The 57671-nt window shown below is 43.4% G+C and carries 53 protein-coding genes and 2 tRNA genes (2 of these 55 running past the window's edge); 14 read left to right on the forward strand and 41 right to left on the reverse strand.

What is annotated here, in order from left to right; all coding sequences use genetic code 11:
- From fabF to yceD, 8 genes are all read right to left on the reverse strand, one after another.
- On the reverse strand, positions 1 to 395 hold the beginning of the coding sequence (fabF, locus tag L3V23_RS02275; RefSeq protein ID WP_042484139.1) for a beta-ketoacyl-ACP synthase II. The gene continues 850 nt to the left of window position 1, outside the view; only the first 395 of its 1245 coding nucleotides appear in the window; its start codon is at positions 393 to 395; its stop codon lies off the left edge, out of view.
- A 91-nt stretch (positions 396 to 486) separates the two neighbouring features.
- Positions 487 to 720, reverse strand: coding sequence for an acyl carrier protein (gene acpP / locus L3V23_RS02280; protein ID WP_014204679.1), 234 nt, complete (start codon positions 718 to 720; stop codon positions 487 to 489).
- Between the two features lie 232 nt (positions 721 to 952).
- Positions 953 to 1687 (reverse strand): 3-oxoacyl-ACP reductase FabG, encoded by a 735-nt coding sequence (gene fabG, locus L3V23_RS02285; protein WP_042484141.1) that lies wholly within the window; start codon positions 1685 to 1687, stop codon positions 953 to 955.
- A gap of 27 nt (positions 1688 to 1714) precedes the next feature.
- Positions 1715 to 2638, reverse strand: coding sequence for an ACP S-malonyltransferase (gene fabD / locus L3V23_RS02290; protein ID WP_102966700.1), 924 nt, complete (start codon positions 2636 to 2638; stop codon positions 1715 to 1717).
- Between the two features lie 101 nt (positions 2639 to 2739).
- Positions 2740 to 3690 carry a beta-ketoacyl-ACP synthase III gene (locus tag L3V23_RS02295; RefSeq protein WP_042483594.1) on the reverse strand — a complete coding sequence of 317 codons (951 nt, stop codon included), beginning with the start codon at positions 3688 to 3690 and terminating at the stop codon, positions 2740 to 2742.
- 5 nt (positions 3691 to 3695) lie between these two features.
- Positions 3696 to 4721 carry a phosphate acyltransferase PlsX gene (gene plsX, locus L3V23_RS02300; RefSeq protein ID WP_042483596.1) on the reverse strand — a complete coding sequence of 342 codons (1026 nt, stop codon included), beginning with the start codon at positions 4719 to 4721 and terminating at the stop codon, positions 3696 to 3698.
- A gap of 9 nt (positions 4722 to 4730) precedes the next feature.
- Positions 4731 to 4901, reverse strand: a complete 171-nt coding sequence (gene rpmF / locus L3V23_RS02305) for a 50S ribosomal protein L32 (RefSeq protein ID WP_000290732.1) — start codon at positions 4899 to 4901, stop codon at positions 4731 to 4733.
- A gap of 33 nt (positions 4902 to 4934) precedes the next feature.
- Entirely contained in the window at positions 4935 to 5459 is a 525-nt protein-coding gene (gene yceD, locus L3V23_RS02310; protein ID WP_102952821.1) for a 23S rRNA accumulation protein YceD, read from the reverse strand.
- Positions 5460 to 5605: 146 nt separating this feature from the next.
- Between yceD and L3V23_RS02315 the strand changes: the two genes are divergently transcribed.
- The gene (locus L3V23_RS02315) at positions 5606 to 6187 is read left to right on the forward strand and encodes a nucleoside triphosphate pyrophosphatase (protein ID WP_102966699.1); all 582 of its coding nucleotides are present in this window, start codon (positions 5606 to 5608) and stop codon (positions 6185 to 6187) included.
- A 55-nt stretch (positions 6188 to 6242) separates the two neighbouring features.
- On the opposite strand, the gene rluC is transcribed toward L3V23_RS02315, so the two are convergent.
- Positions 6243 to 7193, reverse strand: coding sequence for a 23S rRNA pseudouridine(955/2504/2580) synthase RluC (rluC, locus tag L3V23_RS02320; protein ID WP_102966698.1), 951 nt, complete (start codon positions 7191 to 7193; stop codon positions 6243 to 6245).
- Between the two features lie 604 nt (positions 7194 to 7797).
- Here rluC and rne point away from each other — a divergent pair.
- From rne to L3V23_RS02335, 3 genes are all read left to right on the forward strand, one after another.
- A complete protein-coding gene (gene rne, locus L3V23_RS02325) occupies positions 7798 to 10812 on the forward strand; it encodes a ribonuclease E (protein ID WP_237291901.1) in 3015 nt (1004 codons plus the stop codon).
- A 256-nt stretch (positions 10813 to 11068) separates the two neighbouring features.
- The gene (locus L3V23_RS02330) at positions 11069 to 12628 is read left to right on the forward strand and encodes a SulP family inorganic anion transporter (RefSeq protein WP_102966696.1); all 1560 of its coding nucleotides are present in this window, start codon (positions 11069 to 11071) and stop codon (positions 12626 to 12628) included.
- Positions 12629 to 12792: 164 nt separating this feature from the next.
- A complete protein-coding gene (locus L3V23_RS02335; RefSeq protein WP_102966695.1) occupies positions 12793 to 13668 on the forward strand; it encodes a DMT family transporter in 876 nt (291 codons plus the stop codon).
- Positions 13669 to 13712: 44 nt separating this feature from the next.
- Here L3V23_RS02335 and L3V23_RS02340 read toward each other — a convergent pair whose 3' ends face one another.
- A complete protein-coding gene (locus L3V23_RS02340) occupies positions 13713 to 14123 on the reverse strand; it encodes a hypothetical protein (protein WP_102940777.1) in 411 nt (136 codons plus the stop codon).
- Positions 14124 to 14421: 298 nt separating this feature from the next.
- Positions 14422 to 17118 carry a bifunctional acetaldehyde-CoA/alcohol dehydrogenase gene (gene adhE, locus L3V23_RS02345; RefSeq protein ID WP_042483633.1) on the reverse strand — a complete coding sequence of 899 codons (2697 nt, stop codon included), beginning with the start codon at positions 17116 to 17118 and terminating at the stop codon, positions 14422 to 14424.
- Positions 17119 to 17751: 633 nt separating this feature from the next.
- Between adhE and L3V23_RS02350 the strand changes: the two genes are divergently transcribed.
- Together L3V23_RS02350 and L3V23_RS02355 are read left to right on the forward strand one after the other, a co-directional pair.
- The gene (locus tag L3V23_RS02350; protein ID WP_042483635.1) at positions 17752 to 18387 is read left to right on the forward strand and encodes a YchE family NAAT transporter; all 636 of its coding nucleotides are present in this window, start codon (positions 17752 to 17754) and stop codon (positions 18385 to 18387) included.
- A 52-nt stretch (positions 18388 to 18439) separates the two neighbouring features.
- Entirely contained in the window at positions 18440 to 19297 is an 858-nt protein-coding gene (locus L3V23_RS02355; protein ID WP_102963136.1) for an ion transporter, read from the forward strand.
- A gap of 103 nt (positions 19298 to 19400) precedes the next feature.
- Here L3V23_RS02355 and L3V23_RS02360 read toward each other — a convergent pair whose 3' ends face one another.
- The 4 genes from L3V23_RS02360 to yejK all read right to left on the reverse strand — a co-directional run bounded on the left by L3V23_RS02360 (position 19401) and on the right by yejK (position 25284).
- Complete coding sequence (locus L3V23_RS02360; RefSeq protein ID WP_219725642.1) at positions 19401 to 20921, reverse strand: diguanylate cyclase; 1521 nt, start codon at positions 20919 to 20921, stop codon at positions 19401 to 19403.
- Between the two features lie 292 nt (positions 20922 to 21213).
- Positions 21214 to 22326, reverse strand: coding sequence for an aspartate-semialdehyde dehydrogenase (asd, locus tag L3V23_RS02365; protein ID WP_042483641.1), 1113 nt, complete (start codon positions 22324 to 22326; stop codon positions 21214 to 21216).
- Positions 22327 to 22875: 549 nt separating this feature from the next.
- Entirely contained in the window at positions 22876 to 24132 is a 1257-nt protein-coding gene (locus tag L3V23_RS02370; protein ID WP_167828601.1) for an Hpt domain-containing protein, read from the reverse strand.
- Between the two features lie 150 nt (positions 24133 to 24282).
- A complete protein-coding gene (yejK, locus tag L3V23_RS02375; protein ID WP_102966693.1) occupies positions 24283 to 25284 on the reverse strand; it encodes a nucleoid-associated protein YejK in 1002 nt (333 codons plus the stop codon).
- A gap of 84 nt (positions 25285 to 25368) precedes the next feature.
- Between yejK and L3V23_RS02380 the strand changes: the two genes are divergently transcribed.
- From L3V23_RS02380 to L3V23_RS02395, 4 genes are all read left to right on the forward strand, one after another.
- Positions 25369 to 25584, forward strand: coding sequence for a YejL family protein (locus L3V23_RS02380; RefSeq protein ID WP_042483648.1), 216 nt, complete (start codon positions 25369 to 25371; stop codon positions 25582 to 25584).
- A gap of 34 nt (positions 25585 to 25618) precedes the next feature.
- Entirely contained in the window at positions 25619 to 27421 is a 1803-nt protein-coding gene (locus L3V23_RS02385; protein ID WP_102963133.1) for a DUF3413 domain-containing protein, read from the forward strand.
- A gap of 62 nt (positions 27422 to 27483) precedes the next feature.
- Positions 27484 to 27560 (forward strand) — tRNA-Pro (locus tag L3V23_RS02390).
- Positions 27561 to 27820: 260 nt separating this feature from the next.
- A tRNA-Ser gene (locus tag L3V23_RS02395) sits at positions 27821 to 27911 on the forward strand.
- Between the two features lie 175 nt (positions 27912 to 28086).
- On the opposite strand, the gene L3V23_RS02400 is transcribed toward L3V23_RS02395, so the two are convergent.
- Positions 28087 to 29727 (reverse strand): response regulator, encoded by a 1641-nt coding sequence (locus L3V23_RS02400; protein WP_102966692.1) that lies wholly within the window; start codon positions 29725 to 29727, stop codon positions 28087 to 28089.
- Between the two features lie 455 nt (positions 29728 to 30182).
- On the opposite strand from L3V23_RS02400, the gene L3V23_RS02405 reads away from it, so the two are divergent.
- Entirely contained in the window at positions 30183 to 31376 is a 1194-nt protein-coding gene (locus L3V23_RS02405) for an amino acid aminotransferase (protein ID WP_102966691.1), read from the forward strand.
- Positions 31377 to 31438: 62 nt separating this feature from the next.
- On the opposite strand, the gene L3V23_RS02410 is transcribed toward L3V23_RS02405, so the two are convergent.
- The 3 genes from L3V23_RS02410 to L3V23_RS02420 form a co-directional block, all read right to left on the reverse strand.
- Positions 31439 to 32359: a histone deacetylase gene (locus L3V23_RS02410; RefSeq protein WP_102966690.1), complete on the reverse strand. Its 921-nt coding sequence runs from the start codon at positions 32357 to 32359 to the stop codon at positions 31439 to 31441.
- A 70-nt stretch (positions 32360 to 32429) separates the two neighbouring features.
- On the reverse strand, positions 32430 to 34379 hold the full coding sequence (locus L3V23_RS02415) for a DNA topoisomerase III (RefSeq protein ID WP_102966689.1): 1950 nt from the start codon (positions 34377 to 34379) through the stop codon (positions 32430 to 32432).
- A gap of 88 nt (positions 34380 to 34467) precedes the next feature.
- Positions 34468 to 34803, reverse strand: a complete 336-nt coding sequence (locus L3V23_RS02420) for a Grx4 family monothiol glutaredoxin (protein ID WP_042483781.1) — start codon at positions 34801 to 34803, stop codon at positions 34468 to 34470.
- A 458-nt stretch (positions 34804 to 35261) separates the two neighbouring features.
- On the opposite strand from L3V23_RS02420, the gene sodB reads away from it, so the two are divergent.
- The 3 genes from sodB to L3V23_RS02435 all read left to right on the forward strand — a co-directional run bounded on the left by sodB (position 35262) and on the right by L3V23_RS02435 (position 37357).
- A complete protein-coding gene (gene sodB, locus L3V23_RS02425) occupies positions 35262 to 35846 on the forward strand; it encodes a superoxide dismutase [Fe] (protein ID WP_042483784.1) in 585 nt (194 codons plus the stop codon).
- 139 nt (positions 35847 to 35985) lie between these two features.
- Entirely contained in the window at positions 35986 to 36489 is a 504-nt protein-coding gene (locus tag L3V23_RS02430; protein WP_042483787.1) for a VC2046/SO_2500 family protein, read from the forward strand.
- Between the two features lie 199 nt (positions 36490 to 36688).
- The gene (locus L3V23_RS02435; protein WP_102966688.1) at positions 36689 to 37357 is read left to right on the forward strand and encodes an SDR family oxidoreductase; all 669 of its coding nucleotides are present in this window, start codon (positions 36689 to 36691) and stop codon (positions 37355 to 37357) included.
- A 21-nt stretch (positions 37358 to 37378) separates the two neighbouring features.
- Here the strand turns inward: L3V23_RS02435 and L3V23_RS02440 are convergent, their stop codons facing one another.
- The 22 genes from L3V23_RS02440 to flhA all read right to left on the reverse strand — a co-directional run.
- Positions 37379 to 38137, reverse strand: a complete 759-nt coding sequence (locus tag L3V23_RS02440) for a VacJ family lipoprotein (protein ID WP_102966687.1) — start codon at positions 38135 to 38137, stop codon at positions 37379 to 37381.
- A 76-nt stretch (positions 38138 to 38213) separates the two neighbouring features.
- On the reverse strand, positions 38214 to 39431 hold the full coding sequence (gene ccmI / locus L3V23_RS02445; protein WP_102966686.1) for a c-type cytochrome biogenesis protein CcmI: 1218 nt from the start codon (positions 39429 to 39431) through the stop codon (positions 38214 to 38216).
- Complete coding sequence (locus tag L3V23_RS02450) at positions 39431 to 39907, reverse strand: cytochrome c-type biogenesis protein (protein WP_102966685.1); 477 nt, start codon at positions 39905 to 39907, stop codon at positions 39431 to 39433. Before L3V23_RS02450 ends, ccmI begins: the two co-directional genes overlap by 1 nt.
- On the reverse strand, positions 39904 to 40458 hold the full coding sequence (locus tag L3V23_RS02455; protein WP_042483806.1) for a DsbE family thiol:disulfide interchange protein: 555 nt from the start codon (positions 40456 to 40458) through the stop codon (positions 39904 to 39906). Before L3V23_RS02455 ends, L3V23_RS02450 begins: the two co-directional genes overlap by 4 nt.
- Positions 40459 to 42414 (reverse strand): heme lyase CcmF/NrfE family subunit, encoded by a 1956-nt coding sequence (locus L3V23_RS02460; RefSeq protein ID WP_102966684.1) that lies wholly within the window; start codon positions 42412 to 42414, stop codon positions 40459 to 40461.
- A complete protein-coding gene (gene ccmE / locus L3V23_RS02465; RefSeq protein ID WP_042483810.1) occupies positions 42411 to 42893 on the reverse strand; it encodes a cytochrome c maturation protein CcmE in 483 nt (160 codons plus the stop codon). Before ccmE ends, L3V23_RS02460 begins: the two co-directional genes overlap by 4 nt.
- Positions 42890 to 43096: a heme exporter protein CcmD gene (ccmD, locus tag L3V23_RS02470; RefSeq protein ID WP_042483811.1), complete on the reverse strand. Its 207-nt coding sequence runs from the start codon at positions 43094 to 43096 to the stop codon at positions 42890 to 42892. The genes ccmE and ccmD overlap by 4 nt, the downstream gene beginning before the upstream one ends.
- A 2-nt stretch (positions 43097 to 43098) precedes the next feature.
- Positions 43099 to 43845 (reverse strand): heme ABC transporter permease, encoded by a 747-nt coding sequence (locus tag L3V23_RS02475; protein WP_102966683.1) that lies wholly within the window; start codon positions 43843 to 43845, stop codon positions 43099 to 43101.
- Positions 43846 to 43934: 89 nt separating this feature from the next.
- Entirely contained in the window at positions 43935 to 44603 is a 669-nt protein-coding gene (gene ccmB / locus L3V23_RS02480; protein WP_042483816.1) for a heme exporter protein CcmB, read from the reverse strand.
- Entirely contained in the window at positions 44603 to 45223 is a 621-nt protein-coding gene (gene ccmA / locus L3V23_RS02485; RefSeq protein ID WP_042483819.1) for a cytochrome c biogenesis heme-transporting ATPase CcmA, read from the reverse strand. The genes ccmB and ccmA overlap by 1 nt, the downstream gene beginning before the upstream one ends.
- 210 nt (positions 45224 to 45433) lie before the next feature.
- The gene (locus L3V23_RS02490) at positions 45434 to 45940 is read right to left on the reverse strand and encodes a DUF2802 domain-containing protein (protein WP_102952745.1); all 507 of its coding nucleotides are present in this window, start codon (positions 45938 to 45940) and stop codon (positions 45434 to 45436) included.
- Positions 45940 to 46434 carry a chemotaxis protein CheW gene (locus tag L3V23_RS02495; protein ID WP_042483825.1) on the reverse strand — a complete coding sequence of 165 codons (495 nt, stop codon included), beginning with the start codon at positions 46432 to 46434 and terminating at the stop codon, positions 45940 to 45942. The genes L3V23_RS02490 and L3V23_RS02495 overlap by 1 nt, the downstream gene beginning before the upstream one ends.
- Before the next feature lie 50 nt (positions 46435 to 46484).
- Positions 46485 to 47480, reverse strand: a complete 996-nt coding sequence (locus L3V23_RS02500; RefSeq protein ID WP_042483829.1) for a chemotaxis protein CheW — start codon at positions 47478 to 47480, stop codon at positions 46485 to 46487.
- Complete coding sequence (locus L3V23_RS02505; RefSeq protein WP_042483832.1) at positions 47470 to 48249, reverse strand: ParA family protein; 780 nt, start codon at positions 48247 to 48249, stop codon at positions 47470 to 47472. Before L3V23_RS02505 ends, L3V23_RS02500 begins: the two co-directional genes overlap by 11 nt.
- Positions 48250 to 48258: 9 nt before the next feature.
- Complete coding sequence (locus tag L3V23_RS02510) at positions 48259 to 49395, reverse strand: chemotaxis response regulator protein-glutamate methylesterase (RefSeq protein ID WP_102966682.1); 1137 nt, start codon at positions 49393 to 49395, stop codon at positions 48259 to 48261.
- 26 nt (positions 49396 to 49421) lie between these two features.
- On the reverse strand, positions 49422 to 51659 hold the full coding sequence (locus L3V23_RS02515; protein ID WP_102966681.1) for a chemotaxis protein CheA: 2238 nt from the start codon (positions 51657 to 51659) through the stop codon (positions 49422 to 49424).
- A 9-nt stretch (positions 51660 to 51668) separates the two neighbouring features.
- Complete coding sequence (locus L3V23_RS02520) at positions 51669 to 52394, reverse strand: protein phosphatase CheZ (protein ID WP_042483840.1); 726 nt, start codon at positions 52392 to 52394, stop codon at positions 51669 to 51671.
- Between the two features lie 56 nt (positions 52395 to 52450).
- The gene (gene cheY, locus L3V23_RS02525; RefSeq protein ID WP_042483844.1) at positions 52451 to 52819 is read right to left on the reverse strand and encodes a chemotaxis response regulator CheY; all 369 of its coding nucleotides are present in this window, start codon (positions 52817 to 52819) and stop codon (positions 52451 to 52453) included.
- A gap of 45 nt (positions 52820 to 52864) precedes the next feature.
- Complete coding sequence (locus L3V23_RS02530) at positions 52865 to 53599, reverse strand: RNA polymerase sigma factor FliA (RefSeq protein WP_042483847.1); 735 nt, start codon at positions 53597 to 53599, stop codon at positions 52865 to 52867.
- Positions 53592 to 54479, reverse strand: coding sequence for a MinD/ParA family protein (locus L3V23_RS02535; RefSeq protein WP_042483851.1), 888 nt, complete (start codon positions 54477 to 54479; stop codon positions 53592 to 53594). Before L3V23_RS02535 ends, L3V23_RS02530 begins: the two co-directional genes overlap by 8 nt.
- A 13-nt stretch (positions 54480 to 54492) precedes the next feature.
- On the reverse strand, positions 54493 to 55986 hold the full coding sequence (flhF, locus tag L3V23_RS02540) for a flagellar biosynthesis protein FlhF (RefSeq protein ID WP_042483853.1): 1494 nt from the start codon (positions 55984 to 55986) through the stop codon (positions 54493 to 54495).
- Positions 55987 to 56034: 48 nt separating this feature from the next.
- A protein-coding gene (gene flhA / locus L3V23_RS02545; protein ID WP_042483857.1) for a flagellar biosynthesis protein FlhA crosses the window boundary here: on the reverse strand, positions 56035 to 57671 show its 3' portion. 460 nt of this gene lie beyond the right edge of the window; only the last 1637 of its 2097 coding nucleotides appear in the window; the start codon falls outside the window, past its right edge; its stop codon occupies positions 56035 to 56037.

The raw sequence follows: 57671 nt of genomic DNA on the forward strand, positions 1-57671 counted from the left end.
GGGCTAACTTTACGTGGGCCTTTATCTAAAAGTGAACGATGGCCACTTTCAATAAGCTCTAGACCACCGATACCTGAACCAATAGCAACACCAACACGTGGAGCATTTTCTTCAGTGATCGATAAACCAGAATCGTCTAATGCTTGAATACCCGCAGCAATACCATATTGGATAAACAAATCCATCTTGCGGGCTTCTTTTTTAGACATGTAATCTTCGCAATTAAAGTCTTTAACTAGACCTGCGAAACGAGTTGAAAAATTGGTTGTATCAAAGTGATCAATATTAACAATACCACTTTGACCAGCTAGCAGGGCTTTCCAAGAAGATTCTACTGTGTTGCCCACTGGTGACAACATACCCATGCCAGTGACAACGACACGACGCTTGGACACGATCATATTCTCCGGGAATTGAAAAATTCTATGAGAGGTAAAGATGATTGAGAAAAACTCAGGCGGTCAGATGACCGCCTGGGAAGAGACATTACTGAGCGCTGTTTACGTAGTCGATCGCAGCTTGAACAGTAGTGATTTTCTCTGCTTCTTCATCAGGAATCTCAGTGTCAAATTCTTCTTCTAGAGCCATAACTAGTTCTACAGTGTCTAGAGAATCCGCACCTAGATCTTCAACGAATGAAGCTTCGTTTTTAACTTCTGCTTCGTCTACACCTAGCTGTTCAACAATGATTTTCTTTACGCGTTCTTCGATGTTGCTCATTTTTTCTTTTCCTTTACAGATTTCGCCTAATGCGATGATTCCGTAGTTTATTCTAACTAGGGAAAGTTGCAAGGGGGTCCTTGCTGGTCAAACCACAAAATTGGCGATTTTAACCGAAATTCACACCATTTTTGACATATATCATGCACAAATGTTGCGCATTTTTATATCAATTAATGTACAAAGTTGCTCACAATTAAAACTCTGTTTCCAACTTAGCACAAAAATGGCATTAAACCATATACATGCCGCCATTTACGTGCAAAGTTTCGCCCGTAATATAAGCGCCTTCTGGTGAAGCCAAAAATGCAACTGCAGAAGCAATTTCACGTGGATCACCTAAACGACCAGCTGGTACTTGTGCAAGTGTAGCAGCACGTTGCTCATCATTCAGTGCTTTGGTCATATCTGTTTCGATAAAACCTGGAGCAACGGTGTTTACTGTCACACCACGAGAAGCAACTTCACGCGCCATTGATTTAGTAAAACCAATCACGCCTGCTTTTGCTGCTGCATAGTTTGCTTGTCCAGCGTTACCCATAGTACCAACTACAGAACCTACGTTGATGATACGGCCATTACGCTTTTTCATCATGCCACGTAGTACAGCTTTCGACATACGGAAGATAGAAGTCAGGTTAGTATCTAAGATATCTGACCATTCATCGTCTTTCATACGCATCAACAAGTTATCACGAGTGATACCTGCGTTGTTCACTAGAATATCGATTGCACCAAACTCATCGTTGATTGCTTTCAATACTGTCTCAATAGATTCTGCATCTGTAACGTTAAGAGCTAAACCCTTACCGTTATCGCCAAGATAAGCGCTGATTGCTTGCGCGCCACTCTCGCTAGTTGCAGTACCAATTACTGTGGCACCACGTTCTACAAATAGTTCAGCGATAGCTTTACCAATACCACGGCTTGCACCAGTAACTAGTGCAACTTTGCCTTCTAAACTCATGAATTGACTCATGTTTGGTTCCTATATTTACTTAGCTGCTTCTAGTGAAGCAATATCGTTCACTGCTGCTGCGTCTAAGGTTTTTACAATACGTTTAGTTAGGCCAGTCAGAACTTTACCTGGACCCATTTCTAGTAATTTCTCAACGCCCTGTTCACTCATTTTCTCTACGCCTTCAGTCCAGCGTACTGGGCTGTATAGCTGACGAACAAGTGCATCTTTAATTTTCGCAGGATCTGTTTCAGCAACAACATCCACATTATTAATTACTGGGATTTGAGGTGCATTGAATTCGATTTCCGCTAATGCTGCAGCTAGACGTTCAGCCGCTGGCTTCATTAATGCGCAATGTGAAGGAACCGAAACAGGTAGAGGCAACGCACGTTTAGCACCAGCTTCTTTACACAGTACACCAGCGCGTTCAACTGCGTCTTTTTGACCAGCAATCACCACTTGGCCTGGCGAGTTGAAGTTTACTGGAGAAACCACTTCACCCTGAGCCGCATCTTCACAAGCTTTAGCAATCGCTTCATCATCAAGACCGATGATCGCATACATTGCACCTGTACCAGCAGGAACGGCATCTTGCATCGCTTTACCACGAAGCTCAACTAAGCTGATCGCTTGCTTGAAGTCGATAACACCTGCACAGACTAATGCTGAATACTCACCCAAGCTGTGACCTGCAAGAACCGATGGCTGTTCCAAGCCAAGTTCTTGCCACACTCGCCAAATTGCAACAGACGCTGCAAGTAATGCAGGCTGTGTACGGAAAGTTTGGTTTAGATCTTCAACAGGGCCGTTTTGAACCAACGCCCACAGATCATATCCCAACGCATCAGATGCTTCTGCAAAAGTTTGGTTAACTACATCATACTGCTGTGCAAGCTCTGCAAGCATACCGATAGCTTGAGAACCTTGACCTGGAAATACGATAGCAAACTTGCTCATTGCTGTTTCCTCAAAAATGATTAAGGCGTTATTTCAACGCCTTAAAGACTAATAGTAACGATTAATTATTACAAAAACCGATTGGCTAAAATCTAACGTTGTTAAAATTTAACCAAAGCTGAGCCCCAGGTGAAACCGCCACCAAAAGCTTCTAATAATAAGTTTTGACCACGTTTGATACGACCGTCACGAACCGCTTCATCAAGCGCTGTTGGAACAGTAGCCGCCGAAGTATTACCGTGTTTATCCAAGGTTAATACTACTTGGTCTAGAGACATAGAGAGTTTTTTCGCTGTCGCAGAAATAATGCGATAGTTCGCTTGATGCGGAACCAGCCAATCCAACTCAGACTTATGCATGTTATTTGCTTCTAACGTATCTTTAACCAGCTTAGACAACTGAGTCACCGCAACTTTAAAGACTTCGTTACCAGCCATGTACAGCCATTTGTCAGCATCACCACCACGCTCAGCGACTGGTAAACTCAATAATTCACCAAATTCACCATCTGAGTAGATGTGGGTTGAAAGAATACCCGGCTCTTTACTTGCACCCAGCACAACCGCGCCTGCTGCATCGCCAAATAAAATAATGGTTGAGCGATCCGTTGGGTCACAGCTTTTTGACAATGCGTCTGCACCAATAACCAGTGCATTTTTACACATGCCTGTTTTAATGTGCTGATCTGCAACCGAAAGCGCGTAAATAAAGCCAGAACACGCCGCTGCTAAGTCAAATGCTGGACAGCCTTTAATGCCTAATTTCCCTTGAACCTGACAAGCAGATGAAGGGAACGTATGGCTGCTGCTTGTGGTCGCGACGATAATGAGATCAATGTCGTGTTTATCAATGCCCGCCATTTCGATCGCATTTTGCGCTGCATAAAACGCCATATCTGCAACTGTTTCATCTTCAGCTGCAATACGACGCTCGCGAATACCGGTACGAGTGACAATCCACTCATCACTTGTATCTACCATTTTCTCTAAATCAGCGTTAGTACGCACCTGAGATGGCAGGTAGCTGCCAGTACCTAAAATTTTGCTATACATGAAGACTAATAATGCCTCTCGAGTAAAACCGCTTCCAAACGATCGCTTATACGGCTGGGTACTTGTCGTTTAACTTCATGCACCGCCTCTGATATCGCATTCACGACAGCGGATACATCAGCACTTCCATGACTTTTTATTACAATGCCGCGCAATCCTAGCAAACTTGCGCCGTTATACTGGTCGGGGTTCAGTGTTTTTAACTCAGTAAATAGTTCAGAAAACAGCTTTTTCGCAATCCAACCTTTTATAGATGAGCCTAAAAACTTATTTTTTAGCCTATCGATAAAAAGTTGTGCCGTTCCTTCACACGCCTTTAAACAAACATTGCCAACGAAACCATCGCATACGACAACATCTGCTGCATCAATTAATAATTGGTTCCCTTCAATGTAGCCGATAAAATTCACAGCGTGTGTTTGACTCAGCATTTCTGCACAACGTTTAACTAAATCATTACCTTTAATCTCTTCCGCACCGATATTCAAAATCGCTACACGAGCAGGTCGACCTAAATGTTGCTCAGCTAATGCTGCACCCATCACTGCAAATTGAAATAAAGAGTCTGCATCACTAGAAACATTTGCGCCTAAATCCAGCATCCATGTTTTACCACCTGACGCGGTGGGCAACGCTGAAACCAAAGCGGGACGATCAATACCTGGCAATAGTTTAAGCCTAAAACGGGATAACGCCATCAATGCACCGGTATTGCCGGCACTGACACACGCATCAGCTTGACCGTCAGCGACAAGATCAATAGCCATACCCATAGAGGTACCAACACTGTGACGCAATGCCAAAGAGGGTTTTTCTGAATTCGAGATGACGCGGTCACTATTTACGACACTCAAGCGAGCGTTCGGTTCGCAACCTAATAAAGAAAGTTGTTGGGCGATCTCAGTTTGATCACCGATGAGAGTCACTTTTAGCTCTGGGAAATGCGACAGTGCCTGCACGGCGGCAGGCACTGTTACGCGAGGACCGAAATCCCCGCCCATTGCATCAAGTGCAACGGTTAAATTTTGCAAAGGTCAACCTTACTTGTTGATAACCTTTTTACCACGGTAGTAACCTTCAGCAGTTACGTTGTGGCGTAGGTGAGTTTCACCTGAAGTCGCGTCTACAGATAGTGCAGCTGCAGTTAGCGCATCGTGTGAACGACGCATACCACGACGTGAACGTGTTTTACGGTTTTGTTGTACGGCCATTGACCCTACTCCTATGTTAATGGTCTCAAAGAATTACTTCTTCAAACTTTTTAAAACATCGAATGGATTCGGTTTATCTTCCAAAATCTCTTCTGGAATCTCACCAAACACCATATTGTCTGATTTAACGCTGCAATCCGCATCTTCATGCATTGCTACTTGAGGCAAACTTAAGATGAACTCGTCTTCAACTAGCTGAATCAGGTTTACTTCACCGTACTCATTAAGATCTACCAAATCGTAATCGTCGGGAATTTCTTCATCACTCTTTTTCCCCGTAATCGGAGAATAAGTGAATTCAATTTCGCACTCGTGTGCGAAAACCTCATTACAGCGCTGACACTCTAAATCAACTTCGATGTTAGCTTTACCAGAGATAACTACGAGTTGTTGTTCATCAAGCCCAAATGACAATGAGACTTGTGCGTCGCGTTTTACGCTAGCGACTGATTCCTCTAAGCGCTTCAAAAGACTCATTTGGATGATGCCATCGTAATCAAGTCGTTTTTGAGCCGCTTTGCCCGGATCAACCGTTCGCGGTATCTTTACCTTTTGCATAGGGCGCGAATATTATCTTCCAAAACAGATTTAGTCAAAGAAAAAGGTTAAAAATACAATTTTTTCCCTTTTCACGGAGAGAATTATGGTCAACAGCATTGAATGCTATATGCTGCACATAAACTTAACGATAATTGTAAAGTAAAATGCAAAATTACCAACTAGTTTTAGCTTCCACTTCACCTTTTCGTCAGCAGTTGCTGAAAAAGCTCGATATCCCTTTCATTACCGCACAGCCCAATTGCGATGAAACACCCCACACAAACGAATCGCCTGAAGCTTTAGTACAAAGACTAGCAGAACAAAAAGCACGCTCTTGTGTCGTTAAAACGCCAAGTTTAGTCGTTGGCTCTGATCAAGTTTGCGTCATTGACGGACAAATTGTTGGTAAGCCACATACCAAGCAAAAAGCGGTTGAGCAGTTGATGAGTCAAAGTGGTAAAGCGATTACCTTTTACACAGGGTTAGCGCTATATAACTCAGAGACGCAAAAAAGTCAGGTTACGCTAGATACGTTCACAGTGCATTTTCGCCAACTCAAGCAACAGATGGTCGAACGTTATGTCGAAAAAGAAATGCCTTTAAACTGCGCAGGCAGTTTTAAAAGTGAAGGGTTAGGAATTACCCTATTCGACAAACTCGAAGGTGACGACCCAAATACATTAGTCGGTCTTCCACTTATTAAGCTTATCCAGTTGCTTGAAAACGAAAGTTTTGCGGTTCTATAAATTTCATCGAACTATCAAACAAATTGAAAAAGGCTTGTTTATCACAAGCCCTTTTTTACTTGGATGAGCGCATTTGAGCGAGCGCATGCTCTAGTTTACTATCCAGAGGGGCGTTAATTTCCATTTGCTCTTCGGTCGCTGGATGAACAAATCGAATGTTTGCAGCGTGTAAGAACAAACGGTCAATACCGAATTGGGCAGTATAGGCATCAAAACGGCGATCACCATATCGGTCATCCCACGCAATTGGGTGTCCCATATACTGAGTATGAACACGTATCTGGTGAGTTCGCCCTGTAATTGGACTCGCTTGAATCAACGTCGCTTGGTCAAACTTTTCAAGGATCTTAAAACGCGTTTCTGACAGCTTACCGTTCGAATTGACACGAACAATGCTATTCACTTCGTTCTTTAGCAGCGGCGCGTTAACGACCTTCCATTTGTTCTCCCACTCCCCCATCACCAGAGCAAAATAGTACTTCTGTACTGTTTTCTCGCGAAACTGAGCTTGTAGATGACGCAATGCCGAGCGCTTTTTTGCAACCAGTAAAATACCCGATGTGTCGCGGTCAATACGATGTACCAGTTCCAGAAAGCGAGCTTGTGGACGTAACGCACGTAAAGCTTCAATCGCACCAAACTTTAGGCCACTACCTCCATGCACCGCTGTTCCTGACGGTTTGTTCAAGATCAGTACATGGTCATCTTCATGGATAATGCAATGTTCAAGTTCCGCAACTTTGTTCAGCTTGGTACTTGGCGCAGTTGCTTCTTCTGCCTTCGCTTCAATCGTTACGGGTGGAACACGAACCACGTCTCCAGCTTCCAATTTATATTCAGCCTTCACTCGCTTTTTGTTTACGCGCACTTCACCCTTTCGCAAGATTCGATAAACCATGCTTTTAGGAATTGATTTTAATTGGTTACGCAAAAAATTATCGATGCGTTGACCAGCCATATCTTCATCTATATCGATGAACTGGACTTGGGTTCTGATTTCGTTCATGGCAACTATTCTAACTGAATCTACGTGAATTCACATTTTCTTCGTGATTAAAAATCGCTTTTCGGATGCTTTTTTTTAATAACTCGTTGAAATAAACATCACATTGCTCATTGCGCCCGAAAATTGGGCGGTTTGTTATTGATAAAATGCAAACTTCTCTTTCATTTTGCTCAGATTTGACACTGACTAGGAAACACTTTTGGACATGGCTTGAAATTTTTAAGCGCTTTCTAATAAAGCACATTGCTGTGACTAGCAGTCACTGCTATAGTTCACACCTGCAATAATTGAACTGGTATGTTTCTATTTTTACCGTTTTATTAAAGCAATAAACGAGTAGTAAACCTATAACTTGGTGCTGCATTGGCGTAAGACATTTCAGGTTAAGGTTTCTTGTTGCTCTACTCTTCGCCTTTCATGATGAGTAAATCCGCCTCTATGCGGATCACAGGCTGCTTATGCTTGTGATGACTGACGTGCCCTCAGAGCATCCCTCCAGCCGGGAGGCTGTAATGAATTAAGCCATGGGATCTGGCACCGTGAAAGCGAACCAAACGCGACAAGAACAATAATCAAAACAAAGAAAAAATTACGAGATTTTTAAATGAAAAGAATGCTAATTAACGCGACTCAGAAAGAAGAGTTGCGTGTCGCTTTGGTTGATGGCCAGCGATTGTTCGATCTTGATATCGAAAGTCCTGGACATGAATCTAAAAAAGCGAACATCTACAAAGGCCGTATTACCCGTATTGAACCAAGTCTAGAAGCTGCTTTCGTTGATTACGGCGCTGAAAGACACGGTTTCCTCCCTCTCAAAGAAATTGCCCGCGAATACTTCCCAGATGGTTATACCTATCAAGGCCGTCCAAGCATTAAAGAAGTGCTTAAAGAAGGTCAGGAAGTTATCGTTCAAATTGAAAAAGAGGAACGCGGTAGCAAAGGTGCAGCTCTAACAACTTTCATCTCTCTTGCTGGTAGCTATTTAGTTCTTATGCCTAACAACCCTCGTGCCGGCGGTATTTCTCGTCGTATCGAAGGTGATGAGCGTACTGAGCTAAAAACAGCATTGAGCTCTTTAGAATTACCACAAGGTATGGGCCTCATCGTTCGTACTGCGGGTGTTGGCAAAAACGGTGAAGAGTTAGAATGGGACTTAAACGTTCTACTTAATCATTGGGCTGCAATCAAACAAGCGTCTGATTCGAATCCTGCGCCATTTCTGATCCACCAAGAAAGTAACGTAATCGTGCGAGCGATTCGTGACTATTTGCGTCGTGATATCGGTGAAATCCTAATTGATAGTAATACTATCTATGAACGTGCTCTAGACCATATAAGTCTAGTTCGTCCTGATTTCGTAAACCGTGTTAAGAAATACGAAGGTGAAGTGCCGCTATTTAGTCACTTCCAGATCGAAAGCCAAATCGAATCTGCATTCCAACGTGAGGTTCGCCTTCCTTCTGGTGGCTCAATCGTTATTGACCCAACAGAAGCACTAACTTCTATCGATATCAACTCAGCTCGCGCAACTAAAGGCGGCGATATCGAAGAGACTGCTCTGAACACTAACCTAGAAGCTGCTGACGAAATTGCACGTCAATTACGCCTACGCGACTTAGGTGGTCTAGTTGTTATCGACTTTATCGATATGACACCAGTTCGTCACCAACGTGAAGTAGAAAACCGCTTGCGTGACGCTGTTCGCCTAGACCGTGCTCGAGTACAAATTGGCCGCATTTCACGCTTTGGCCTGTTAGAAATGTCTCGTCAACGCCTAAGCCCTTCTCTGGCAGAAGCAAGCCATCACATTTGTCCACGTTGTTCGGGCACGGGTGTAGTTCGTGACAACGAGTCTCTTGCGCTATCTGTTCTTCGTCTTATCGAAGAAGAAGCATTGAAAGACAACACAGCACAAGTATTGGCTGTAGTTCCTGTATCGATTGCTTCATATCTACTGAATGAAAAGCGTCGTTCAATTAACCATATTGAACGAATCCAAGAAGTTAGAATTACTATCGTTCCAAACTCAGACATGGAAACACCTCATTTCGAGGTAGTTCGTGTACGTGAAGGTGAAGAGCATGAAATTCTTTCTTACTTGATCCCAAGAAAACTTGAAGCACTAAAAGAAGCTGAAGGCAAAGAGCTTGGAGAACCTGATTTACGTCCAAAACGTATCGAAGAACCTGCTCTGAAAGGTTTTGCGTCACCAGCTCAGTCAGCACCTGCGCCAGTTGCAAAACCAAAAGTAGAAACGCCTAAAGAAACCGTTGTTGTTGAACAAAAACCTGGGCTGGTTAGCCGCTTCTTTAAAGCTTTAGCTGGTATTTTCGCTTCTTCAGAAGAAGAGAAGAAAGAACAGGTAAAAGAAACAAGCGAAGCAGAGAACGAGCGTAAGAAACAGCCTCAACGTCGCGAACGTAACGACCGCCGTCGTAACAACAACTCTCGAGACAGAAATCGTCGTAAGCCAAATGATAAGGCGAACGAAAAAGTTGAGAGTGAACAACCTGTTGTAGCAACTGAAAGCAAACAGCAAGAGCGCAAGCCTAAGCAAGAGCGCCGCAACAAGCGCGACCGCAATGATACGAAGTCGAACAAACTTCAACAAGAAGGCCGCCAGTTAGCAGCTGAAGCACAGCAAGAAGTGGTTGAAAAACCTGCAAGCGAAGCGCAACAAACAAAAGCTGCTGCAGTTAAAGAGCGTCGTCAACGCCGTAAGCTTAACAAGCAAGTTCGCGTGAACAATCAACAATCTGAAGAAGCAGAAATCGTTGAGAATTCATTGAATGCAGATGTTCAAGCACCTGTTACTCAAGAGCCTAAAGTCGAGTTGACTCAAGCGAATGTTGATACTGATAACAATGCAGAGCAACAAGATGAGCAGAAACAGCGTCGTAACCGTCGATCACCTCGTCACCTACGAGCAAGTGGTCAGCGTCGTCGCCGTGGTCGTGATCGTCGCCCTAACCCATTCCGCCTACGCAAAGGTGGTGTAGCTTCTCCAGAGATGGCTATGGGTAAAGTCATGCCACGTTACGACTTAGCTAAACCTGTGGTTAAAGCTCAGCCTCAAGTTGAAGCGGTAGTTGAACAAGCAGTTGTATCAACACCAGTATTAGGTGGCTACGCACTCCCAGAAATGGCAATGGGTAAAGTGATTGTTCGTCGTGACGTAGCTGTTGCTGAAGCGCCAGTTGAGAAAGCTCCAGAACCAGTGGTTGAAACGCCTGTCGTTGAACAGACTGTTGTTACACCAGCTGCTGTTGATCAAACACCAGTTACTCAACCAGAAGTGGAACAAGCCCCAGCAGTTGAAACCATTGAACAACCGACAACAGAAGCGCCTGTAGCTGAAGTTGTTGTGGAAGAAGTGGCAAAACAAGCGGCTGAGATCCCTGTACCCGTAGTTGAACCAGCGAAGAAAGCGAGTGTTACAGCTCCGGCAAAAGGTCATGCTTCATCACCAATGACTAAAGCTTCTGGTTCACAAGAGGTGAAGGAAATTGAAGTTAAGGCTGCACCTTTCCGCACTGAACGATACGCACCTATTGGTGCAGGTAGCCAAGTCGCTCGCAACCAAGCGGGTTCTGCCATGGCGAAACCTCAAGGTTACTAATTAGAAACCATGTAAAAGCCACCTTCGGGTGGCTTTTTTATTATTGCAGCAGACTCATTACTCTTGATTATTGGTTCAATATTGAACTTCATCACACAATTCTGTAGCATCCGCCATTCATCTTTAACTTAACGCGTTCAGCCTATTGAATACTCTTTTTGCCAAACAATATTTATTTGGCACATCCCATTTCGATTCAATGAGCGTTTTAAATAAAGTCGGTTCACAATTAATTATCAGGAAAAACACTCAACTCATGTTTGAATTTCCCCAGTTTTCCAAACACTCTGTAAAAAATGACGTTCTTTCGGGTCTTACTGTTGCTTTAGCACTGGTACCAGAAGCGGTTGCATTCGCATTTGTAGCTGGTGTTGACCCTATGGTTGGTCTGTACGCCGCATTTATTGTTGGTCTTGTGACTTCTATTTTCGGTGGACGCCCGGGCATGATCTCGGGAGCAACAGGCGCAATGGCTGTAGTAATGGTCAGCCTAGTATCAAGCCATGGTGTCCAATACCTGTTTGCCGCCATTTTGTTAACGGGAATACTGCAAATTGCAGCCGGCCTATTTAAACTCGGTAAGTTCATTCGCATGGTGCCTCATCCTGTCATGATTGGTTTCGTGAATGGCTTGGCTATTGTTATCTTCCTAGCACAATTAGGTCAGTTCAAGGCACCCGATATGAATGGCGCGCTTAGTTGGCTTCCAAGCGATCAGTTGTTCCTAATGTTAGGCTTGGTCGCTTTGACGATGGCTATCATCCACTTTCTTCCTAAAATTACCACTGCAGTTCCATCTTCATTAGCAGCGATAGTTACCGTCACTTTGCTGGTTCAAGGTCTCGGGTTAGAAACTCGTACTGTTGTCGATTTCTTGCGTGCAATGTCGGGCAATGAAGGCGCAACACTTGCTGGTACGCTGCCAACATTTGCCTTCCCTATTGTTCCAATGACACTTGAGACTTTACAAATTATTCTTCCGTATTCTGTTATTTTGGCAGCTATTGGTTTGATAGAGTCATTGCTGACGCTGACTGTTCTAGACGAAATGACTAACACTCGTGGTAAGTCTAACCGTGAATGTATGGGACAAGGTCTTGCGAACATTACCTGTTCTGTATTTGGCGCTATGGGTGGCTGTGCGATGATTGGTCAGTCAATGATTAACATTAATTCTGGTGGTCGTGGGCGCTTGTCAGGTATTGTGGCAGCGGTGATGCTACTGGTCTTTATCCTGTTTGCTTCCTCACTGATTGAAATGATCCCACTGGCTGCGCTAGTTGGCGTGATGTTCATGGTGGTGATCGGTACGTTTGAATGGGCAACCTTCAAACTTGCTCGTCGTGTACCTAAGCAAGATTTCTTTGTCATCGTACTAGTAACGATTGTTACCGTGTTTACCGACTTAGCTATTGCGGTAGGAGTTGGTGTAATTGCTTCTGCACTTATGTTTGCTTGGGAACACGCAAAACACATCTACGCAACCAGCCAGCTTAATGAAGAAGGTTCCAAAGTTTACAAAGTTAATGGCCCTATATTCTTTGGTTCAGCTGCGAACTTCTTAGAATTATTTGACGCGCAAAACGATCCACAAGATGTGATTGTCGATTTTGCTCAGTCACGTGTTGCAGACCACTCAGCCATTGAAGCGATTGAAACTCTGGCGGAGCGCTACGCTTCTGTAGGAAAAACACTTCATCTACGCCATTTAAGCCAAGATTGCCGTGCATTGCTTCATAAAGCAGGCAGCCTAGTCGAAATAAACGTTAAAGAAGACCCTAGCTATAAAGTTGCTACAGATGTGCTTGCAGGCTAGCTGACAGCTTCTTCAATCAACATTTCTAAGCCTCTCAATTGAGAGGCTTTTGTTATATATCCATTTGATATGGCAACCGATTAGTTGCATAGTGATATGCCTGTGCTCGTCTTGTGTCATCTCTGGCACAACAACTTTCTGTTATCTCTTTGGATGTTCTTAGCATGACATGGATTCTGTTCACTCTATTCGCCGCTTTTATGCAATCTTGGCGCAACGCTTTTCAAAGTCACTTATCTGGCGATGTAAAAACGGCTGGAGTCACTTTGGCGCGTTTTCTTTGGGCAAGTCCTATAGCTGCTCTGTATTTAATCGCTTTATATGTCATAGAGCCCATTGCTCTACCCAACTTTAATTCACTCTTCATCACTTACATTGTCGGTGCTGCGGCAATGCAAATCGTTGCGACAGCGCTTATGGTTAGGCTGTTTAAATTTAATAATTACGCCGTAGGAGCTGGTCTTGCCAAAAGCGAAGCATTAGTTGCCGCATTGTTAGGCATGCTTTTCTTCGGCACTCACCTGACATTATTGGGATGGTTCGGGGTATTTGTTGGCGGTATCGGTGTGTTCTTACTCAGTACTCAAGGTAGTTTTCGTCAAATATCCTTGCCCACCGTTATTTTGGGGATAAGCTGCGGCAGTGCCTTCGCGTTAACATCGCTATGGGTTCGAGAAGCCAGCATCGCTCTAGGATTACCTTTTCCTTACGGTGCCGCTTGGGTTTTGCTGTTAGTTATATCCCTTCAAACACTCATCCTAGTCGCATATTTAACCCTCAGAGATGTGGATACGCTAAAAGCTTTATTCGCCAGACCTAAAATAGTCTTCTTAACCAGCTTTACCAGTTGTCTAGGCTCAATAGGCTGGTTCAGTGCGATGTCTTTGCAAGCGGTTCCTTATGTGAAAACTCTAGGGCAGGTAGAAATCTTTTTTACGATGTTGATATCTGTTCTCTGGCTTAAACAAAAAGTCCGAATTAAAGACGGTTTTGGGCTAGTTCTTGTGGCTCTCGCCGCTATTCTAGTCATGTGGACTTAATATCAAAAAGAAGGCAATCTTCAGACTGCCTTCTTTTTAAAAAATTACATATTGTAGCCAGGCTCACTTGGGTTATATGTAACCTTATAAACTTTAAATACTCTCGCACCAAAGCCAGTACCACCGGTAAAGACTATTCGGCCTTCTCCTTTGTATAAAGCTTCAACTCTCGCTGCATCACTACCAAAATAGAATGGGATAAATGATTTACCTGTAATATAACTCAATGTATCCGTAGGTTGACCAATGGTGTCATAGACCTGCCCCATTGACATACCAACCTTTACCTTCGCGAACTTACTCTCAGCAGGGATATTCCCTGTTACTTGCGTAATATTTTCCTGTGAGTTGGTAACTTGAGTAGTAGATGTCGATTCAGAAGTACTAGCGCAGCCAATAATGAAATTAGTTACTAGAGCAAGCCCCAAAACTTGCAATACAGCTTTTTTATTCATTCAATTTTCCTTAGATTTATAATTACTATCTTTATTATTTTCGTGCATAGAATAATAACTATTCATAATACGCACAATATATATCTACATGATTTTTATGCATTATTCACGTTATTAATAAAAATTATAGATAATAAGAATTTTAATGGATAATTAGCCCTTATGTGACAACCCAAATATAGTCAGATCCAGATTTGATTATTATCCTATATCTGTTGAATAGACAAAAAAAGCCCCACCGAAGTGGGGCTTTTTGTTTCTTGATTTGGTAATCGTGCTAGCGAAAACCTATCTCAAATTAAGCTTTTACTTTTTTATCTGCTTTAGCAGCTGCTGGAGCTACTTGGTCAGCTTTCTTCTTGATTACAGTAGTACCTTCGAAAGTTTCACCTTCAACGAATGCTTTACCGTAGTAAGAAGAGATAAGTACTTCTTTCAGCTCAGTGATTAGAGGGTAACGTGGGTTTGCACCAGTACATTGGTCATCAAACGCGTCAACCGCTAGTTCTTCAACTTTCGCTAGGAAGTCAGCTTCGTTAACACCCGCAGCTTGGATAGACATTGGGATATCAAGGTCTTTCTTAAGCTCATCCATCCACGCTAGTAGACGTTCAATCTTCTGAGCAGTACGGTCACCAGGTTGAACTAGACCCAAGTGCTCTGCAACTTCTGCGTAACGACGACGTGCTTGTGGACGGTCGTATTGAGAGAATGCAGTTTGTTTAGTTGGGTTATCGTTCGCGTTGTAACGTACAACGTTAGAGATAAGCAGTGCGTTAGCAAGACCGTGTGGTAAGTGGAACTCAGCACCAATCTTGTGAGCCATTGAGTGACATACACCCAAGAAAGCGTTCGCAAATGCTACACCAGCGATAGTTGCTGCGTTGTGTACTTTTTCACGTGCGATTGGGTCATTTGCACCATTCTTGTAGCTTGATGGTAGGTACTCTTTTAGCATCTTAAGTGCTTGAAGAGCTTGACCGTCAGAGTATTCGTTCGCAAGAACAGATACGTATGCTTCAAGAGCGTGAGTTACTGCATCGTAACCACCAAACGCTGTTAGAGACTTAGGCATGTTCATAACAAGGTTCGCATCAACGATAGCCATGTTAGGAGTTAGCTCGTAGTCAGCTAGTGGGTATTTAGCACCAGTCTTGTCGTCAGTAACAACCGCGAATGGAGTAACTTCTGAACCAGTACCTGAAGTAGTAGTAATACATACCAACTCAGCTTTTTGACCCATTTTAGGGAACTTGTAGATACGTTTACGGATGTCCATAAAGCGCATTGCTAGTTCTTCGAAGTGAGTTTCTGGGTGCTCGTACATAACCCACATGATCTTCGCAGCATCCATTGGTGAACCACCACCTAGAGCTAGAATCACGTCTGGTTGGTAGCTAGCCATTTGAGCTGCACCTTTCTCTACTACAGATAGAGTTGGATCTGCTTCTACATCAAAGAATGTCTGAACTTCCATACCTTGAGCTTTAAGTAGTGAAACTACTTCATCTGCGTAACCGTTGTTGAATAGGAAACGGTCAGTTACAAGGAATGCGCGTTTTTTACCTTCTAGGTCGCTAAGAGCGATTGGAAGGCTACCACGACGGAAGTAGATTGACTTAGGTAGTTTGTGCCACAACATGTTTTCAGCTCGCTTAGCAACAATTTTCTTGTTGATTAGGTGTTTAGGACCAACGTTCTCAGAGATAGAGTTACCACCCCATGAACCACAACCTAACGTTAAAGATGGAGCAACGTTGAAGTTGTAAAGGTCACCGATACCACCGTGAGTAGTCGGAATGTTGATAAGAATACGAGCAGTCTTCATCTTGTCACCGAAGTAACGAATACGATCTGCGTTTACGTCTTGGTTAGTGTAAAGACCAGAAGTATGACCGATACCGCCGATTTCAACCATTGTTACAGCTTGGTCAACAGCGTCTTCGAAGCTATCCGCTTTGAACATACCTAGACATGGAGATAGTTTCTCATGTGCGAACTCGTCGTCGTAAGAAACTTTACCAAGACCTTCACCGATAAGAACTTTAGTATCAGCTGGAACTTTAACACCCGCCATTTCTGCGATAGCAGAAGCAGGTTGACCAACGATTTTTGCGTTTAGCGCACCGTCGATTAGGATTGTTTTACGTACTTTGTCAGCGTCAGCTTTGCTTAGTACATGAGCTTTGTGAGAAGCGAAACGCTCTTTAACTTCGTCGTATACATCTTTATGAACGATTACAGCCTGCTCAGAAGCACACACTACACCGTTATCGAAAGTTTTAGACATAAGAACAGAAGCTACTGCACGTTTGATGTCTGCTGTTTCATCGATAACAACTGGAACGTTACCTGCACCAACACCGATAGCTGGTTTACCAGAAGAGTAAGCCGCTTTAACCATGCCTGGACCACCAGTAGCAAGGATAAGTGCGATACCTTCGTGTTTCATAAGAGCGTTAGATAGCTCTACAGATGGTTGGTCGATCCAACCAATGATGTCTTTTGGCGCGCCCGCTGCTACTGCTGCGTCTAGAACCAGTTTAGCTGCATCGTTTGTAGAATTTTTAGCACGTGGGTGTGGTGAGAAAATAATACCGTTACGAGTCTTCAAAGAAATCAAAGATTTGAAGATTGCAGTAGATGTTGGGTTAGTTGTTGGGACGATACCACAGATGATGCCCACAGGCTCTGCGATAGTCATTGTGCCCATGCTTTCGTCTTCTTCTAGAACACCACAAGTTTTTTCATCTTTGTATTTGTTGTAGATGTATTCTGAAGCGAAGTGGTTTTTGATTACTTTATCTTCAACGATACCCATGCCAGATTCTGCTACCGCTTGTTGCGCTAGAGGAATACGAGCTTGGTTAGCTGCAAGAGATGCTGCACGGAAGATTTTGTCTACCTGCTCTTGAGAGTAAGTAGCAAACTCAGCTTGAGCCGCTTTAACGCGAGCTACTAGAGCATCTAGTTCAGCCAGATTAGTTACAGGCATAATGGATCTCCTAAAATAAAAAAATTTAAAATTAAAAACTCTTTATTAAGCATGTTGCATATGTGTTTTTTATCAAAACTTCAGAGACTTAATAACAACGAACTTAGTAAATTGCTTTCATGGCTGAGTATAATATTTCACTACGTGAAAAAAATTGACTCAGATCAGTTATGAAAAACTAATTATCCCTTTATAGGTAGAAAGCACCAAAGACACCAACTAACCAATTGTATTTATTAAAAAATTCATCACAAAATAAACTGGTTAAAAATACTGCATTCGAACTAAAAATCTAAAAAAAATACAACATCGTGTAAAAAAGTTTCATTTTTGTACAACATTACTACATGTAGACAAGTTTTCATGTGCTACTCATAGTATATCCATTTCATTTTGACTCTCCAGTAGATGCACTTTTTTTTATCAAAACTGGGGGGATGTTAAAAAATCCCATAAACAAGTCGATTAATGCACACATATTTGAAACAACTAATTTTCAATTATCGACCATAATTAGTTTTTCTCACGTATAAGCTGCAAAAAACAGCAAATTTTTTCATTCGCGATTTTGCTATGTTTGACTTAGATTACGCGCAATTAATTTCAATCCTATGAAAAATAAGAGAACCTAACATGTCGTTCGAAATTGCTATTTTTCTCCAGTTCTTTCTGGGCTTGGTTGCCGCAGTTAATCCTGTAGGAATCATGCCGGTTTTTGTTTCCCTTACTGGGCACATGACTCCAGAAGAGAAAAACAAAACCGCCGCTACTGCTAATACTGCTGTGGCCATCATTCTGATCACTGCGCTGCTTGGCGGACAAATGCTGTTAGACATGTTCAGTATTTCCCTGGACTCATTTCGTGTAGCCGGTGGTTTACTGCTTATGAGCATCGCCTTTTCGATGATGAGTGGTAAGTTGGGTGAAGATAAGCAAAACAAACAAGAGAAATCGGAATACATCAGCCGCGAACAAATTGGTGTGGTTCCGCTGGCAATGCCACTAATGGCGGGCCCAGGTGCTATCAGCTCAACCATAGTATATGGCTCTCGCTATCCGGGATTGATGGATACCACAGGTATTGTCGTCACGATTGTATTTTTCGCGTTGTGTTCGTGGTTGTTGTTCCGTTCAGCGCCCTATATTGTGAAATTGTTAGGCCAGACTGGCATCAACGTGATCACGCGTATCATGGGCTTGATACTTGGCGCATTAGGCATCGAATTTATTACCAATGGCTTACGTAGCCTATTCCCAGGATTGGCTTAAACGCTAGCCTAAGGCTATGATAGAGCGATAAAAAACGTTAGGTCGCTCTATCATGTCTTTCTCAAATGAAAATTTAAAACATCAGCTCTATGTCATCATCTTTGGTACTCACACCAAAGCGGGTAAAATTTTCGACATCGCACTTATTATCGCGATTTTCACCTCTTTGATCGTACTGGTTCTAAGTTCCATCCCAAGTTTTGATGCGAAATGGCGTGAAGAGTTCAAACTGATCGAATACGGATTTACAGCTCTATTCACCATTGAATACTTAACGCGACTCTACTGTTCACCAAAACCCAGCGCATACGCAAAAAGCTTTTACGGTGTAATCGATCTTGTCGCGATATTGCCGACATATCTCGTTATCTTGTTCCCTTCTGCGTCATTAGTTGGTGTCGTTCGAGCACTGAGAGTCATGCGTATCTTTCGTATACTTAAACTGGTTCGTTACCTTCAGGACTCCAATTTGTTGTTAAGATCATTGTTGGGTGCAAGAAGAAAAATCATTATTTTCTTCAGCACGGTAGCGATACTGGTCACCATCTTGGGTTCCTTTATTTATATTATTGAAGGGCCAGAAAACGGTTTTACTAGCATTCCGCAAAGTATCTATTGGGCAATTGTAACAATCACTACCGTAGGTTATGGCGACGTTGTACCACAGACAACACTAGGTAAAGGCTTAGCGGCACTTACCATGTTATTAGGTTATTCAATACTTGCTGTGCCGACGGGCATTATTACCGCAGAGCTACATCAAGAAATGAGTGCACACAGAGCATTAGTGAAATGTCCTAACTGCTCTTTGGCGGGACATGAGTCAGATGCTCTATTTTGTAAGCATTGTGGAAGTGAATTGGCAGATCCTGATAAGCGAGTGGTACCAGTCCATACGACGAAAACATAGCGGATGTTAGAAGCTTAAAACTACGGATTAATACATGGGTGGTTCGACTTACTCAGTATCGTTAACCAGTAGCGGAGAAGAGATAAACCATCTCCGCCATTGTTTATGCGACAGCTGATTGCTCCTCAAAGATTTCATACCCTCCTTCTGGATAGTTTCGTTTAGCCAAATACATCATCTGATCGGCTCGTTGAATCAAAGACTCAGTATCAAGCCTATTCGCTGAATAGAAGGCAACACCAATACTGGGAGGAACAATGACTCTGGCTGTTTGTGCCCCTTCAAGGATATGTGGTTCGGATAAGACTTTTACAAATTTATTCGCGACAACAGAAGCATTTGCTCGGCATTTTAACCCTTTTACGATGACTGCAAATTCATCCCCGCCAAGACGGTAAACATTATCTGAACTTCGCAGGACTTCTTTCAGCCTCTGCCCGACATTCTTAATGACCAAATCTCCAGCTGCGTGGCCGTACTTGTCATTGACGTCCTTAAATTTGTTTAAATCCATGTAAAATAATCCATATTGGTGTTCTGTATCTTCCATCATATCGAGATGATTATGGAACGACCGTCGGTTGGGGATCTCTGTGAGTTGATCTGTGTTTGCGTATTGGTGAAGCTGGCTATTGAGCTCTTTCTGCAAAGTAATATCTTGATAAGTTCCTGCAACTGTAAGAGGAATTTGACTGTTAAATGCCCTCTTGATAACTCTACCTCTTACCAAAATCCAAACCCAGTGGCCAAGTCTGTGCCTTACCCTAATCTCAGTCTGGAAAAAACTGACTTCACCATCCAACTTAGACCGCATATTTTCTTGGGCATCAGCCCAATCTTCAGAATGACAAAGGGGCTTCAAGCTTCCCCGTTTAATCGGGAAATCCGCCCACCGCTGGTAACCAACCATAGCGTAGGCGTAATCATTCAAAGCTAATTGATCACTTTGAATATCCCACTCCCAGGTCCCAATATTGGCAGCCCAAATCACATCCGACAGTCGTTTCTTTTCATCTTCGAGTTGGGTTTTAGTGCTTCTCTGATTTATCAGCAGTCGACTTAATGCTACCAAGGCAGAGACAAGAAATGTTGATAGCACAGTAAATGTAATTAATTGACGTTGATGAGTAGATCTCAACTGAGCGGATTGTTCTTTGACCATATCGTCGAGTCGATGTTGAAAGTGCCAGAGTCCTTCTTGAGCCGAACGGTATTCAGAAATATCTCGAATAATTGAATAGAGAACAGGCCTGCCTTGATAAGAAATAGGAATAGACGACACTTCAACGGTTTTTAAATTTCCGTTTTTTAACTGGTGCTTAAAAATGAAGTAGTTTCTTTTCTCTTTTCGAGCTAGCTGCATTTCTGCTTGAGTCGCCTCTTTGCTGAGAGTATTAATCTCTTGAATCTTCATAGATTCTAATTCTGAAATTGAGTAGCCGTAAAACTCTGCAGCAGAAGAGTTGGCTTTGACAATACTCCCTGTCACAGGATGGATTAGTAACATCACCATTTTGTGCTCTGCAAATGCCTTAACCCCATCGAGAGCATAGACTTCGAAAGAACCTAGAAATGTAATCAGTACAATGATAATGAGATTTTTAACGCAAAGTATAAGTGACATAAACCTAACTACAGCCATCAACAAGGTACATTTCAAAAATCATTCAGTGAGCACATGGAACATATTCAGCAAAATGATCTTTTTGTATTATTTAGTACCTCTATTTATGACTGGTAATGCTAGCAACCACTGGCACAATAAAAATAGGCGTATGCCTTTTGCAATGTAGGATATATCTCGCGTTGTGTGAGGATAGCTTATACGAATAGTGGCGCTTGTTTTCAGACTCTACTCAGGCAAGTGACGAACAAAAAAAAGCGCCCTAAGGCGCTTTAGATATTTGAACATATTATTATTTTTCAGAAAGAATAATGCGAAGTGTACGACGTAGCGGCTCAGCAGCACCCCATAGCAATTGGTCACCAACTGTGAATGCATTGAGGAAGTCATCACCCATTGCCATCTTACGTAGACGGCCAACAGGGACAGACATAGTGCCCGTAACTTTCGCTGGTGATAGTTCTTTCGCGGTAATGTCACGTTCGTTAGGGATCACTTTTACCCACTCGTTGTGAGAAGCAATGATCTCTTCGATTTCATCCAAAGGTACACTTTGTTTTAGTTTGATAGTCAGTGCCTGAGAGTGACAGCGCATCGCACCAATTCGAACACAAGTACCGTCGATCAGCACTGGTGAATCTTGAGTACCAAGAATCTTGTTCGCTTCAACACCCGCTTTCCACTCTTCTTTGCTTTGACCATTGTCGCGCTTCACGTCAATCCAAGGGATCAAAGAACCAGCAAGTGGAACACCAAACTGATCGGTAGGGAAAGAAGAAGAACGCATGGTTTCCGCAACTTTCTTATCGATATCAAGAATAGAACTAGATGGGTTAGCAAGTTCAGAACTTACAGAGTCATTAATAACACCCATTTGAGAAATAAGTTCGCGCATGTTCTGTGCGCCAGCACCAGAAGCAGCCTGATATGTCATAGCGCTGGTCCACTCAACCAGACCTTTTTCAAATAGACCACCAAGACCCATTAGCATCAAACTAACAGTACAGTTACCACCAACGAAGGTGTTAGTACCAGCGTGGATACCTTGTTGGATTTGCTTCAAGTTTACAGGGTCTAGCGTGATGATAGAGTCTGAAGCCATACGTAGAGTTGATGCAGCGTCGATCCAGTAACCTTTCCAGCCTGCTTGACGTAATGCTGGGTATACCTTTTCGGTGTAGCTGCCACCTTGACAAGTAATGATAGCGTCAAGCTGTTTTAGGCTCTCAATATCAAAAGCATCCTGAAGCATGCCAGCGTCTTTACCTAAGTTTGGCGCAGGAATACCAATTTGTGAGGTACTGAAGAATACTGGTTCAATTAGATTAAAATCACCTTCTTCAACCATACGTTGCATGAGTACCGAACCAACCATGCCACGCCAACCTACTAAACCTACTCTCATCGCACTAATTCTCCGTGTGTTCTTGAAAAAACAATTGACCATCTATAAGTGGTTCAGACAAAAATCTCAAGCGTTTCTTATAAAAATGATTATATTGCTGCTTTATGACAAGGTAAACGACGCGATTCGCTTCCCTACACAGCTAAATCTTATAAGTATACTAACTTAACACAACTATCTGGCTTTAAAAGGCATATTAGTAACAAAATGTTCGCTATATTCAGGATATTTGACGATAAAACTTTGAATAAGAACGATAAATAACCACTAAAAAATCATCTCACTTTTCTTCAGAAAAAGAAAACAAAATAAAAATAACATTTAAAAACAAAGCATTAGGAATGAAGATAAATCATTACCTCAAACAACACTTTTCATATTGGAATAGCATTCTTCAAAATAATCAGGAATTAACTAAAGTTGAGTTAAATATTTCATCTAGAAACAGAAATCTCTAACACTACTCGACAAAAACAACACAAAAATGACTCACAACAAGTCAACTCGAACGTTGCCAACCAAAAAACAACATTTAATAAGAATTAACAGCTAAAAAGATGCTTGCTCCAACCAAAACTGAGCACTTTTAACCGTTTCATCTAAAGATTTTGCCAAATTCTGAATTTCTTCATCCGTAGGAATTTCTTCTCGTTTCAATTTTGCTTCAATATCTATTGCTATAATTCTTAACTCATTCGCTCCAATAGTACCTGCGACGCCTTTTAGACTGTGTGCGGTTCTCATTGCTGCGCCTAAATCAGACGAGATTTGCATCTGGAGTTTTTCACAATCTTCATAATGATCTTCAATAAATACACGCAGCAGCATTTTCACAGATTCTTTATCATCATTAAGCGAACTTAACATTTGAGGAATATCTATCTTGGACTCAACAGATGTACCAACCATAGGCAAATAATGACCACCAGCCAAAACCTCTTTTTTCCCTATATTCTGAACAGTACTTTGTTCCGTAGCTGACGAAGCCTCGCCATTGCAAAGCGACTCAACCGCGTGTTTGCATTGCCTTTGGAAAAAAATCACAACAATAAGCAGGCTGGCAATGAGTAACCCACTTAGAACCAACAACAAAACATTAATAAAGCCGAATAACTTAAAATATTCATTTTCAAGGGTGTGTAACTCTTGATAGATCTCGTGTTGTAGTAGCCTATTCACTAGGTTTCCGCTTTCCGCATACTGACTTAATAGTTTGGAAACCTTTGCTAGAGTCAGTTGCAAATGCTGTCGGTCATCTGGCGACATCGCTTGTGACGCAACCATGATTTGATCTAAAGATCGATAAATTTCAGGACTTTGCTCACCTTCGGTAAATAACGCTTCAAAAAGATAAGCACCTAACTCTACGTAATAGCGCCTGATATCGGGTTGATTCTCATATTCTGAGCGCAACAATTTAAGCTGCTCAACCATATCGAGCACATCCAAGTCCGAACTTAAGAACATCTGGCTTTTTTCAATAAACTTATCAATAACATAAACTAAGTGCGTCACATCAGGCTGAAATACGGAGTCTTCATAATCCGCTTCTAACTGCACTCGTAAGGAATAGATTAACTGGACATTGAGAGACATGTCATTGGTGTGAATAACACGATAGGGAGATCTAAAATGCAGAGAGTTGTGAAATGACATGATGTGATTGCCTAATTCGACAACATCGTCGCTCATTTTGGCCGTTTGCCTGTATTGGACAAATATGACCGACACACAGAGCAGCCAAATAACGCCAATGATAGCTATCGCTTTATAGACAAATTTGCCTTGATGATGCTCTAAAACCATTCCTTGTCCCAGCATTCAATATTGATTAAATACAATAATATACCTTCCGCATTCAACTTGCGTAGGTTGGTTCTCAAAACTCGAGTCTTAATGTGAATAAAAAAGAGAGCTCATATGGCTCTCTTCCAAAATGACACTGATTGAAAATAACTAACTTTTACGCGTTAGCTGATCTCGCAGATTTGGTGGAGTACCTTTGATGGTAAGAGTATCGGTTTCCGGATCATAGAAAACGCGCTCACCCATCAATAAACTGTCAAAACTAATGTTCAAGCCGCCACCAGCACCGACATACTTGGTCAGTTTTCTCATCGTAGAACGATCGCCAGGGAAACTTTCCTCTAATTCGTAACCATGCTCACGCGTAAAGTCCATAAAGCTGGTGCCATCCTGAGCTGGAGGTAATTCACCTGACAACTCTTTCACCTGAACTTCTTCACCCGCTTTTATTTGATCATTGCAGTAATCGTAAACCTGTTTCTTGTAGTTAATCGCTTCGTCTTTTTCCAGCTTTGAATCGCTACAAAAATCTTCAACAGCTTGCATCAGAACTTTGTTTTGCACTTTCGCATCGAGGCCAACTTCCGCTTGAAGAAAATCTAAAAAGAAATCTGAAACTTTACGTCCAACACGACCTTTAATGTAAGTAAGGTAGCGATTCGATTCTTTGTCCGTTTCAAAACTCGACAAATCCACACGGGCAACAATATCCATTTTATTGATATCAAGATAATCAGTTGCACTTATGTCTAACCCTTCTGTCACCTTCAAACTTTGATTCAAAGGGAGAATACCAATCAAAAGATAATCGGTGGCTAATGACTGATATTCAGCCATCACCAAAATACCCTCATCGGCAAATGGATATTTCGACAGTTCGTCTTTGAGACGTTGCGCACTGATTTGAGAAAAATCGTAAAACGAACGCTGACTTTGACGCATTTCTTGCAACCAGCTTTGAAAATCACTGTCAGACTTGAAAGAGCCAAAACCTTTACCCACTTTCGCATTAAAAACGCGATGCAACTCGGATACTAGGTTTTCTGTTGATGTATCATTATCAAGAGATTGAGCACGGAAGTTAACCGTAAGCTCGTCGTTATTATTTTTGCTTAGTTGATGCAAAATGACATTGGAAAGGTGCAGACTCATAGTGAAATAATCATCGTTCTGGTTTCAGTTGTAAGGCATAGTAGGTTATCATAAGCCGTTTTTACTATCATCATTAGAGTGTTTATGCCTATTACATCGAAATACAGCGACGAAAAAGTTGAAACTATCCTGACCGAAATCGCTGCCGTTCTTGATAAACATAATGCGTCTCCTGAACTTTCCCTGATGATTGCGGGAAATGTCGCGACCAACGTTTTGAATCAAAATGTTGCTGCATCGCAACGTAAAGCTATCGCGGAAAAGTTTTCTCAAGCATTGATGTCTTCGTTAGCAGACTGAATTTAAATATAAAAACGGATAAATAGAAAAGTACATGGTAGATAGCGGAAACACATACGGCGAACGCGTATCACGTCTAGTAGGTTGGGGGCACTGGTTTGCCTTCTTTAATATCATTGCAGCAATGCTGATTGGTACCAGATACATCGCACAATCGCCGTGGCCGGAAACTTTCTTAGGACAGCTCTATCTTGCGCTTTCTTGGGTGGGTCACTTTGGCTTTCTAGTATTTGCTATCTATCTCTTGACGCTTTTCCCGTTAACGTTTTTGATCCCTTCTAGGTCACTGTTCCGTTTTGTCTCCGTCTGTTTCGCAACATTCGGACTCACTGTACTACTGATTGATACTCAGGCGTACCAAACCATCAACTTGCATTTAACGCCCGTTGTTTGGGAATTGTTATTCAGTGATGAGAGCAGCTCTGTAAGAACTGACCTTCAGCATTTATTTGTCGTACTTCCACTCGTTTTCCTACTACAACTTGGTTTATCTGAGTGGGTATGGCGTAAACAGCGTAAACTCAGCCACAAACGTGTTGGTCGCCCTCTTGCAGCGGTATTCTTCGTCAGCTTTATCGCAAGCCATCTGATTTATGTATGGTCTGACGCTTATTTCTACAGCCCTGTTACTAGCCAAAAATCGAATTTCCCACTGTCATACCCAATGACGGCGAAATCGTTTATGGAGAAACACGGTTTATTGGATCGAGATGAATATCTCAAGCGACTAGAAGAAACTCAAAATACGGTTGATTTGGTTAACTACCCGATTGAAGAAATTAAATTTGGTCGCCGAGCCAACAACCTCAATATTCTGTTGGTCAGCGTAAATAATCTGCGCGCTGACGTATTAACGCCAGAGCTGATGCCTAACACCTATCAGTTTGCGTCTGAGAACCTCAACTTCACCAATCATTACAGTTCAAGTAACGATACGTTTGGTTTATTTGGTCTTTTCTACGGTTTGCCTAGCAGCTATGCAAGCAGCATTGAAGCTCAAGGTACTGCGCCAATCATGCTGGATGTTCTTGAATCGCAAAAATATCAGTTTGGTCTCTTTAGCGGCGATAACTTTGAAGATCCGCTCTATCAAGAAACGATTTTCCGTAACTTGCCAATGTCTAAAGCGCCGTTTGATCCAGAAACAAGTAACGATGAACAAACTATTGCTCGCTGGTCTACTTGGGTTGAGCAGAAGAAACAACCTTGGTTTAGCTACTTAGAACTTTCTACCGTTGATAACTTCGACCAATACGACAGCGCGGCATCAAATGGTTCCACCAGTGACAGATTACGTGCAGGCTACAACCATTCCGTCACTTTAGCGGATAACGAACTTCATTTACTTTTCACTAAACTCACCGAGCTGGAGCTGTTAGACAACACGGTTGTGGTTATTACCTCTAACCATGGCACGGAGTTTAATGAAACGAAAACAAACAGCTGGGGCTCTAATAGCAACTACAGCCGTTTCCAACTTCAAGTACCTATGATTGTCCATTGGCCGGGAAGAGTTGCTGGTGTTTATAACCACCGCTCAAGCCACTTAGATTTTTCTGTCACAATCATGCAGGATCTATTGGGAGTTTCTTCCAACCCAAGTGATTTCAGCAGCGGTCGAAACATGTTTAACGAAGCGAAGAGAAAGTGGATTCTTGCTGGTGATTCACGTGAACTCGCCCTTATTACTGATGAACAAACAACAGTGATAGATAAATTTGGCAACTTCAAACTTTACGATGATAACTATCAACGCTTAAAAGAAGAGAACCCGACTCTACCTGTATTAATGCAGGGGTTCACCGAACTGCAACGTTTTTACGCGAAAGATAATTAAATCAGTTGGTTAAAATACTTTCGTATTGACGACCAGAAAAAAACTGATTAGATTACGCGAATCGGACTGTAGCGCAGCTTGGTAGCGCACCGTCATGGGGTGTCGGGGGTCGGAGGTTCAAATCCTCTCAGTCCGACCATACACCTAAAGCCCGTAGCTGAATAAGCTACGGGCTTTTTCGTTGACGCTAATAAACTTTATCGCGTAAAAGTTAAAGCCAACTCCCTCTTGATGATTTCCTCTTCATTTTCCCAATAAATGTTCTACTTATTCATAACATTCAATCTGTTAAAAATGCCGAGAATAAAAAAACATCGCTAAAACGTTCATTATTAGAGCAAACAGTTAATTAAGGGCTTTACAAGATTCCAAGAGGTCGTTAATATGCGCTTCAACAACGGAGAGATGGCTGAGTGGTTGAAAGCACCGGTCTTGAAAACCGGCGTACGTTAATAGCGTACCTAGGGTTCAAATCCCTATCTCTCCGCCACATTCTAGAAAAAAGCCTCTGATTTCAGAGGCTTTTTTCTTTTCTAATCAATTAAATTCTTCTTTTGCCTGAGTCTCTCAACTTCACGACTTAATAGAATGTATCGTTGCCTTCCAAAAAAATGACCGTCATAGAGAGCTTCTTGGCTCAAAAAAAGAAGAGCCAACATGTGGCTCTAATTAGTGAGAACTAAAGAGATATTTTTCTTGGCGGCTTCGTATTGAATTAGATAATTCGCTTCAACTAGCTCTTCTTCAGTAGACAATTTAACGATAACTTCATGACACTCTTTTATCTTGTCAAAAATCTTATAGTTGCCGTCATACTCGAAAGGACATTGCGCGATGAACTTAACGATAGCCATACACAGCTTTCTAGAGTTAGGTGACAGCTCGTGCAAACGAAAATAAAGGTCAATATACTGCGTCATTGCCTCTGAATCCCCTGGCGAGATCACCGCATCAGAAACTTGCTTACGTAGCACTTCTATCTCTTCAATCACTCCCTGCAATCTCGATTCAAAGCTTAACAGCATATGTGTTTGGCTTCGTAAAATACTTGGATGCTGGTTTTCATCCATCGCAATGCGGCACTGAGGCAATATCTGCTTAACCTCATTAAAGTACGAACACTGCTCGAGCAAATACCCAAGATGGTAAATGTCGTAGAAATGCATACTTTTGATGTGTTGGATTACGGGCTTAAGTTCACTGATCGCTAATTTTAGATCCCCTCGGATCAACGCTATGTGTGAAATAATCAAACGATGAACATGTTCAAGACTAGGCCGTTTTCTCACTTCATCAATCAATGGATTAAGTGAGTGTAACTGGCGTTCAAAAAGACTCTGATTCTTTATGCCTTTCGCTTTATACAAATAGCTACGCACTAAGTTGAGCTGGGTAAAAACACTACCTCTGAAGGTATTTTTATTCTTCTCGTAGTAACGCGTCATGTAAGTCACCGCATCACCATAGTTCTCGTTAGCCAATGATAGGTTTGCGATCACTAACTCACGCTCAGCGCCAGAATCTAACAACATAGCAGACTGTTTAAGGTGCACGATGGCCTGCGGAAGATCGTTGTTCAGCACGGCAATACTCGACATTTCATCGTGGTAATAAGGATTTTCATCCTTACTTTTCACCGTTTCTAGAATCTCTTTCGCTCGGTTTACATCGTCCGTTTCAATGAAAGTATTGGCCAATGCCGTCTTGATCCAGTCGAAGTTGTCTTCGTTGAGCATTTGTTCATATTCGGTTCGTGCACTGTGATACTCCTTACAACGAACCAAAGCATTAGCCTTGAATTTTCGGATTAATTTGGTGTACTCAGGACGAGTTTCCAAGCATTCTTTGCAAGCTTCGATTACACCGTAGTAATCATGCTTAATCAGTTGCTCATAAATAGGCAGCAATGCCAATTTGCGTTTAATCGAATTGGTTAAACGGTCTATAAAGAACTGATTTTTGAACGGCTTTAATAAATAGTCATCCGGCTCAGCATCAATAATTGAACGCACAACACGTAAGTCATTCTCTCCGGTAAGGAACATGAATGCCGTATGGGAAGGAAGTAGTTTTAAGTGATTAAGCTCTTCTAACAGCTGGAATCCATTAATAAAACTCTGAAAATTGTAATCACAGATAATCAGATCAAATTGGTTCTGCCTGCACTTCGCGATCACATCCAACGGTTTATAGGCACAGTGAATCTGCTCGCAACCAAGCTTTTTGAGTAACGATGTAATAGTGCTTGTCACCAATCTTGAATCATCAGCAACCAATATGGTGTAATTTTTGAAGCTTAAAGACATTTGAACCCCTCCGACGCTTCATAGTATCAGACGGAGTCTATGCGTAAGATAAGGTCTTGCAAAACAGGAAAATACCTACAGCCATAGAATTATTTCCTCTTTAATAACTTCCCAAATACTGACTAAAAAAACAGCCAAGCCATTTCTATATCGTCTCTCACCGTCATAGAGTGTAGAAACTAGATATTGTGAGCATCGATAAATGACACCAAATTCTACTTCAAATTGAAGCGCAGATTTGCTGGCATTCATTAATCATATTTCCTCTGTATTTCGCTTGTTTCACGTTGGTTTTTGATGGCTGTCAATGTAACAATTATGTTAGTGTCGCTATCCGTGTTCAGACACTTAAAACCCTTCATCCATTCAATGTGGACAGGTACTCAACTCAAAAAATTGGATTCAACCATCGCTCAGATCGTTATCAAGTAACAAATATATTAAGGAGAATTTCTGTGCTTAACCATGTAACCGCGTATGCTGGAGATCCTATTCTGTCCCTTATGGAACAGTTTATGGCTGATGACAGATCTGAAAAAGTGAACCTAAGTATTGGTCTTTACTATGATGAAAACGGCAAAATCCCAACACTAGATTCTGTCGCTCAATCTCAAGCACAGCTAGCTCAAACTGAAAGCCAACCTTGTATTTACCTTCCAATGGATGGCCTAGTGCAATACCGTTCAGCGGTACAACAATTAGTATTTGGTGAAGATCACCCTGCCCTTGAAGCCAATCGCATTGCTACTATTCAGTCTTTAGGCGGTTCAGGGGCATTAATGATTGGGGCTGATTTCCTACATCATTATTTCCCTCACTCAAAAGTTTGGGTTAGCAATCCAACTTGGGAAAACCACCACGCAATTTTTGCCGGTGCTGGCTTCGAAGTGAATACTTACCCTTACTTCAACCCTGAGACCAAAATGCTTGATTTCGATGGCATGCTTTCTACTATCGACTCTCTGCCGGAACAAAGCATTGTCCTGCTACACCCTTGTTGCCACAACCCAACAGGTGTGGATTTAACAAATGCGCAGTGGGACCAAATGATTGAGGTTGTTAAGAAAAATAAACTGATTCCTTTCTTCGATATGGCTTATCAAGGCTATAGCGAAGGTATCGGTGAAGATGCTTACGTTATCCGTAAAATTGCATTGGAAACAGACGTCGTCAGTTTTGTTAGTAACTCCTTCTCTAAGACCTTCTCACTCTACGGTGAGCGTGTAGGCGGCCTATCAGTAGTTTGTGGTAATGAAGAAGAAGCCTATCGCGTTTTAGGTCAGCTTAAAGCGACAGTGCGCCGCAACTACTCAAGCCCTGCAAAACATGGGGCGGTAGTGGTATCGAATGTATTGAATACCGAAGTACTTAAAAACATGTGGTTTGGTGAAGTGGAAGGTATGCGCACTCGTATTGAGACCATGCGTAAAACGCTACACGGCCAACTAGCAGTACTACGTCCAGAATCAGACTTCGGCTTCCTGATTAAACAAAAAGGCATGTTCAGCTACACTGGTTTTAGCCAACATCAGGTAGAAACACTACGCAACGAACATGCAATATATCTAATCAACAGCGGTCGTATGTGTCTTGCTGGACTGAACGAGCATAACGTTGAACGAGTTGCGAAGGCGTTTGCTGCTTTATAAAAACTGAGTGTTATTCATATTGAAAAGCCACTGTCATGCAGTGGCTTTTTTCTTGCTGGAAGCTATAGAGCGATTGTCAATGCAGCCTCAAATAACTGCATATGAATGGGTACTAAGGTTTGATGATCATTTCGGTAGCCACCACCAACAACACAGGCTATTGGTATCTGTTTGTTTTGAGTCAGCTGCATCATGAAGCAGTCTCTATGGTAAATAGCTTCTGTTGAAACGTTGAAATAGCCCAGTTCGTCATCACGATGAATATCAATTCCAGCATCATAGATAATCAGATCTGGCTGATAGAGATTCACCGCCATTTCGACCACCGACTTAAAATGGCTAAGAAACTCTTCATCACCAGTTTCTCTGGGAAGTGCAACATCTAAGTTCGATTCAGGCTTACGAGCAGGGAAATTTTTGTCGCAATGGAATGAGAGCGTAATGATGTCATCTCGTTCTGCACAGAGTGTTGCGGTTCCGTCACCGTGGTGCACATCGCTATCGACGATCAGCACGTTATCAATGTCAAAGTGGTCAATTGCGTGTTGCGCCGCCAACACTAAATCATTAAACAGGCAGAAGCCACTGCCAAAGTCTTTGTGTGCATGGTGATAACCGCCGCTTAAGTGCAAAGCTCGGCCGTGTTTCAAAGCCAGTTCAGCCGTCAAACAGGTTCCTCCCGCAGAGGTCAGTGTCCTTTCAATAAGTGCCTCACTCCACGGAAATCCAATACGACGCATTTTGGCGGCAGGAAGAGAGCCAGAACAAAGCTCGTCAACATACTGCGCATCATGCATTTGCTTTACTTCGTTTAACGTAAGAGGTTTCGGTTCCATGAACTGAAATTTTGTTTGCCACTCTTGATTGTGACGTTGCTTCTCAACAACGGCTTCATATAACAAGCGGTATTTATTGATGGGATAACGATGCCCTTCAGGTAAAGGCAGTTGAGAATAAATAGAGTGATAAACCAGTGGGATCATGTCTGCTACTTGATTACTCCAGATACGCGCATGTTAACAAGCCAGTTTTAAGAATGAAATTAGATACGCATTAGGAAGCAGCATTCGGTTTTGTTCTGCCTTTCGCATAACTACGCTTTTTACGCTTAAAGGCCGGTCGTTCTACTGCCGGCAGCGACCTTAATGATTCGGGTACAGGTCCAGTTTTTACTTGCGCCATCAACTGATCAATCCGTTGTTGCAGTGCCTGCATAAACGGTTGATAAGCTTGTCCTCGTTCAGCCATCGCTTGTAGTTGGTGCTCCCAGTGAGCTGTCATATCAGGATAAGTAGACTCACTAGGCAATGCATGAATTAAGCCTCTTCCTGCGGGTGTACTGCGAATGATTTTGCCATCTCGCTTTAATAACTGACGCTTAAAAAGCGTATCTAATATCCCAGCCCGTGTAGCTTCCGTCCCTAAACCATCGGTTTCTCGCAGTATCTTTTTCAGTTCTTTATCTTCAACAAAGCGGGCAATGCCTGTCATTGCTTGTAACAAGGTGGCTTCAGTAAAGTATTTTGGTGGCTCTGTTTTTCTATCCTTAATTTCACCTTCTCTACAAATCAGTTCAGTACCAACGGCTAACGGGGGCACGGTATCAACGCCATCTTCTTGTTCATCTGACTTACCCGTCAGTGCTTTCCAACCGGCAGACACCAGCTGACGACCAGACGCAATAAAAGTGCCGCCTGCGATATCAAACACCAATTTTGCCTCAGCATAGACAGCATGTGGATAAAACTGCATCAGATATTGACGAGCGATGAGTTGGTACACTTTCATTTCATAGCTGGAGAGCGCATTAACTGAGGCTTGCTTAGGTGTCGGGATGATTGCATGGTGTGCATCCACCTTAGCGTCATTCCACGCTTTGGATTTTAGAGATAAATTTGCGTCAGATACTGCCGAAACCAGCTCCTTGGCATTGTTGGCGATAGCATCGACCACAGAAGAAGCCTGAAGCAAATGCTCTTTTGGCAGATAGCGACAATCTGAACGCGGGTAAGTAATCAACTTATGTTTCTCATACAAACTCTGACAGGTATCAAGAACCTGCTGTGCGCTCATGTTATAACGTTTGGCTGCATCTATTTGTAAAGCAGAGAGCGAGTAAGGTAATGGCGCAGACTGCTTAGTTTGATTCTGCTCAGACTCAATAACTTTAGCGGGTTGACCCGCGATACGCTGGGCAACATTTTCTACCAGCTTACGATTGAGTACTCTACCCTCTTCATCTTGCCAAGGCTTACACGCTTCACTCGGCTTCCAACGAGCTCGGATATCAAATGATCCGTTCCCGTCTTGATAGGGAATTAAGGCGTGTAGGGTAAAATAATCGCGTGGAATGAAGTTCTCTATCTCTTCGTCGCGGCGAACCACCAGACCCAAAATCGGTGTTTGCACTCGCCCAACCGACAACACTCCCTGATAGCCAGCTTTTTGTCCCAACAAAGTGTAGGCACGAGACATGTTCATGCCATAAAGCCAATCAGCGCGCGAACGCGCTAATGCAGAAACAGACAGCGGGATGAATTCACGGTTGCTGCGCATACTAGAAAGAGCACGCTTTACCGCTGGCAAGTTAAGGTCACTGATTAGAAGGCGCTGAATTGACGCTTTTTTATTACTCGCAACTTTGCAGTAATCAATGACTTCATCCACCAGCAATTGCCCTTCTCTATCCGGGTCTCCCGCGTGAATGATTTGATTGTGTTCTTTAATCAGTTTACGTACGACTGTCAGTTGCTTGCTGGCGGTTTTTCTCGGCCTTAATTGCCACTGCTCAGGTACAATCGGCAGGTCAGCCAGGTTCCATTTCTTATAACGTTCGTCATAAGCATCTGGCTCTACTTGCTCAAGCAAGTGCCCGATACACCATGTCACAACATCACCATTTGCACATCGAATAAAACCCTGATCTTTTTTATGAGGCTTAGGCAATGCATCTGCAATTGCTCGACCTAGACTTGGTTTCTCTGCGATGAATAATCGGCTCATGGTTTCGTTATAGGTAGCGGAAAAAATTAAGGCCACATTATCGAATGTGGCCTTAATAAATCAAGAAAAACTGTAAATTTAAACAGTATTACTCTTCGTTGCTTGCAGAACGTGCTGCTGCTTCTTTAATTAGAGATTGAAGCTCACCTTTTTGGAACATTTCCAAAATGATGTCACAACCGCCGATCAATTCACCTTCAATCCAAAGTTGTGGGAATGTTGGCCATTGAGCATAAACAGGTAGTTCAGCACGAATGTCTGGGTTTTGTAGGATATCTACATACGCAAATTTTTCACCACAAGCCATTAGTGCTTGTGCAGCTTGAGAAGAGAAACCACAGCTTGGCAGCTTAGGTGAGCCTTTCATGTAAAGAAGGATCGCGTTTTCTTCAATTTGCTGTTTGATCTTGTCGATGGTTTCCATTGCTTCCTCTTAATGGGGTCGTCTTTGATGTCCCACATTCTAAATCATTAAATGAGAATAAAAAGCACATTATCAGTATGGACTTTAAACTTCATCCTCTCCATATCATTCGAAATTATTAAAAGCTTAGCCTACTATTTTGGTGGACTAAGCTTAACCAACTCTCACGGATACCCATTTGCGTTTAAAACGCCTTAGTACTTGTTGTTCTGATATAAAACACTTTTATTATGAATTGGGGTTTTAATAAAGTAAAAAGTTGCTAAAATACATATAACTTTGAAAGGGGATGACCATTTCTACAGTTATTTTTCTTGATCTGAACTCGTTGATGAAGCTCTGAGTCCAGTATCTTGAGATTACTTGGGTATACAGTCAGTCGTACCGACGAAAACAAAAAACGAAATTGGAAGCAATCGAGAGAGTTCTCTCTCTTCACCTATATGGAGAATCGAGCAATGGCATTTGAACTACCAGCTCTTCCTTACGCAAAAGACGCACTAGAACCACATATCTCTGCAGAAACTCTTGAGTACCACTACGGTAAGCACCACAACACTTACGTTGTTAAGCTTAACGGCCTAGTACCAGGAACTGAATTCGAAGGCAAAACTCTAGAAGAGATCATCAAAACTTCTACTGGCGGTGTTTTCAACAACGCAGCACAAGTTTGGAACCACACTTTCTACTGGCACTGTCTAGCGCCAAACGCAGGTGGCGAACCAACAGGTGCAGTTGCTGAAGCAATCAATGCAGCATTCGGTTCTTTCGAAGAATTCAAAGCAAAATTCACTGATTCAGCAATCAACAACTTCGGTTCTTCTTGGACTTGGTTAGTGAAAAAAGCTGACGGTTCTCTAGCTATCGTTAACACTTCTAACGCTGCTACTCCAATCACAGAAGAAGGTGTAACTCCACTTCTAACTGTTGACCTATGGGAACACGCGTACTACATCGATTACCGTAACCTACGTCCAGACTACATGAACGGTTTCTGGGCTCTAGTTAACTGGGAATTCGTAGCTGCTAACCTAGCTAAATAATTTCTAGTCGCTGCTCAAGCGATTAAAAAAAAACGATGCTAAGCCTGCAGATTTGCAGGCTTTTTTTGTTTTTTAGTGAAGTTTATATCTAAAGATTTTGCGTCCGTTGCCGTTATAAGTGCATCAAGCGGAGAGCAAAATGCAAGTACATACTTTAGATAAAGCGGGAATCATCAATGAACTGAACATAGGTTCAGGGATTTGTCACGCCGTCCATCAAGGACGACGAGCCGACTTTTCTTTACTTGTTGCTCTGTTCTCCAATGATGTTCGTGACAACACACCTGTTGAGCATATAGAACAACCTCAGACGACTGACGAGCTCTTGCGCGAACGTTTCGAGCTGGCTACACCGCAACCGCTAAGGAACGATCAAAGCTCCTATGCAATATCCGCGAAGCAAGCAGAACACTTCCATCATGGAGGGCTCGCGAGTGCCAAACTCTGTCACTACCTCACCCCTGAAGTACTGACTTATCTGCCCGAAGATACGCAAGATCTACCGGAAGATGTTTATCTCAACCTTTCCGGGCATGAAAGGCGTCATCTAGCAGTAAAATCACCGCCAAAGACACTGCCATTCGATTTGTACAATAAGCTGACAACCGCTTATCGCCATGATCAGTTGAGAGCACAGACCTAGATCGCTGTATGCGCTGATTTAGTGCGAACATTCTCAGCTCATTGCTTTAGAGTGTGAAACACTGCTCAAAATGATCACTGATAATAGAAACTAAACCTTTTCTTTGAGTTCATTCACACAAAGTGTCACATCCTTCACCCATTCTTACTGTTCAAAAGTTAATCGAAATAATTAAAAAACCAAACAGAAGGTGCGCACTATGGAAATTAAAAGCGCCATTGTTTTAATAACTTCAGCAAGCTCACAGCTAGGTAGTACCCTCGCAACGCATTTTACTTGTTTAGGTGCGACCGTGATTTTATGTGATACCGATAAACAAGGCTTATATGAAACCTTCGGTCGTTGTAAAGAACTCTCAAATCAGGTTGATTGCTATCACCTTAGAGACTATTCGCAAGAGAGTCTCAATAGAATGCTCGACAGTATTGAATCAAGTTATCACACTGTACCCGATGTACTGATCAACAACTGGCCTTCATCACCTATGCCTTCTTTAGTCGATGAAAAACCGACAGAACTCTTTATTCAAAGACTGGCGTTAATGGCTTCCTCACTTTTTTCATTTGGTCAGGCTTGTACCGAACGAATGCGCCAACATCACATCAAAGGCGTTATTGTGAATGTCATTTCATTGAATGACAGTCGCGACTTTTCCGGCATAGAGAATGCGAGTTGTATGGTGTCAGGATTTACACAAAGCTGGGCGAAAGAACTCGTTCCTTTCAATATTCGAGTGGGAGGTGTTGTGCCCATGCCTTCTGCCAGTAAACATAAAAGTCATTGGGCAGAAATTCAGGATGAGCTCATACGCAACACAGAATACATTGTCGCGAATGAGTATTTCAGCGGACGAGTAATGTCAGCTTAACTAGCAGGGATATACAGACGGTTAAAAACCTTCTTCCATATAGGAATCAAGGTAATCTTCTTCACTGTTATCGACTTCCGTTGATGTTTCCACTTCGGCAGTGAAATCTCTGCGTTGTAGATAGGCAGCTCGAGTGAAAGAGTAAGAATCAGGAGAATCCTCTAATAGTGCTTCCTGGTTTACTAAAGCAGCGCGGGTTTCCATACCTTCTAGAGCCCATTTACCTACCGATACCCAGATATTTAAGTAGGAAAGTGGAGCATAGAAGCTATCAACGACATCGCCGGCTTCGCGAACCACAACAGGCCCGTAGCCCGGAACCATAACATAAGGCCCTTTACCCACACCATGATGACCAATCGCATCACTAAAGGCCTTTTCACCATGCTTTGTAATACCAGCTTCAGAAGCAATATCAATCAAACCAAGCAGGCCAAAAGTTGAGTTAATCCAGAAGCGGTTGAAATGATCGATCGCTTTCTTACCATTTCCCATCAATAAGTTATTGATCATGCTCGACGGTTCATCGAGATTCGAAAGAAAGTTAGCGATACCGTGACGAACTGGGTCTGGCGTGTATTCCACATAAGTAAGAGAAATGGGACGCACGAAATAAGGGTCTAGGTAATCATAGTTAAATGCCCACATTGAGCGGTTGAATCCTTCAAAAGGATCATTAACTTGCGGATCTGACGCGCTTTGCTCTTCAGGAACAGAACTACACCCGGTGATGACAACCATCAAGCTCAGTAAGACAATCCTTGTTAATCGGCTGATCATTATTATTATTTCCTTAACCAATCGACAGAAGGCCAATGAAAACATTGGCCTTTGGCTTTTTTATAAAGGTACAGTATTAAAACTGCTTATTGATTTCAACCTTTACCTCGCTTCCCAGCTCAACGACTTGGCTTTCACCAAACCAATCTCCGTCTCGCGTAGCTACATTCCCGTCAGAATCGATTCGAACACGAATGATTAGTTCCTGTAAATCAGACAACTTACGTCCCTGCATCATGCTGTTCGAGTCATCCATGATAGCCGTGAATGGGAAGTTACCGAGCGGGTATCTCGCTGCGGCAATCGGCATTGGCGCACCATCTGCTGAATGCACAGAGACAATCACAACACCTTGATTCGGAAGTACGACTTCGCTGCCTAATGAAATTGAAACTGACACCGCATGCTCATCCAGCACCGCAGGTTCCATTTTAGCTTTCGCACTGGCGATACTCCGAGACAACATCTCGTAGCGACCATCATTCGGACCAATCATTTGTTGCATAGACTGCCAGTGTTCAATCGCAGTTGGATAATCCTGACGCTCAAACGCATCAAATGCCAGCAACGAATAGACACGTAAATCGACGTAGTCAGCTTTCAACATTTTATTCAGCAGTGTGCGGGCACTTTGCTGATCAACCTGGTCATTAGAGAGCATCAAAGCTTGCGCATAACCTAACTTAATATCGCCATCTTGTGGTTCGATTGCATAGGCTTTTTTCATCGCACCAATCGCGGTTTCCATATCACGATTCGCCAATCCGATGCGCCCCAGCAGTAACCAACCTGTCGAATCTTGCGGTTCGTAATGAAGTCGAGTTCTTAAAGCTAAGGTTAAGTCTTCCATTTCTTTATCGGTCAGCTCAACCCCTTGAGGGTTCATTAGCTTTTTCGATAGCTCAGGAAGGCTCTGGCTAATATCTTGCCAATGCTGCACTTTCTGGTAATTACCAAAAACGGCGTACAAACCGTAGCTCAACGCCACCACAAGAATAAGCGACGGAACAAGTACCATAGACGTTGATAGCGACCGTTCTTCGGTCTTGTTCTGGTCATTTGGAATATCGTCCAACAGCGATTGTTTAAGATCCGCTACCAGCTCTTGTTGGTCTTCAACTAAGCCTTCATCCGTTTCAACAGCTAATTCGGCAAGTCGATCTTTATAAAAAGCTTTATTGAGATCATCGCGCAACGCTGCATCATTATTCGCTTTTGGTTTAAGCATTGGAATAGCGACAAAGACACACGCAATCGCGACAAGAATTAGCGTTAACACCCAAAATAAAGTCATTACTGCTTATCTCCGTCTTTATCTTCTTCCAATAAGGCTTTTAAACGTTGCTCTTTGTTTTCGTCCCACTCTCCGGCTTCAGCACTGGCTTTGCGGCGCTTGGTACGCAAAACGATAACAACAAAACCAACCACTAACACAGACAGCGGAGCCAACCACAAAATAGCGGTTGATAGCGTTAACGGTGGATTGTAAGTCACGAAGTTGCCATAACGGGCAATCATGTAATCGACGATCTCACTTCTGGATTTACCCTGCTTGGTCATCTCATAGACTTTTTGACGCAAGTCCTGAGCTAACGCAGCGTTAGAATCAGCAATAGAGTTGTTCTGGCACTTAGGGCACCGCAGAGTGTTACTCAATTCATGAAACTGTGCTTCCTGCTCTGGTGTATCGAAATCGTAAACATCAATCGCAGCAATGACCGAAAAAGACAACAGAGCTGCAGCGATTAAAGCGAATAACTTAACTCTCATTTCTTCGCCTCCAGCAACAGCTGTTCATAAATCGGAGCCAGTGTTTGTTTCCAGTTAGTCGGATTGACATCACCAACATGGCGATAACGGATAACACCATTAGCATCAATAAGAAACGTCTCTGGTGCACCGTAAACACCAAGGTCCAACCCCAGCATACCGTTTCCATCGAAAAGGCTGATAAGGTATGGGTTACCTAATTCATTCAACCATTGAACGGCTTTATCACGTTGGTCTTTGTAGTTCAAACCAATGATTTTCACATCTTGCTTTGAAAGCTCATTTAAGTACTGATGCTCGGCATAACAAGTTGGGCACCAAGTCGCCCAGACGTTGAGCAACAGTGGCTCGCCACGAAATATCGCCTGATCATAAAGCTTGCCGGGTTCCGCTAAGTCTTCTAAGCGAAATTCAGGTACTTCTTTACCCACAAGAACCGATTCCAACTTGGTTGGGTCGTCACCACCAGCATTTCTGACCAGCTGCGTGGTAAAAACCGCGACTAAGCCAAGAAAAACAACCAGAGGGATAAATAATATCTTCTTGTTCATTTAAGCCTCCTTCACTGCTGTTTTTCTGAAACGGTAACGTTTATCACTGATTGCGAGAATGCCGCCGATAGCCATCAATAAACCGCCAGCCCAAATCCAACGTACAAACGGTTTGTAATACAGACGTACTGCCCATGCATCGCTGTTATCAAGACGCTCACCCATTGCGATATAAAGATCGCGAGTGATTCCACGGTCGATCGCAGCTTCTGTCATCATAGACTTAGCCGTATTGTAGAAACGTTTTTCAGCATTCAATGTATTAACGTACTGACCATTCTTTGTGACTTCAAACTGAGCGACATAACCGTCATAGTTCGGGCCATCACGATCCAGTAAGCCTTTGAAATAGAAATTGTATTCGTTCAGTTGAAAGTGCTCACCCGGTGCCAAACGCACATCACGCTCGATGCTGTAATTTTGCACCATAGCAATACCAATAATCGAAATCGCTAAACCAATGTGACCAAGTACCATTGACCAATGGCTACGATGTACCTGTTTCACACCAACCATAAAGCTATGACGGTGAGTGGCTCGTTGGTGAATCTCATAGCCATGCAATAAGATAATCCACCACGCCATTACCCAGCCCATGAAAGCCAGACCTGTAAATGACTCTGCCGTTGCGAATACACAAGCAGCCGCCAGAGCCAAAGACCCAACAGCTGAAATAGCCATAGGTTTAGCTAAAACAGAGAGGTTATCTCGCTTCCAGCGAACCAGTGGACCAATACCAAGTAATAAAGCGAATGGCACCATCAACCAGCTAAACAAACTATTAAAGAATGGCGCACCAATCGAAACAGAGCCAAGACCTAACTGCTTGTGAACCAGCGGTAACAAAGTACCAATCAGAACCACAACCAAAGCGGTAATCAGTAGTACGTTATTTGCTAAAAGCGCGTTTTCACGCGATACCAACTCATAATTTCCTCGCGCTCGTACCGATGCACCTTTTACTGCGAACAGCAGTAAAGAACCGCCGATAACAAATACTAGGAAAGCTAAAATGAACATACCGCGAGCAGGATCAGAGGCGAATGCATGCACAGAAACCAGAATGCCCGAACGCACTAGGAATGTACCCAGTAGACTTAGTGAGAATGCAGAAATCGCAAGCAGAACCGTCCAAGCCTTAAACGTGCCACGTTTTTCCGTAACAGCAAGCGAGTGAATTAATGCGGTACCCGCCAGCCAAGGCATAAATGACGCGTTTTCTACTGGATCCCAGAACCACCAGCCGCCCCAGCCAAGTTCGTAATATGCCCACCATGAGCCAAGAACGATACCCAGCGTCAAAAATAACCACGCCGCTGTTGTCCAAGGACGAGACCAACGAGCCCAAGCTGTATCTAGGCGTCCTGTCATCAGTGATGCAATCGCAAAAGAGAAGGCAACAGAAAAGCCCACATACCCCATATATAACATCGGTGGGTGAATGATTAGACCCGGGTCTTGCAGCAATGGGTTCAAATCACGGCCGTCGATAGGGAAATAAGGCAATGTGCGTAAGAACGGATTAGAGGTAACAATGATAAACAGTAGGAAACCTACGGAGATCATCCCCATAACAGCAAGTACGCGCGCCACCGATTCTTGCGGCATACCACGGCTAAAACTTGCAACCGCAACAGTCCAAGCGGCTTGAATTAACACCCATAACAGAAGCGAACCTTCGTGCGCCCCCCAAACCGCAGTTAAACGGTAATACCACGGAAGTAAGCTATTCGAGTTACTTGCTACGTATTTAACCGTGAAATCATTGGTATAGAATGCCCAAAGCAAAATGCCGAATGACAACAGCAAAAATGAGAACATCCCCCATGCCAGAGGACGGGCTGAGTTCATTAATAATGCGTTATTTCTTGAAGCACCAACCAAAGGCAATAAGCTTAGCAAGACGGCTAAGCCCAACGAAATAATCAGGGCAAAGTGACCTATTTCTGCAATCATTGATCACTTCCTTGTTTTTGTTCCGGTGTGTAAGTCAGCGGAGCATGGTTCTTTTCCATCGCTTCTGCAATTTCAGGTGGCATGTATTCTTCATCATGCTTTGCCAGTACTTCAAAGGCTTCAACTGTCGTCGCATCCACTAATACACCTTGAGCAACAATGCCCTGCCCTTCACGGAAGAGATCGGGAAGAATGCCTTCGTAAACCACAGTGACCGATGGGCCAACATCATGTAATAAAAAGCTGACTTTGAGAGAGTTAGGATCGCGTTTCACCGACCCCACAGTGACCATACCGCCAATACGTAAGCGCTGACCAACCTCTGGCTTTTTGCCATCTTTACCGTTAACTAATTCTGTCGGCGTATAGAACAGGTCCATATTTTGGCTTAATGCATAGAGAATCAAACCTGTTGTTGTGCCTAAACCAATGAGAATAGCGAGGACAATACCGAGCCTCTTTTTACGTCTTGGGTTCACAGTGTGTTCTCCATATGTTTAGCCGCTTCGATACGCTCTTGACGCTTAATTTTATTTCTGACTTCTTTCATGAGCGCCTTACTACGATTGATACTCAGAAACCATAAAACGGCCATCGATAAATAGGTAATGCCGAAACCACCCCAAACGTAGCTGGCGTAGCCGCCCATCGCGAAAAAATCTGACCAAGTTTCAAAATGCATGGTTACTCTCCTTTCTCTGATTGAGCTAGCTGGATAACCCACGGGCGGTGACTCTCTTTACTGATAATTTCGTTTTTTAATCGTGCAACTGTCAACGCAGCAAAGAAAAAAGCAAAGCCAAAAATATTCAGTAACAACGGCCACAACATATTGGCAGAGATAGAAGGCTTCTCAAACTTAGTGATCGTTGCACCTTGATGTAACGTGTTCCACCATTCCACAGAGAAGTGAATGATTGGCAGGTTAATCACACCCACAATTGCCAAAATACCTGCCGCTTTCGCAGCGGTTTTTTGATCATCAAATGCGTGGTACAGAGCAATAACGCCAAGATAAAGGAAAAGCAGAATTAATTCTGAAGTTAGGCGAGCATCCCAAACCCACCAAGCTCCCCACATGGGTTTTCCCCAAACAGCACCAGTGATAAGTGCGATAAAAGTGTAAACCGCACCGATAGGAGCCATGGCTAATGCGGCCATATTGGATAATCTTACCTGCCAGACGATGCCGATAAACGCAGCAATTGCCATAGACATGTAAGCACCCATAGACCAAATGGCTGAAGGCACATGAATATAGATAAGCCTGAAACTATCACCTTGCTGGTAGTCCGACGGAGCAAATGCAAGCCCCCAAACCGAACCAACCGTCAAACAGCCAAAAGCTAAAACAGTGAACCACGGGAAAAACTTCCCGCATAACTGGTACGCAGATTCTGGCTTAGCGTAGGGATGGAGCCATTTCCACATTGTTTGTCCTCACTTTGCTTCTAATACTTAACTTATTCGTGTTAAGTTTTTTGTGTAAATTTGGGCTAAATAAAAAAGTCGTTCTTAAGTTAGTTAACACTTACTCGTAACGCCGCACTGATCGCAAACGGTGTTAACGTCATCGCTCCAACCAGCATTGCCGCTAAGATGGCCAACTGACCGTTGTAGGCCATTCCCAAAGAAGCAGCATCTATCGCTGATGTGGCGAAAATTAAAATTGGTATATACAAAGGCAAGACTACAAGGCTGAGCAGCACGCCGCCTTTTTGCAGGCCAACCGTTAATGCTACGCCGATGGCGCCAATAAAACTGAGTGTTGGTGTACCAAGCAACAGGGTCGCGACCACACCAAGCCAAGTGTCAAAATTCAGCGACAACAGAATAGCTAATAATGGGCTTATTAATATCAGAGGCACGCCAGTAAGTAACCAATGAGCGATCACTTTTGACAAAGCAACCACAGAAAGAGGTACTGGCATAATCATCATCTGCTCAAGGGCCCCGTCTTGAAAATCATCACGGAACAAACGCTCTAAAGAGAGCAAAGCAGACAGAAGTGCGGCAACCCAAACAATGCCCGGAGCAATCCGAGAAAGCAGCCCCGGCTCTGGACCAATGCTGAGCGGGAACAATGTAATAACGATGATAAAAAACCACAGCGGGTTAAAAATATCGGCTTGGCGTCGGAATGCGATTAGGAGTTCACGCTGAATGATCATCGCCATAGTTGAAAACATTAGGCGTCTCCTAGTTTGATTTTGCGTAGTTTGTCGTGGTCAGCGAACATATCTTGGTGTGTGGTTAAAATAACAATGCCACCATTTTCCGCATGTTTTAAAAACAGAGCTTCCAATACTTTCACACCTTGTTTGTCGATAGCGGTCAATGGTTCATCCAGAATCCACAGCTTCTGTTCGCTCAGCCACAATCTTGCTAAAGCTACGCGTCGCTGTTGTCCAGCGGACAACTTAGCCACTGGAACGTCTTCACGCCCTACAAGTCCAACCTGCACTAATGCTTGATAGATATCTTCTTTGTTATTTTTTGCTGAGTGAACAGATTGGTAAAAATGCAAATTCTCATAAGCGGTTAACTCACGCTTAATACCGGTTTGATGTCCTAAAAACAGTAAATCCGTATGATAGCTGTCTCTGTCTTCTTCGATATTAACTTTGTTCCAGTAAATCTCACCTTCGTCGCGGTCAGCAAGGCCTGTGATAATACGCAACAAAGTCGTTTTACCTGTGCCATTTCGGCCTTCAATCTGGACGAGTTCGCCCGCGTCGATATTGAATGATAAATGCTCGAATAGCACCTTTTCATCGCGAATTGCAGTGAGATTGTTAACGTCCAGCATGAGCTTCTATATAACAAATTAGGGGCTGCTATATTAACACACCACGGTTTAGACAAAATAGAAGAAGGGTATTACGAATCACGAAACTAAGTAAGAATCTGTTAATTTTTAGCGATTTGTTTTTTCTTTTACCACTTTATAGTTACAAATGAAGATCTCGAAAAACAAAAAAGGAAGCGATTGGCTTCCTTTTAGGCTTAATGGATGTTTCTAACGAGATTGTTTTCGTACAGGTGGTCTACTCTGCACCGCACGAGCTTTACCTTCGGGATGACTCGCTAATGGCGGAATCGCCTCTTTACCTTGCAGCTTTTTCTGCAAAGACATCATCAGCTCAGCTTCAGCTTTCGGCAATTCGCACTCTTCGATCAGTTCGTCGAGATCTGCGCCGAGTTTGACCATTTTGCTCGCCCGACTGTACAGACGCGCGTCTGTATCAGCGTTTTCCAGCTCTTTCAATCTATCGTTTAGGTGCTTGATAATGTCTTGCTGATCGTTGACTGTTTTTCCAAGGCCAACAACAACTGAGCGAACTTCTAGCAATTGTTTGCTAACTTTCTGCTGTTCTTTATCAGCATTTCGAAGTTGCTGCCTGAAATAATCCCCCTGACGAATCAAGGCTCGGCGTAGGCTAACCCACACCAAACCAATCAGTATGATTATCAGTACAGCACCACCCGCTAAAAACGGAGATGCATAAGACATCAACTCATTCATTATAGATGAGCCATTTCATCCCATTCTTCGTCTGAAAGCAGTTTATTTAGGTCAACCAAGATCAGAAGTTTACCGTCACGGTTGCTTACACCTTGGATGAACTTAGAGCTTTCATCTGTACCAACACTTGGCGTAGTGTCAATTTCAGAAGAACGTAGGTACACAACCTCAGCAACACTATCAACCAAGATACCGATCACTTGACGTTCAGATTCGATCACTATGATACGAGTATTATCACTGGTTTCACCCGGCATCAAACCAAAGCGAGAACGAGTGTCGATAACCGTTACTACGTTACCACGTAAGTTAATGATACCTAGAACATAGTCTGGCGCACCCGGTACAGGGGCGATTTCAGTGTAACGAAGTACCTCGCGCACTTGCATTACGTTGATGCCATAGGTTTCTTCTTCTAGTTGGAACGTCACCCACTGAAGTACTTCATCCTTCGAGTGTTCTTTTCTAACTTCGACTTCGTTAGCTTGAGACATACCTTTTCCTCTCTAAGTCGTTACCGACAAAAATATTATTTTATCCAGAGCTATTTATCTAATGCTTTTACATCAAGCCCTGCATTAAGCATAGCTATCAATGCTTCAACATGGATCAAAGCACACATTTTTTCTTTAACCATACCAGCAAGCCACGGACGTTTACCGACCTGCTCTCGCCAGCGAATTTTTTCACTGCTTAGCGTTTCTGTCCCCAACAGTTGAGAACACGCCAGACCCCACATGCTCTCACCCAACATAACGATATATTGGTACGCTTCTTTGTAGCTGTCATCACGCAGCTTTTCCGCCATGACCCACTTTGCCGTATCAACAACATCAAGTTGAGAATCGCGGTTGGTTTGTAAACCTAAGTACCAAGCGGGGCGACCGATCAGATGATTAAGCTCAGCCTTACGATGGATACCACCCAGTTCATCTAACGGAACCGCAAATGTCACACCATTTACATCAAAGTATAGAACCTGAAAGTTCTGCTCACGGATTGGAGTTTCCCAATGGCCGATATCCGCAGAACCTGATTGAGTTTGTAGTTCAACAGCGACCTGCTCTTCAACCACAATTTCAGGTTCAATGTCTGCAATTTCGCTTTCTGTTACTTCGACCTCAGGTGTTTCAACTTTAGCTTCAAGTTCAACTTCTGTGATGTCGGTTGCTACATCCCACTCTTGAATCTCTTCAACAATAGGTTCTTGAATATCCGGCTCTTGTACAACAGGCTGTGTCGCAACCTGAATATCGAGCGTGTTCTGCTCCATCACCTGTTCAAGTTCGAGTTCAGCCACTGGATTACTTGCTTCCATCTGGCTTAACAGACGCTGGACATCTTCCAGATTCGGCATCTCTAGTTCTTGTAAACCATCCAGAGAATCATCCAAATAACTTTTTTCTGGGACAGATTGAACCATAGGAGCCAGTTCTGGCTCCTTTTCAACAGGCTGCTCTTCTATCAACTCTTCTTCTAGAAGAGCCGTAAAATAATCATCTAATGCTTGTTCACTTGATAGTGAATGGCTACTGCTCATTAATAGCAAGCCTCTCCAAATACAATAGCAACTGTTTATAAGCAAATACGCCGCGACTACCGTCGGCGAAATGGGATGCAGGTAAGCGCTTCAAACTCGCATCTCTAAATTTTGTATCAATAGGTACTGCTGAAGACCACACCTGATCTGGGTAGTCTTTCTTAAGCTGGGTCAAGGTTTGCAAAGAAGCACGAGTGCGTTTGTCGTACATGGTTGGTACGATCGTCACTTTGAACTCGCGGCTACGTGACTTCTGCATAATGGCCAGAGTACGGACCATGCGCTCTAGCCCTTTCATCGCCAAAAATTCAGTTTGTACTGGAATAAGAATTCGATCACTTGCTGCCAATGCGTTGACCATCATCACGCCCAAAATTGGCGGACAGTCAATCAGCACATAATCGTAACGTTGACGCAAAGCCATTAAAGCGCGCTTAAGGATTAACCCCATTCCGCTACGGTTACCCATTACACGGTCTAAAGTCGCCAGAGACATATGTGCTGGAATAAGGTCGATACCTTCAACGTCTGTTTTCAATATCAGAGGTTTAACGCTTTGTTCGTTATACTCTTTTAATTGAAACAGATCGAACAAGCTGGTTGGAACGCTATCTGAATCGTAACCCAGATAAGTCGTTAACGATGCGTGTGGGTCAGTATCCACCAGCAAGACGCGTTTTCCTTGTTTACTTAACAAACCGGCTAACGTAATCGTTGTTGTGGTTTTACCTACGCCACCTTTTTGGTTTGCAACGCTCCAAACAATCATTAAATATCCTTATGCAAGACCTACTTCAACCAGCATTCTTTCAGCAATGCGGTCTAGTGGCAGATCTTCAGATGAAATACCTGATTTCGCGACAGCTTGTGGCATACCATACACCACGCAACTTGCTTCATCTTGAGCCCAAATGGTTGAACCCGCAGATTTCAGCATTCGAGAACCTTCGCGTCCGTCAGCCCCCATACCAGTCAGAATCATCGACAACACTTTGTCGTTGTAAACTTTTGCTGCTGAACCAAAAGTGACATCCACGCAAGGCTTATAGTTCATGCGTTCACCACCATCCAGTATACGGATTTTTGCAGCACCCGGACGGCCTTCCAGCATCATTTGCTTACCACCAGGAGCCAAATACGCAACACCCGGACGTAATGGATCACCATCTTCAGCTTCCTTCACTTCAATTTTGCAAAGTGAATTCAAACGGCTAGCAAATGCTGCGGTAAACGTAGCAGGCATATGCTGAATCAGAACAATAGGATGAGGATAATTGGCTGGCAGTTTAGTCAGAATTTTTTGCAACGCAACGGGGCCGCCAGTAGAGGTTCCAATAGCGGTTAACTGATAGTTTTTACCAGAAGCTTTGAAACGAGCCATCGGAGACGAAGGTCTTGCCGCAGGAGCAGCCGACGCTGTCGTGTTCGATTGTGCTCGCCCAAATGTGCTGCTTGTTGATGACGCTGAAGATGTTGCAGAGCGCGTTGTACCGCCAATTGGTCGGCGCATGAAGCTCTTTTTGGCTGCAATTTGAATCACGCGCTGTTGTAGCAAACTTACCGCTTCATCACGATTTCGCGCAATATCTTCAAACTTCTTCGGTAAGAAATCTAAAGCACCTGCGTCTAACGCATCTAATGTTGCTTTAGCGCCTTCTTGTGTTAACGAAGAAAACATCAAAATTGGGGTCGGATTTGATGCCATGATTTGACGGACGGCTGTAATACCGTCCATCACTGGCATCTCAATATCCATGGTAATCACATCTGGCTTTAGACGTTCGGCTTTTTCAACCGCTTCTTTACCGTTAGTTGCGACATCGATGACTTCAAGGCGTGGTTCAGCGTTTATGATCTCGCTTACTCTGCGTCGGAAAAAACTTGAGTCATCTACAACTAATACTTTAATCGCCATAGTTTTCCTTAAATTTATACTCTTACTTAAACTCGAGAAGCAGCTGCATAACGTTTAAGCAGATCTGGAACATCAAGAATCAAAGCAATGTGCCCGTCACTGGTAATTGTCGCGCCAGCCATACCCGGAGTACCTTGCAGTAGTTTATCCAGTGGTTTGATAACCACTTCTTCTTGACCAATTAAAGTATCAACAACGAAACCAACACGTTGACTACCTAGCTGAACAATAACCACGTGTCCATGACCCTGACGCGCTTGAACTTTACCCGCCTGAGGAGCTAACCAGTTTTGAAGGTAGAAAAGTGGAATAGACTTATCACGTACAATGATAGTTAACTGTCCATCAACAACGTTGGTTCTACCTAAATCTAAGTGGAAAATTTCGTTCACGCTTGCCAATGGCAATGCAAATGGATGGCCAGCAACACCAACCATAAGAGTTGGTAGAATTGCGAGTGTAAGCGGTACTTTAATCGTGATCTTAGTGCCTTTACCCAGTTCCGAATCGATATCGATTGAACCGTTTAGGGTATTAATAGCCGTTTTTACAACGTCCATCCCTACACCACGACCTGAAATATCAGAGATCTTTTCTTTACTAGAGAAGCCCGGCATGAAGATAAGGTTAAAACACTCTTTATCAGTCAGGCGAGAGGCTGCATCTTCATCCATCATTCCACGCTTAACTGCGATAGAACGTAGTTTATGAGGGTCCATACCTGCGCCATCATCAACGATAGCCAATTCAATATGGTCGCCTTCTTGTGAAGCTGAAAGAATCACTTTACCCGTACGAGATTTACCAGTCTTCGCACGCTCGTCCGGCATTTCAATACCGTGGTCAACCGAGTTACGAACCAAGTGAATCAATGGATCCGCTAGCGCTTCAACCAAGTTTTTGTCGAGGTCAGTCTCTTCACCACGCATTTCAAGCACAATGTCTTTATTTAAGCTACGCGCCAAATCTCGAACCACTCGAGGGAAACGGCCAAAAACTTTCTTGATCGGCTGCATGCGCGTTTTCATCACTGCGCCTTGCAAGTCAGCAGTAACAACATCAAGGTTTGCAACCGCTTTAGACATCTCTTCGTCGTTGCTATTTAAGCCAAGGCTTAATAGACGGTTACGTACCAACACTAACTCACCAACCATGTTCATAATGACATCTAGAGTTGAAGTATCTACACGTACCGTCGCTTCCGCTTGGTTCTGTGTTTTCTTAGCTGTGGCAACTTCTCGTTTTTCTTCAGGCTGTTTCACCGCAGGTACTGCTGGTTTTTCTGCCGCTGCCACTTTAGGCGCTACCGCTTTTGGAGCTGGAGCAGCAGCTTTTGCCGCTGCCGGTTGAGTATTCGCTGCGGCTGGGCGCGTTGCCATATCCAACTCTTCAATTGAAGGGCCCTTACCTGAACCGTGTAGTTCATCGAGAAGTTTTTCGAACTCCTCATCGGTCATTAAGTCGCCGTCAGCACCTGTTGCGCTTGAAGCAGCTGATTGCGCGGGCTTACTTGGAGCAACAGGTTCAGCAGGCTTTTGTGGCACGCCGCTGGCAGTTGGACTCTTACCCTTGCCATGAAGTTCATCAAGTAACTTTTCGAACTCATCATCGGTGATATCACCGCTTAAGTCCGAGTTAGTCGCCGCGCTTGGCTGCACTGGGGCTGCTTCAGATTTAGCCGCAACGCCCGGGCTCTTGCCCTTGCCATGCAACTCATCCAATAGTTTTTCAAATTCGTCTTGAGTAATTTCGTCGATAGAATCAGCCGACAATTTGGTTTCTTCTGGCTGACTTTGAACCGGAGCTTCGATCACTGGTTCTTCAACAACAACGTCTTCAACAACAAGTTCTTCTGCTGCAGGAGCATCTTCAGATTCTGGCTTGCACAAGTTATGCAGCTCATCAAGAAGTGCGGGATCTGCAGGTGTCAACGGTTCACCATCCTGAACCGCACGGAACTGTTCATTCACCGTATCGAGTGAACGAAGCATTGTATCCATAAGGCTTGGGGTAACACTGCGTTGGCCATTACGTAAAATGTCGAACACGTTTTCCGCGCCGTGGCAGGTTTCAACCAGCTCTGTTAGAGACAAAAAGCCTGCACCACCTTTTACTGTGTGGAAGCCGCGGAAGATTGCGTTTAACAAATCTTTGTTCTCAGGGTCATTTTCTAACTCGACTAATTGCTCAGAAAGCAATTCGAGGATTTCACCTGCTTCAACCAAAAAGTCTTGAAGAATGTCTTCGTCTAAATCGTAGCTCATACGTTACCCCTAAAAACCAAGACTCGACAATAAATCGTCTACTTCGTCTTGAGATGCGACTGCATCTTCTCTCTCATGAGGATTTAAAATTGGTCCTTCAGCTTGAGTAGATGCTTTTTTCTCGCTAACTATTTGTTTCTGTTGTTCTGATTGTTCTTTACCAAACGCCGTCAAAATATCGACCAAACGTTGTTCTACTTCGTTAACCAAAGTAATCACACGGCGGATGATTTGACCGGTCAAATCTTGGAAGTCTTGCGCCATCAGTATTTCAGTAAGCTGACCACGCAACTCACTGCTGTCACCTTCAACTTGCGACAATAGGTCATCAACACGATGACATAATGCTTTGAATTCACTGAGTTCTATCTGACCACGCATAAGTTCGTTCCACTGAGGACGAACGAGCAGTAATGTTTCATGTAAACTGTCAGCAATAGGCATACAACGATCAACAGCATCCATGGTCTTGTTTGCCGCGACTTCCGTTTTTTCTATTACGTAAGTTAACCGAGTCCGTGCATCAGGAATTTCATCCTTAGCAATCTCTGTAATTCGATCATCAATTTGAAACTGCTTAAGTGAATCATGCAGATCTCGGGTCAGTTCCCCGATCTCTTTAAACATCGGGTTACGTTCAGATTCAAAGACTCGCTTTAGAAATAGATTCGCTTCGTCTTGCAATCCATTCTCTAGCAATTCAACGAGTTCTCTGGCTTGTTCTAATGAAATCATTCTGATATAGCCTTACACGCGTAATGAATAGAGCACCTTCGTCCTAGCAAAAGTGTTTATAGACGTTCGAATATTTTTTCTAATTTTTCTTTAAGGGTAGCGGCTGTAAACGGCTTCACAATATAACCATTAACGCCAGCTTGAGCGGCTTCGATAATCTGCTCACGTTTTGCTTCCGCTGTAATCATCAAAACAGGAAGATGCTTCAGTTGATCGTCTGAACGAATATGCTTCAACAGATCGATACCTTGCATACCAGGCATATTCCAGTCTGTGACTACAAAGTCAAACTCACCCTTCTTGAGCATTGGCAATGCCGTCAAACCATCGTCTGCTTCTTGTGTGTTATTGAAGCCCAAATCACGAAGTAGATTCTTTACAATACGGCGCATTGTTGAAAAGTCATCAACAATAAGGATCTTCATGTTTTTATTCAAAATTGCCTCCACTGAGTTCGAAATCAGTGATATTTAGTCATTTTGTGTCCAAGAACTTAACTTTGTTCTTAGACGTTGCATAGATTGGCTTAGTATTTGGCTTACACGGGACTCACTCACACCAATGACTTCACCAATTTCTTTCAAGTTTAACTCTTCATCATAATAGAGCGAAAGTACTAAGGCTTCACGCTCCGGAAGTGATTTTATTGACTCAACCAATGCTTTACGGAACGATTCATCAGCAACACCTTGGAATGGCGAGTTGTCCTCATCATCATCCAGTGGGGAAATAGCATCGTCCGAAACACCCAAGTCTTCAATACCGACAATTCGCGAGCAATTAATATCGCTTAATACCGTATGATACTGGTCAAGCGGCATATTTAAGTGCTTTGCGACTTCGGCATCGCTGGGATCTCGATTTAGTATTCCTTCTAATTCAGAGATCGCCTGGCTAATTTCTCGGTTATGTCTGTGAACCGAGCGCGGTACCCAGTCACCGCGTCGAATATCATCGAGCATAGCTCCACGAATTCGAATTCCTGCGTAGGTTTCAAAGCTAGCGCCTTTACTCCCGTCGTAATTCTTTTGAGCTTCAAGCAGACCAATCATCCCGGCTTGGATTAAGTCGTCAATCAAAACGTTGGGCGGTAGGCGTCCAATCAAGTGATGTGCAATACGCTTAACCAATACAGAATATTGCTCGATAAACAGCTGCTGGCTGTTCAAAGCTCCATATTGATTGTAGGTAAGCGCTTTATTCACCAAATGGTTCCTCTACTGTTTCTGATCGATTAAGTAGCCGCTCAACAAAAAATTCTAAATGACCACTTGGTGTTTTCGGTATTGGCCACGTGGTTGCTTTATTCGCCAATGAGCTAATCGCTAAAGATGCGGGTGAACGCGGAAAAGCATCAACCACGTTGCGCTGTCTTTTCACTGCCTGACGAACATTATCGTCCAGAGGAATACATGCTACGAGTTCAAGGCTGACATTCAAGAAGCGTTCTGTGACTAATGTCAATTTAGCAAATAATTCCCGACCTTCACGATAACTTCTCACCATGTTTGCAACAATCTTAAATCGTCGAACTTGATGTTCTCTGCTTAAAAGTTTGATCAACGCATATGCATCTGTGATTGAAGTCGGCTCATCACACACAACAACCACAACATCTTGTGCTGCACGAGCAAAGCTGACAACCATATCAGAAATACCGGCTGCTGTATCGACTAAAAGCACATCCATCTCATCTTCCAGCGTACCAAACGCTCGAATTAAGCCTACATGTTGCGCATGTGACAGTTCTGTCATGGACTGCGTACCAGAAGTCGCCGGTATGATCTGAATTCCGTGCGGTCCTTCAGTTATAGCATCTTTTAGCTCACACTCGCCAGCTAGCACGTGTCCTAGGTTACGCTTTGGACGAATACCGAGCATAACATCGATATTGGCTAGGCCGAGGTCTGCATCCAGAACCATGACTTTTTTACCTTCGCGGGCCATACAAATAGCCATGCCTAAGGTTACGTTTGATTTGCCCACACCACCTTTACCACCTGTCACCGTAATGACTTTGGTTAGCGATGGCTGAGATAAGCGACGTAAGCCGCTTGCTTGGTCATATATCATTTTATTCGTCATATCTGTACGCCGCCTAGAATCTCTCTGAATCACTATTCCAATAGTGAGGTTCATTTTCTGTCGACTTCTCTAGTAATTCGTTTGCCTTTGCCACCATGTATTTAGGCTGAGCAAGCACAATGTCTTCAGGTACACGTTGCCCATTCGCTATGTAAGCGACAGGTAGTGAGTTTTGAACTACCACACTGACAAACTCACCTAAGCTCAAACATTCATCGAGCTTAGTCATGATGCAACCTGAAAGAGGAATTCTTCTAAAGTGTTCGATGGTTTCCTGCAGTACCTTTCTCTGCGCTGTTGCAGGCAGAACAAGGTAGCTGTGAATCACTTCCCCACTCTCTTGCATCAAGGTATCTAGCTGTTCGGATAAGCGAACATCACGTTGTCCCATACCAGCGGTATCGACCAAAACGAGTCGGCGATTTCTCAACTGATATATTACTTCGGCTAACTCTTTGGAATCTTTAGCGACTCTTACAGGACAACCCATAATTCTTCCGTAAATCGACAGCTGTTCATGTGCGCCGATTCGGTAGGTATCTGTCGTTACCAGTGCAACATTATCGGAGCCAAACTCCATTGCTGCACGAGCTGCAAGCTTAGCCACAGTTGTCGTTTTACCCACCCCGGTCGGACCTAAAAGCGCGACGACACCGCCACGTTTTAAGATGTCTTGCTTCACTACGGGTATTTGGTCTGACACTAAGCCCAACAAGGCTTTCCAAGCTTTTGGTGGAGGAGTATCTTCCGGAATATAGCAAGCTAATTGGTCAGCTAAATCAAGTGATACACCCATACGTTCAAGGCGTTTAATCAGCATTGCTCGAAGTGGTTCACGACGTTCAACTTCTTGCCACATTAGGCCGGATACTTGATGTTCTAAAAGACGACGGATTGAAGTCATCTCTTCACGCATATTTTCTAAATCTTGTGCAGAAACTTTTGCTTCTTCAGGATGATTGCGCTCAAAGCGAGATGGATCTAAACGCAGTTTACGCTGCTCGCGATTCGTCTCTTCGTCCTCAGCCCAACGACTTACTTTAGATTGCGGTGCACTTGATTGAGTTGGATGGCTGTTTTCTCTTTGACGCTGCAGTAAAGCAGAAAGAGAATCTTCATTCTCTGCACGGCGAGCGTCTTGTTCGGGCATCGCGCCATTACTGTACTGCTTGAGCATATTAGCGAAGCGTTGCGTCATTGAGCGACCTTCGGCTGCGCTCGCCTGTAAGCTGACGCGATCTTCTTCCAGCTCACGTCGAGCAGGCTGTCTGGTCAAAGATTGAGAAACCTGACTGTTGCTGAATCTTGGTTGGGAGCTGTAAGGTTGTTGAGTTCTCGGCTGTGATACAGCTGGAGACGCAGACGGCTCACCATCCACGGCCGCCACGATTTCGACACCACCAGCGACTTTTTTATTCGACATGATCACCGCGTCCACGCCCAACTCTTCTTTGACTTGGAGTAGCGCAGTTTTCATATCTTTGGCAAAAAATCGTTTTATTTTCAAAGCTGATATCCGTCTTTAACGTGAGGCGAACTAATTATCTAACAACAGTTAATTACCTACCGCCTGCACAATTCGAATTTGTTTCTCATCAGGTATCTCTTGGTACGAAAGGACACGTAAGTTAGGAATAGTATTTTTCACAAACTTAGCCAGTGTCGAACGGAGAACACCTGAAGTGAGCAATACCGCTGGCTCACCTTTCAATTCTTGTTCTTGTGTTGCTTGGCTTAATGCCATTTGCAACCTTTCAGCAAGTCCAGGCTCAATACCCGCAGACTCACCACCTGAAGCTTGCATTGTTTGATGCAATATTTGTTCCAATTCAGGTATCAATGTAATTACAGGTAGTTCAGGCTCTATTCCATTGATTTCCTGAACGATTAGGCGTTTCAATGATATACGCACAGCCGCTGTGAGGATGTCAGGTTCTTGACTCTTGCTGGCATATTCTGAAAGTGTCTGAACTATCGTTCGAATGTCGCGAATAGGGATGGCTTCATTCAACAAGTTCTGTAGAACTTTCACCACCACACCCAAAGAGAGCTGATCAGGCACAAATCCTTCCACCAGCTTCGGTGTCGAACGTCCAAGCATTTCCAGTAAGTTCTGCACTTCTTCGTGACCAAGTAGCTGGGAAGCGTTGTTAGTTAGCAATTGGCTTAAATGTGTCGCGAGTACGGTTGAGGAGTCTACAACGGTATATCCCAAAGCCTGAGCATGTTCACGTTGGTCTTCACGAATCCAAACGGCTTCAAGGCCGAACGCAGGGTCAAAGGTGCGTTCACCTTCAATCATTCCGTAGACTTGTCCCGGGTTGATAGCGAGTTCTTGATCGGGGCGAATTTCCGCTTCACCAGCAGCAACGCCCATTAAGGTAATACGGTAGCTATTTGGTGTAAGTTCTAGGTTGTCACGAATATGCACAGCAGGAATAAGGAAACCAAAGTCTTGCGATAGCTTTTTACGTACCCCTTTCACACGCTCAAGCAACTCTCCGCCTTGATCTCTGTCGACCAAAGGAATCAAACGATACCCCACTTCTAAACCAATGATATCCACTGGTTGAACATCATCCCAAGAAAGCTCTTTCTGTGAAGGGGCGTCGCCATCCAATGTGGCAGGGAGATTGGTTGTTTCTTCTTTTGCTGCTTTCTGTTTGCGTTGAATCCAGTATGCGGAACCACCCGCAATTGTTGCCAGTAGTAAAAAAGCAAAATGCGGCATTCCTGGAACAATACCCATAACACCGAGTATTACAGCAGTAATCATCAGCGCTTTCGGGTTATCAAACAGTTGGAAGATAACCTGCTCACCCATATCTTCATCGGTATTTTGACGCGTTACCATGATTGCTGCGCCAATAGAAAGCAATAACGACGGGATCTGAGCGACTAAGCCATCACCGATTGTTAATAGGGTATAGATTTCAATTGCTTCGCTAAAGCCCAAACCATATTGAGCCATACCGATAGATAAACCACCGATAATGTTAATAAACAGGATTAGAATACCAGCGATGGCATCCCCTTTAACGAACTTAGAAGCACCGTCCATCGAACCATAGAAATCCGCTTCTTTGGTTACTTCAAAACGGCGGGTACGCGCTTGTTCTTGATCAATCAAGCCTGCGTTTAAGTCGGCGTCAATCGCCATCTGTTTACCGGGTAAAGCGTCCAAGGTAAAGC

Origin of the sequence: Vibrio sp. A1-b2 (genome assembly GCF_021726015.1) — a bacterium.
Lineage (GTDB): Bacteria > Pseudomonadota > Gammaproteobacteria > Enterobacterales > Vibrionaceae > Vibrio > Vibrio diazotrophicus.

What these genes read in the sequence shown, in the direction of transcription:
- L3V23_RS02535 (WP_042483851.1), bottom strand. Translation starts at nt 54,479, where the DNA reads ATGACGAATAAAATGATATATGACCAAGCAAGCGGCTTACGTCGCTTA.
- asd (WP_042483641.1), bottom strand. Translation starts at nt 22,326, where the DNA reads ATGAGAGTAGGTTTAGTAGGTTGGCGTGGCATGGTTGGTTCGGTACTC.
- sodB (WP_042483784.1), top strand. Translation starts at nt 35,262, where the DNA reads ATGGCATTTGAACTACCAGCTCTTCCTTACGCAAAAGACGCACTAGAA.
- L3V23_RS02455 (WP_042483806.1), bottom strand. Translation starts at nt 40,458, where the DNA reads ATGAACAAGAAGATATTATTTATCCCTCTGGTTGTTTTTCTTGGCTTA.
- L3V23_RS02450 (WP_102966685.1), bottom strand. Translation starts at nt 39,907, where the DNA reads ATGAGAGTTAAGTTATTCGCTTTAATCGCTGCAGCTCTGTTGTCTTTT.
- ccmB (WP_042483816.1), bottom strand. Translation starts at nt 44,603, where the DNA reads ATGTTTTCAACTATGGCGATGATCATTCAGCGTGAACTCCTAATCGCA.
- L3V23_RS02315 (WP_102966699.1), top strand. Translation starts at nt 5,606, where the DNA reads ATGCAAAATTACCAACTAGTTTTAGCTTCCACTTCACCTTTTCGTCAG.
- L3V23_RS02490 (WP_102952745.1), bottom strand. Translation starts at nt 45,940, where the DNA reads ATGAATGAGTTGATGTCTTATGCATCTCCGTTTTTAGCGGGTGGTGCT.
- rpmF (WP_000290732.1), bottom strand. Translation starts at nt 4,901, where the DNA reads ATGGCCGTACAACAAAACCGTAAAACACGTTCACGTCGTGGTATGCGT.
- L3V23_RS02355 (WP_102963136.1), top strand. Translation starts at nt 18,440, where the DNA reads ATGTCTTTCTCAAATGAAAATTTAAAACATCAGCTCTATGTCATCATC.
- yejK (WP_102966693.1), bottom strand. Translation starts at nt 25,284, where the DNA reads ATGAGTCTGCACCTTTCCAATGTCATTTTGCATCAACTAAGCAAAAAT.
- L3V23_RS02385 (WP_102963133.1), top strand. Translation starts at nt 25,619, where the DNA reads ATGGTAGATAGCGGAAACACATACGGCGAACGCGTATCACGTCTAGTA.
- L3V23_RS02340 (WP_102940777.1), bottom strand. Translation starts at nt 14,123, where the DNA reads ATGAATAAAAAAGCTGTATTGCAAGTTTTGGGGCTTGCTCTAGTAACT.
- rluC (WP_102966698.1), bottom strand. Translation starts at nt 7,193, where the DNA reads ATGAACGAAATCAGAACCCAAGTCCAGTTCATCGATATAGATGAAGAT.
- L3V23_RS02335 (WP_102966695.1), top strand. Translation starts at nt 12,793, where the DNA reads ATGACATGGATTCTGTTCACTCTATTCGCCGCTTTTATGCAATCTTGG.
- L3V23_RS02505 (WP_042483832.1), bottom strand. Translation starts at nt 48,249, where the DNA reads ATGATTGTTTGGAGCGTTGCAAACCAAAAAGGTGGCGTAGGTAAAACC.
- fabG (WP_042484141.1), bottom strand. Translation starts at nt 1,687, where the DNA reads ATGAGTTTAGAAGGCAAAGTTGCACTAGTTACTGGTGCAAGCCGTGGT.
- L3V23_RS02350 (WP_042483635.1), top strand. Translation starts at nt 17,752, where the DNA reads ATGTCGTTCGAAATTGCTATTTTTCTCCAGTTCTTTCTGGGCTTGGTT.
- ccmA (WP_042483819.1), bottom strand. Translation starts at nt 45,223, where the DNA reads ATGCTGGACGTTAACAATCTCACTGCAATTCGCGATGAAAAGGTGCTA.
- L3V23_RS02360 (WP_219725642.1), bottom strand. Translation starts at nt 20,921, where the DNA reads ATGTCACTTATACTTTGCGTTAAAAATCTCATTATCATTGTACTGATT.
- L3V23_RS02430 (WP_042483787.1), top strand. Translation starts at nt 35,986, where the DNA reads ATGCAAGTACATACTTTAGATAAAGCGGGAATCATCAATGAACTGAAC.
- L3V23_RS02500 (WP_042483829.1), bottom strand. Translation starts at nt 47,480, where the DNA reads ATGAGCAGTAGCCATTCACTATCAAGTGAACAAGCATTAGATGATTAT.
- L3V23_RS02520 (WP_042483840.1), bottom strand. Translation starts at nt 52,394, where the DNA reads ATGATTTCATTAGAACAAGCCAGAGAACTCGTTGAATTGCTAGAGAAT.
- L3V23_RS02380 (WP_042483648.1), top strand. Translation starts at nt 25,369, where the DNA reads ATGCCTATTACATCGAAATACAGCGACGAAAAAGTTGAAACTATCCTG.
- fabD (WP_102966700.1), bottom strand. Translation starts at nt 2,638, where the DNA reads ATGAGCAAGTTTGCTATCGTATTTCCAGGTCAAGGTTCTCAAGCTATC.
- L3V23_RS02435 (WP_102966688.1), top strand. Translation starts at nt 36,689, where the DNA reads ATGGAAATTAAAAGCGCCATTGTTTTAATAACTTCAGCAAGCTCACAG.
- L3V23_RS02400 (WP_102966692.1), bottom strand. Translation starts at nt 29,727, where the DNA reads ATGTCTTTAAGCTTCAAAAATTACACCATATTGGTTGCTGATGATTCA.
- L3V23_RS02415 (WP_102966689.1), bottom strand. Translation starts at nt 34,379, where the DNA reads ATGAGCCGATTATTCATCGCAGAGAAACCAAGTCTAGGTCGAGCAATT.
- L3V23_RS02510 (WP_102966682.1), bottom strand. Translation starts at nt 49,395, where the DNA reads ATGGCGATTAAAGTATTAGTTGTAGATGACTCAAGTTTTTTCCGACGC.
- L3V23_RS02370 (WP_167828601.1), bottom strand. Translation starts at nt 24,132, where the DNA reads ATGGTTTTAGAGCATCATCAAGGCAAATTTGTCTATAAAGCGATAGCT.
- ccmI (WP_102966686.1), bottom strand. Translation starts at nt 39,431, where the DNA reads ATGACTTTATTTTGGGTGTTAACGCTAATTCTTGTCGCGATTGCGTGT.
- L3V23_RS02410 (WP_102966690.1), bottom strand. Translation starts at nt 32,359, where the DNA reads ATGATCCCACTGGTTTATCACTCTATTTATTCTCAACTGCCTTTACCT.
- L3V23_RS02460 (WP_102966684.1), bottom strand. Translation starts at nt 42,414, where the DNA reads ATGATTGCAGAAATAGGTCACTTTGCCCTGATTATTTCGTTGGGCTTA.
- L3V23_RS02515 (WP_102966681.1), bottom strand. Translation starts at nt 51,659, where the DNA reads ATGAGCTACGATTTAGACGAAGACATTCTTCAAGACTTTTTGGTTGAA.
- cheY (WP_042483844.1), bottom strand. Translation starts at nt 52,819, where the DNA reads ATGAAGATCCTTATTGTTGATGACTTTTCAACAATGCGCCGTATTGTA.
- L3V23_RS02330 (WP_102966696.1), top strand. Translation starts at nt 11,069, where the DNA reads ATGTTTGAATTTCCCCAGTTTTCCAAACACTCTGTAAAAAATGACGTT.
- L3V23_RS02475 (WP_102966683.1), bottom strand. Translation starts at nt 43,845, where the DNA reads ATGTGGAAATGGCTCCATCCCTACGCTAAGCCAGAATCTGCGTACCAG.
- L3V23_RS02420 (WP_042483781.1), bottom strand. Translation starts at nt 34,803, where the DNA reads ATGGAAACCATCGACAAGATCAAACAGCAAATTGAAGAAAACGCGATC.
- L3V23_RS02440 (WP_102966687.1), bottom strand. Translation starts at nt 38,137, where the DNA reads ATGATCAGCCGATTAACAAGGATTGTCTTACTGAGCTTGATGGTTGTC.
- acpP (WP_014204679.1), bottom strand. Translation starts at nt 720, where the DNA reads ATGAGCAACATCGAAGAACGCGTAAAGAAAATCATTGTTGAACAGCTA.
- rne (WP_237291901.1), top strand. Translation starts at nt 7,798, where the DNA reads ATGAAAAGAATGCTAATTAACGCGACTCAGAAAGAAGAGTTGCGTGTC.
- L3V23_RS02295 (WP_042483594.1), bottom strand. Translation starts at nt 3,690, where the DNA reads ATGTATAGCAAAATTTTAGGTACTGGCAGCTACCTGCCATCTCAGGTG.
- L3V23_RS02495 (WP_042483825.1), bottom strand. Translation starts at nt 46,434, where the DNA reads ATGTCTCAAGCTAACGAAGTCGAAGTTAGAAAAGAACACTCGAAGGAT.
- ccmD (WP_042483811.1), bottom strand. Translation starts at nt 43,096, where the DNA reads ATGCATTTTGAAACTTGGTCAGATTTTTTCGCGATGGGCGGCTACGCC.
- adhE (WP_042483633.1), bottom strand. Translation starts at nt 17,118, where the DNA reads ATGCCTGTAACTAATCTGGCTGAACTAGATGCTCTAGTAGCTCGCGTT.
- yceD (WP_102952821.1), bottom strand. Translation starts at nt 5,459, where the DNA reads ATGCAAAAGGTAAAGATACCGCGAACGGTTGATCCGGGCAAAGCGGCT.